This is a genomic window from Amycolatopsis sp. NPDC057786 (genome assembly GCF_042797905.1).
In the GTDB taxonomy this organism is placed as follows: Bacteria; Actinomycetota; Actinomycetes; order Mycobacteriales; family Pseudonocardiaceae; genus Amycolatopsis.
In genome coordinates this window covers 1-56744 of record NZ_JBHVKW010000029.1, presented here as the reverse complement: position 1 = coordinate 56744, position 56744 = coordinate 1, and the positions used below count along the sequence as shown (strand labels likewise).

The window sequence follows — 56744 nt, the reverse complement described above, 5'->3', positions numbered from 1 at the left end:
CAGCCCGCCTGCGCCCTCGACGAAGCCGATGGCGACGTCTGAGGGCCAGTCGAGTTCGGCGACGAGGTCGTCGAGCAGGATCGGAGCCAGTTGTAGGGTGTCGGCGGCCATCGGTGGCGCGAGGGGTACCGGGTACCACCGGTGTGGCGGGCACACCGTGTCGGCGGGCGTGTCAGTTGCCTCGCCGAGCACGGCGGCGTCGGTCGCGGTATCACCGGGTGTGAACGACTGCGCCGGTTTGCGGGCCGCGACCTCGATGCCAAATGCTCGCAATCGTCGCGACAAGGCGGCGGTCACCCAGGTCTTGCCGACCTCGGTGCCGGTGCCGGTGACCAGGATGAGTCGGCTAGGTCGGGTCATGGAGCGCCCACCGGGTCAACCAGCCGAGATCTTGCCCAGTCTGCGCCAGGGCACCTGCCCTGATCAGTGTGGAGGTGTTGGATGTCCTCGTGGCCCATCATGATCCCTGTTGGCGCAGGGGCGCGGCCATGGCGTGGTAGCCGCCGTCGACGTGGAGGATCTCGCCGGTGATAGCGCGGGCGAGGTCGGAGAACAGGAAGCAGACGGCGTCGGCCACCGGGGTCGAGTCGGCTGGGTCCCACCGCAAGGGCGAACGGGTTGCCCAGGCGTCGAGCAGGGCTTCGAAGCCGGGGATGCCGGTGGCCGCCCGGGTATGGATCGGCCCGGCCGCGACGAGGTTGACCCGGATTCCGGCAGGCCCGAGGTCGCGTGCGAGGTACCGGTTGAGCGACTCCAGTCCGGCTTTGCAGACGCCCATCCAGTTGTAGACCGGCCACGCGGCGCTGGCGTCGAAGTCGAGCCCGACCAGGCTGGCGCCGGAGGGTGGGGCGAGCCGGTTCACCGCCGCGGCGAGCGCGGCGAGGGATACGGTGCTGGTCTGGAACGCCAGTCCGATCCCTTCGGGGCGGGCGTTGAGTAGGGGGCCTTCCAGGGCGTCGGCGGGTGCGAAGGCGATGGCGTGCAGGGCGCCGTCGAGTCTCTCCCACCGCTCAGCGATCGTTGCGGTGAGCCGGGCGGTGTCGTGGGAGGCAGTGGCGTCGAAGGGGATGACGTCGATGTCGCCGGTGAGCTGCGCTGCCGCCGCACGGGCCCGATCGAGATCGCGGGGGAGCCCGGTGAGCAGCACCTCGGCGCCGAGTTGTTGGGCGCGGCGGGCGACGGCGAAGGCGATGCTGTCGGTGGTGACGACCCCGGTCACCAGGATGTGCTTGCCGTCCAACACAGTGCGGCTCCTTCGCGGGGGTTGGTGTGTGCGGCCCGGCAGGCGTGGGTCGTGACCGCTTGGTGGACGTCGATGGCCCGGCGGATGCAGGGTCCGGTCGTGGCGGTGATTCCTTCGACAGGGCGGTCGGCGCTGGCGGCACCGCCGATGCGCCCCGCAGGCCGTGCCGCCGGCACGGCGATGGGAGAAAAGCCGGATCGCTCGCGTGACATGATGGTGTTTGCGTCGGGTGGGGCTGCTCATCGTGGGGTGGCGCCGACGAGCGCCCCCTGCGAGGCGCAGCCGACGAGGCGGCTGTACTTGGCTAGGAAGCCGTTGCCGGTCGGGGCAGGGGGTGGGTGCCAGCGGTGACGGCGTCGTTCGAGTTCGGCAGGGTTGACGTCGAGATCGATGGTGCGTGCCGGGATGTCGATCATGATCGGGTCGCCGTCGGCGACCAGCGCCAGCGGCCCGCCGGCAGCGGCCTCGGGGGCGACGTGGCCGACGCAGAGGCCGGTGGTGGCGCCGGAGAAGCGGCCGTCAGTGACCAGCGCCACCTGGTCACCCAGGCCGGTGCCGCGGACAGCGGCGGTGACGGCGAGCATCTCCGGCATTCCCGGTCCGCCGCGTGGGCCTTCGTACCGGATCACGATCACCTCGCCTGCGGTGAGGCGACCGCCTGAGACGTAGCCCATGGCGGCGTCTTCGTTGTCGAAGACCCGGGCTGTGCCGTGGAAGCGGTCGACGGTCAGGCCGGCCATCTTGACCACCGCGCCGCTGGGGGCGAGTGCCCCGCGGAGGATGGCCAGGCCGCCGTCGGGGCGGAGCGGGTCATCTGGCGTTCGGAGGACCGTACCGTCGGGTTTCGGGGCTGCGAGTTCGGCGAGGTTCTCGGCCAGGGTGGCTCCGGTCACGGTCAGGCAGTCGCCGTGGAGCAGTCCGGCGTCCAGCAGCGCGGCGAGCACTGCGGGCACGCCACCGACCTGGTGCAGGTCGGCCATGACGTGGCGCCCACCGGGACGGAGATCGGCGATGTGGGGGGTGTGTCGGCTGATCCGGTCGAAGTCGTCGAGGGTCAGGCGGACGCCGGCTTCGTGGGCGATGGCGGGTAGGTGCAGCGCGGCGTTGGTCGACCCGCCCAGGGCCATGACCACGGTGATGGCGTTCTCGAAGGCTTCGCGGGTGAGGATGTCGCGTGGGCGGATCCCGGCGCGCAGGGCGGCGACGGCGGCCGCTCCGGTGTCGTGGGCGATGCCGGGGCGTGTGGGGTCGATGGCGGGGGCGGATGCCGAGCCGGGCAGTGCGATACCGAGGGCTTCGGCTTCGGCGGCGATCGTGTTGGCGGTGTACATGCCGGCGCACGATCCGGCTCCTGGGCACGCGGCGCGCTCCAGCTCGTCGAGGTCGTCGGTGCTGAGCAGGCCGCTTGCCTGCGCGCCGACGGCCTCGAACACGTCCTGGATCGTCACCGGCCGACCCTGCCAGCTCCCGGGGAGGGAGGAGCCGCCGTACAAGAACGCCGTGGGTACGTTGAGGCGTGCGGCGGCCATGAGCATCCCGGGAAGGCTCTTGTCGCAGCCGGCGATGGTGACCATCGCGTCGAGTTGTTCGGCCTCCATGACACACTCGACCGAGTCTGCGATGAGGTCCCGGCTGGGAAGGGACGCGCGCATGCCGCGGTGCCCCATGGCGATCCCATCGGACATGGCGATGGTCGAGAACCGCATCGCCACCCCGCCCGCCTTCCTGACCCCGTCGGCCGTCGCGCCTGCCAGGCGGTCCAGGGCGATGTTGCAGGGTGTGAGGTCGTTGGCGGCCGCGGCCACACCGATCTGCGGCCGGGTGAAGTCCTCGTCGGCGAACCCGACTGCCCGCAGCATCGCCCGGGCCGGTGCTCGGGTGACGCCGTCGGTGACGATTCGGCTACGGTGACGCGGGTCCATGTCTTCTCCCGGCTTCGCTTGGTCAGCTCGGCCCTTCATTGGCCCTGGCCTCGGGTGAATGCGGGTTCGCCGTCGAAGGCGTAGAGTCCTTCGGTCTTGATCGGTTCGATGCCGTGCTCGACCATGCGGGCCTGGAGGGCGACGACCTCGGCGGCGGTGGTGGTCCCGCGCGGGTCGAGGAAGCGGCATCGCCAGTGGTCGGTGAGCAGGGTCTCGGGCGCGCCGCCTGGCCAGACCTTCTGTCCCCGGTTGGAGATCATGTCAAGGTGCAGGGGTGCGGCGAACGGACGAAGCTTGGCGGCGAGTTCGTCTGGGGTGGTGTCTGGGCTGTGGACGAACACGTCGACGCCGAGCTGGGTCTTGGCGGCAGCGGATCGGCCCGCGAGCTTGACGGTGATCGGCCTGTGCTGGGCGTAGTGCGTTGCCGGCAGCCGGGTGGGTTCTTGGCCGAGACGGTCGATGACCGATGCCGCGAACGCCGTGGTGCCGACCTTGGAGGTGCTGGTATCGGGCTCGTAGATGTCGTAGGTGTGGATGCCGTCTTCGATGGTCCGCAGCCAGGCGTTGTGGACTCGGCTCGCGACGTCGGCTTGTCCGATGTGGACCAGCATCTGTACCGCGGCCAGCAGCAGCCCTGAAGGATTCGCAACGTCTTGGCCGGCTCGCCGGGGGGCGGATCCGTGGATGGCTTCGAACATGGCGACTCGCTCGCCGATGTTCGCGCTTCCGGCGAGGCCGACAGATCCGGCGATCTGGGCGGCGACGTCGGAGAGGATGTCGCCGTAGAGGTTCGGCAGGACGACGACGTCGAACGCCTCGGGGGTGTCGGCGAGCTTGGCCGCACCGATGTCGACGATCCAATGCTCTGCCTGGATATCGGGGTAGTCGGCGGCGACCTCGTCGAACACCCGGTGGAACAGGCCGTCGGTCATCTTCATGATGTTGTCCTTGGTGAACGCTGTCACCTTGGTTCGCCGATAGGCTGTGGCGTACTCGAAGGCGTAGCGAATTACCCGCTCGCATCCCTGCCGGGAGATGAGCTTGAGGCACTGCACGACCTCGTCGGTCTGGCGGTGCTCGATGCCGGCGTAGAGGTCCTCTTCGTTCTCCCGAACGATGACGACGTCCATGCCAGGGTGCTTGGTGGCGACGAACGGTGCGTAGGCGACGCATGGCCGGACGTTGGCATAGAGACCGAACGTCTTGCGCACGGTGACGTTGAGGCTCTTGAACCCTCCGCCTTGCGGGGTGGTGATGGGCGCCTTGAGGAACACACCCGTGCGGCGGATCGACTCGAGCGCCTCGGGAGTGACGCCGGCGGGGTTGCCAGCCTGATAGACCGACTCTCCGATGGTGATCGTGTCGATGTCAAGGGCCGCGCCTGCGGCGTTGAGCACCGAAAGGGTGGCTTCCATGATTTCCGGACCGATTCCGTCTCCGTGGGCGACGGTGATCGGTGCGGATGTGGAATGCGTGGTCATGCTGCTCCTGAGACCGAGGACGTGACGGGACGGGACGCTGGATGGGCTAGGGGCGAGTCGTGGCGGTGCCGCGTGCGAGCCGGCATCCGGCGCTGGTCGTGCCGCACGGTCCACTGATGCCCTGCTCTGGGTCATCGATGTACCAGTGGGTCGCGACCAGGCGCGGGTAGCGGCTGCCGAGTTCGGTCAGGGTGGCGTGGACGGTGTCGCGGGAGTCGGTGTGCGCGAAGACCGGAAAGAACGCTCCCGGCAGGCTCGCTGCGGGCGCCGCGCCTTGCACCAGGACATCGAGGATCAGGCGCCGTCGCTGGTGGGGGTTGTGTGCCTCGCGCAGGGCGGAACCGTCCAGCCAGCACAGCGACCACAGCCCGGACACCGAGGAGGAGGTCCGGATCCCCACCGGCACTGCTGGCGGGCGCCCTTCCGTGGGGTCCCCGACGGCGCATCCGCAGGTCTGCACATGCTCGCCGCACGGGAACAACGTGGGCAGGTCCGCGTCAAGCTCGCGGCGGATCCAAATCCCGAGCAGGGCGTCCCGCTGAGCTGGATCGCCGCCGTAGCGCCGGTGGTGGACCAGGTAGTCGCTCGCCTGCTCGACGGCGACCTCGGCGTGGTCCACACTTGAGATCAGTAGAAGCGCGCTCATCGGGTACCTCTCTTTCCAAGCGGCTCTGTTACGTGGGGAGTTAGGACAGGTCGTTCCGGGTGGGACGCCGCCATCGGGTGGTGTGGAGCGGTCACGGGAGCGCCTGCCGGGATGTCGGTGCTGGCGTGTCGGTGCTGGGGTGCCAGGGCTGCCACCCGGTGGGGGTGTAGCGGTGCCACGGGTCGTCGGGCTGTTCCCGTGCGGCGAGTCCAATCCAGTCGTGGCTGAACATGTGGTGCAGCATTGTGTGGCGGGCGATGAGGGTGTCCAGCCTGGGCAGGGGTGCCTGCACGATGGCGAGCAGGCGTTGCGGTTCATGTCGGGCGTGGTGGCCGTCGGTGAGGGACTGCCAGGGCAGGCCGGGCTGGAGGTCACTGGTGTGGCCGGTCATGACGCCCAGGCCCCCACCGGTGACGTTGTGCAGGGTTTTGCTGCCGGCGCCGAAGGACTGCGGGTCGACGGTGGCGAAGTAGTACTGGCTGTTGATCCAGTGTGCGACGACGAGCGGCGCGGTGAGGATTGTTTCCAGGACGGTGCCGGTCGGGTCGAGGTCGGGATCGTAGTCGTGGAGGAACACGCGGCTGTGCAGGTCGATGCCGCGGGTGAGGGCGCGGGGCGCGATGAGGAAGGCGGCGTTGTCGGCGAGACCCCATTCCGGGAAGACCTGGGCCCAGTCACGGGCCCGGGCGCGGGTGTGGCGCGCCGCGTGCCGCGGGCGGGGCCGGGTGGGTGCGCCCGGCAGGATGGCGCAGCGTTCGGCGGCCAGCCGGGTGCCGGCCGTGCGGAGGTCGGCGGTGAGCCTGTCAGCGTCGCGGCGGTGGGTGGCGGGCAGGAGGTGGGTGTCCAGCAGGCGTACGGTGTCGGTGGTGGTGTCGTGTTCGGCCGGGACGAACCAGGTGTCGTCGGGAACGGTGATGCCGCGGTCGGCCAGGTGAAGGCGGACCTGCGGATCGTTGAGCAGGGCGGCGGCCGTGCGGGCGTTGGGACCTCCGGGATGTCCCCCGCAGGCGCCGCAGTCCAGCGCGGCCTGGTAGGGGTTGTTGTCGGTGTGGGCGCGGTGCCCGCAGAACACGACCAGCCGCGCGAACCCGCGGGTCAGGCCCATCAACGTCAGGATGGTTTCGGCGGTCGCGGCACGCTCCTCGGGGGTGAGCGCCTCGGCGATGGAGATCTCGGTCTGCGGCTCGGGCGTGATGCGGCGGGCCCACCACGCGCCTGTGGCGCCGGCGGCACGGGGAGTGAAGGTCTTGGCCGCGGCCAGCGGCCCGGCCAGCCAGCCGGCGGCTTCGGCGAGGGCGAACGGCGCCAGCAGGTCGTCCTTGGCGGCGTGCAGGGAGTGCTCGGCGGCGGCGAGCACCCTGCGGCCGGCCAGTGACCGCTCGGCCGCGCGCCGCCGACCAGGGGCGGGGTGCTCGGTGAGGGTGTGGCGAGGCGTGATCGGGCCGGGACACTGGGTGCGAGCGGCACCCCCGGCGAGGTCGCGGTAGCGCATGGCGACGGCGAAGAAACCGGCGAAGCCCAGGGTCTGGTAGCTGCCGAGGACCTCCAGGTGGCGGCGCAGTCCTTCGGAGCGGGGATCGATGCAGCACACCACCTGCGCCCGCGGTGGGGCTTCGGGCAGTTCGGGCTGGGGCCGGCCGAGGATGCGCAGCAGCAGCCGGCTCCGGTAGTGGTCCTCGTAGGCGTCCAGCCAGACCAGCGCCCGCTGCTGGATCGGCAGCTGGTCGAGCAGCTCCACCAGCTCGCTCCGTTGGGCGGCATCGGTGTCGGTGACTTCCAGCGCTCCCAACAGGTGGTAGGCCCGGTCGTGCGGGTCGACGGTGGCCTGCCGGGTGTCGAACCGGCTCGCGGAGGCCCAGGACCACGCTGTGCCGGGAGCGTGGGAGCCGGCGAGCGCGGCGGCTTCGACGGCCAACCGCAACGCGAGGTAGTCGACGAGGTCGATGCCGCTGTCGGGCCGCTCGCCGCGCCACCGGACGTGGGCGGCGAAGCCGGGCAAGCAGGCCAGGTGGGCCTGCAGGTAGCGGGTCCGCTGGTCGTCCGGGACACCGAGCGCGGCCAGCGCGTCCAGGATGGTGTGCTCGGCGCGTTCGGGCAGGTGCCGCAGCCGCGCCCGCACCGGCCGCGGCAAGGTTCCGTCATGGGCGGCCAGCGCCCGCCACGCCGAGTAGAAGCCGCGGTCACGACCCGGCATCCGCCAGGTGGACTGGCCTTCGTCCAGGTAGGCCGCGCACCACTGGATCGTGTGGGTGTTGAGCAGGGCGGCCACCTCCGGGGCCAGTGCTTCGGCCGCGGTGCGTGCCTGACGGCGCGGCGGTGGACACGCGATGCCCTGGTGCAGATCGGCCACCAGCAGGTCGACCGGGTCGTAGGCGCGGTTGCCGAGAGTGAGCGGGCCCCGCTGTAGCGCCGTGGGGTGGCGGCGGGCCAGCGCGGCGCGCAGGTCGTCGTCGGTGATCCGGCCGCGCTGCCAGGCGGCACGTAGCCAGGTCTCGTCTGGGGTGACTCGTGCTCCGAGCAGATCCGCGGCGGTGGTGGCCGCGTCGGCGAACGGGCGGTCCAGCAGGCCGGACAACGGGTTGACCGCGATGAAGTCCGCCAATGGCCAGGTCGGAGCCAGGAATCCGGCCGCGTCGGCGATCTCGGCGCGCACTGCCGCCTGCTGTGTGGCGACGTCAGAGACGGCATCGGGGGCGAGGTTGGTGGCGGGGCCGGTGGTCATGAGTGTGAACCCTCCTGCGCGAGCACGACGCGACAAGTGGCGGAACGTGCGACCGTGGAGAACAGGGGAAGCCACGCGTGCGGGACAGCCGGTGACTCACCTGTCATGGCGGCGACCCGCTTGCGCGGGATGCCGTCGAGCGCGTGGGGGCGAGTCACGCCCGAGCTCCTTCCAGTTGGGGAACCGGCCGCGGACGCGGTGTCGGTACCAGCCATGGCGGGTGACCCCAGGCGGCGGTGTACGTGCGCTGCTGCCCGGCGGACAACGCCGCCACGTACAGCCGGTCGCGCCACCGGCCCAGACCGACCGCGGGTGCCAGGTGGAGCAGCAGCGCACCGGCCGCCAGCACCGCCACCACGGTCGCGAGAACCCAGGCCGAGACAGCGGCGGGCCCGCTTGCGGGCAGGCTCGGGGCCAGGAGCTCGGTGACCGCGCCCACCAGGGCCAGGTACCCGATCGCCACGCCCGGCAGCACGATCACCACCGTGACCAGCGCGCCGCCGGTCGGGTGACGACGCAGCCAGCCCCACGCCAGCCGCGCGGCGGTGGCCACGGCGAAGAGCGACAACGCGACGCCACCGGCATGAAGGGGTAGCAACCAGGCCGCCACCCCGACCGCCGCGACGGCGGCGACCCCGGCGAGGACAGCGACCTGCGCTGCGCGGGCAGGAGCCAACCGAGGCGCGGGAGGAGCCGCAGTGTGGCCAGCGTGCCGCTGCACGGCCGACCCCGAGCCGAGGAACAGGGTGGCTTTGAACAGCCCGTGCGCCACCAGGTGCACCACCGTCGCGGCGTAGAGGCCGAGCCCGCAGGTCATGAGCATGAACCCCATCTGCCCGATCGTGGAGTGCACCAGCGCCCCTTTGATGTCGGGGCGGGTCAGCATGATCGCGGTGGCGGCCACGACGCTGGCGGCTCCGATGGCGAACGCCAGGTGTGTCGCCACCGGCGCGGCACCGACGATCGGCGACAGCTTCACCAGCAGCACCCCGCCGGCGTTGACCACGCCGGCGTGCAGCAGAGCCGAAACCGGGGTCGGTGCCGCCAGGGTCGCCGGCAGCCATCGGTGCCAGGGCAGCTGCGCGCACCGCACGGCCGCGGCGACCACCAGCGAACAGGCCACCACCGTGCCCACCGCACCGCCGAGGGCCGCGTCGCCCTGGTGGCGCAGGTCGAGATCCCCCCAGACCGTGACCGCGAGGACAACCCCAGTCCACAACGCGGCGTCCCCGGCGACGACGGCACGGGTGGTGCGCCGTGCGGCATCGACGGCCGAGGGCGCCGGCCGATACATCCCCACCAGACGGCACAAGATCACCCCGGTCAGCGTCCACGCCACCGCCAGGGTGACGAGAGTCGCCGCGGTCACCATCACCGTGGTCGCGGCGGTCAGCGCCCCCGCCGCGACAGCGAAGCGGGCCGCGGCCGGATCGCCGTGCAGGTAGCGGCGGGCGAACGCCTGGACCACGGCGCTGACCGTGCACACCAGCAGCAGAACGATCGCCCCGACGTGGTCGACCACCAGCCCGGTCCAGGCTCGCCCGTCCGGGTTGGCCAGCACCATCGCCACCGGCCCGCCGACTACCACCGTCACGGCCAGCGTCCCCGCCAGCGCGGTGGCCACCAGCGCCGCACCCGCACCCAACGCGGGCGCCAAGCTTCGTAGCCGCCGGATCGACCCGGCCATGGCCGCAACAGCGGGAAGGGCCACCAAAACGAGCAGCGTCACCCCTGTCACGCCGTCGTACCTTCCTGACCCGCGCGCGCCGCCGCGCCGCGCGTCGCCGGGGCTCCGGCGAGGTCGGTGGCGCGCGGCTCAGCACCGGTGCCCGCAGCGGGCTCGGGCGGCGAACCGAGGTGTTCCAGGCAATGCGGAGGCAACGCACGCCCGTCGAAACCCCCGATCCGCACCCGGACGAACTCGTCGTGGACCACGCAGTACAGCGACCGCCCCCGTTCCAGCTCCCGGGCGATGTAGGCACCCACGCTCTGCGCGGCCCCCCGCCGCACGCCCGGCGGGCTGGTGTCGATCACCACGTCCGGCGGCGGCGAGGCCCACCGGTGCGCCCAGCGCCGCGCCACCTCATCGGCCGCGCGCTCGCCGGTCAGTACGCCCGCCATCTCGGCGTCGACCACCGCGCCCACCTCCCGCAGCAGGTTCTCCCACGGGAGCGCCATCTCCTCGTCGCCCATGACACCCACCTCCCAAGCACGCTACCAATGACCTGTGTTCTAATACGCGATATGAATCATACGACATTGATGACGTGCTTTGGCAAGCGTGACATGCGTTACCCCCGACGAGGTACAGTTGCGGCCATGCAGGAGTGGACGTTCTTGACCAATCACGCCCACGTACTGCTGTGCGTGGTGCGGGATCCACAAGTTCGGTTGCGGGATGTGGCCGAGGTGGTGGGCATCACCGAGCGGGCGGCGCAGCGCATCGTGGCCGACCTCGTCGAGGCGGGCTACCTGGAACGCACCAGGGAGGGGCGGCGCAACCGGTACCGGTTGCATCCGGATTTGCCGCTGCGGCACCCGATGGACCGTGACACCGCCATCGGGCAGCTCGTGGCCCTGCTCACCGGCATCGACGCCCGATCCGGCAACCTCGTGTAATGCTCGCCGTGCACCCCTACGCGGGCGCACCGGTCGCGATGGCCACCCGACACGGCAAGCAGCGAGCCCTCGCTGCCGCCCTGGCGCGGATCCCCGGCATGCGGCTTGTGCTCGCCCACGATGTGGACACCGATCAGCTCGGCACCTTCACCGGTGAGATCCCCCGCGCCGGGTCGGCGGCCGAGACCGCGGTCCGCAAGGCGCGCCTCGCGATCGAGTCGACCGGCCTCGGACTCGCCGTGGCCAGCGAAGGCTCCTTCGGCCCGCACCCGGTCGCGCCAATGCTGAGCGCCGGCCAGGAGATCCTCGCCTTCCTCGACACGGTGCGGGACGTCTGCATCCTGGAGCGCCGAACCACACCGACGAACTTCAGCCACACCACGACCCGCCGCCTCGACGAGGAAACCGACGCCTACCTGGCGCGCGTCGGTTTCGGTGCCCACGCGGTCATCGTCCGTCCCCACAGCCCCGCCGACGTGCGGGCTCCAGGCCCCATCTGCAAGGGCATCCAGACCCGTGCCGACCTCGATGCGGCGATCAGCCGGTGCACCGCGCACTCCACCGATGGCCTGGCGCGACTGGAGACCGACATGCGCGCGCACGTCAACCCCACCCGCATGCGGGAGATCAGCGTGCTCGCCCACCAACTCGCCTCGCGTCTGGCCACCCTGTGCCCGGCCTGCGGCACCCCCGGATTCGGCCCGGTGGACCGCGAACCTGGTCTGCCCTGCGGCACGTGTGGCGAGCCCACCCGCCTGACCCTGGCAACGATCCACGGGTGTGCCCGCTGCCCGCACCGCGGCCGCCACCCTCGCGATGACGGCCAACGACGTGCCGATCCCACGTTCTGCGAATGCTGCAACCCGTAACCCCCGGACACCACCCCCGCAGACCCACCCGGCCGGCCCCAGCCACTGCACGTCCGAAGGAGCGTCACCACGATGATCCCCCTGACCGCCGCCGCGATCGCCGCGGCCACCGACGGTCACCTCGTCCCGGGGACCGACCCGTCGCTGCTGGTGACCGCACCCGCCAGCATCGACTCCCGCCAGGTCCACCCCGGCGGCGTGTTCGCCGCCCTCCCCGGCCGGCGCACCGACGGGCACTACCACGCATCAGCGGCCCTCGCCGCGGGAGCCGCCCTGGTGCTGGCCGCACGCCCGGTGCCCGCCCCTGCCGTCCAGGTCACCGACGTGACCCGCGCGCTCGGCGACCTGGCTCGCCACGTGGCAGACCGACTGCCGGCCACCGTGATCGGCATCACCGGGTCGAACGGCAAGACCACGACCAAAGATCTCGCCACCCAGGTCCTGGCACACCACGGCCCGGTCGCCGCCACAGACCGCTCCTTCAACAACGAGCTCGGTTTTCCCCTCACTGTCCTGCGCGCCACCCCCGACACCCGCTACCTCATCCTGGAAATGGGCGCCCGGGGCCGTGGACACCTCAGCTACCTGTGCGGCCTGGTCACCCCCCACGTCGGGGTCGTGCTCAACGTCGGCACCGCCCACCTCGGTCAATACCCCGACGGGCAAACCGGGATCGCCGCGGCCAAAAGCGAACTACTGACCGGGCTCCCCTCTGCAGACCACGGTGGGCTGGCCATCCTCAACGCCGACGATCCGCTCGTCGCCGCGATGGCCCCGCTCACCCCCGCCCGCACCCGCTGGTGGAGCCAGCGCCCCCACCCCAACGGCGTATACGCCCGAGATGTGCACGTCACGCCGCGCGGCCGGGCGTGCTTCACCCTGCACACTCCCGAGGGCACGGCACCCGTCACGCTCCGCCTGACCGGCCGGCACCACGTCGGCAACGCCCTCGCCGTCGCCGCCCTCGCCCTCGGCCTCGGCCTTGACCACCACACCATCGCCGATGCCCTGAGCGCCGCTGAACCCGCCAGCGGCGGGCGCATGCAAACCATCGTGCGGGGCGACGGGGTCACGCTCCTCCACGACGCCTACAACGCCAACCCCGACTCCATGGCCGCCGCGCTGACCACCCTGAGCACCATGTCCGCCCGCCGCCGGATCGCCGTCCTCGGCGAGATGGCCGACCTCGGCGACCACGCCGCTGGCGCCCACCACCACCTCGGCGTGCTCGCCGCACGCGCCGGCCTCGACGTCCTGATCACCATCGGCACCCGGACCGCGCCTCTGATCGCCGACGCGGCCGACACCGAGCACAGCACCCTCGACATCATCGCCGTTCCCGACAGCCAGGCCGCCCACGACGTGCTAAGTCGAATCCTTCGTCCCGACGATCTCGTCCTGATCAAAGCATCCCGCGCCGCCCACCTCGAACACCTCGTCGCCGCGCTCAGCAACCGCTGAGCAGCCCGGAGTCGCGGCCGTCTGGCTGCGCGACCCGGCCGCTCGGCGGAGCCGATCCGCGATCGCCAATCCGAGCCCGTCCGGGGTAGGAACCGAGGCCACCACGACCTCGCACTCATGCCGGTCGAAGTCACGGAGGAACTCGAAAAGCCGCCGCGCGTACCGCGCACCCGAGTCCGGCACCGCGATAACGCGCTGCCCGGCACACGCACCGGCACCGCCCGCGAACTCGGGCGGCAGCAGGACGCCGACGCGCCGGCCCTGCGCTGCCAGGTACTCGGCGTGGCCGATCACCTGGCCCGGCTCGACCAGGACAACCCGTGCCCTCGGCGCGTAGTGCGACGGATGCTGGCCCGGAACGCGTACGGCACTCCTCGCCCGCACCGGCACGGAGCAACCCAGTGCGCGCTCAAGATCCTCTCGTGTCACGCCGCCTGGGCGCAGTATCGCAGGTGCGCCGGTGAGGTCGACGATCGTGGACTCGACACCCACCGCACAGGGGCCGCCGTCCAGCACGTAGTCGACGTCGGCGCCCAACCCGTCGCCAACATGAGCAGCCGCCGTGGGACTGACCGAGCCGAAACGGTTGGCCGATGGCGCCGCCACACCGCCACCGAACGCCGTGAGCAGCGCGCGGGCGACCGGATGGTCGGGCACCCGCAGCGCGACCGTCTCCAGACCGCCGGTGACCGCGCGGGGAACACGGCGGCCCCGACGAAGAACCAGGGTCACCGGGCCAGGCCAGAAACGGTCAGCGACGCGGCGCGCCGCGTCGGGCACCTCCGCGACCCAGTCGGGGAGCTGACGCGCCCCGCTGAGGTGCACGATCAGCGGGTGCGTCGAGGGCCGCCCCTTCACGGCGAAGACACGCTCCACCGCGTCGACGTTCTCCGCGTCCGCGCCGAGCCCGTACACGGTCTCGGTCGGGAACGCGACCAGCCCACCCGCGCGCAGGGTGCCAGCAGCGCGTTCCACATCGAGTCCCACGCGCTCAGGCGCGATGCCTGGTTGATCCGACATCACCCGTTCACCCCTCACCACTGCAGTCTGACACACCACCGGCTCGCGCGATCACCGTTGCCCCCGCGCCGCCGGACCCATTTCGAGACCGGATCTCGTACCCTCTCTTCCCGATCAGCACGCGCGGCGCTCAGCCCGGGCAGCACGGGTGGTCACGTCACCAGCGCTCGCACGACGGGCAGCGCCTCGCCGATCACATAGAGCGACCCGGTAACTACCGTGAGCGTGCTATCATTCGCCGCCGCCGCGCGGCGCACCGCATCACCCACATCCGCCTCGACCGCGACCGATCCTGCGCCCACCGCCCGCGCGGCGGCGGCGAGCCTGGCGAGCGGCACCGCTCGCGGTGTCCGGGGCGAGGTGCAGATCACCCAGTCACCAGCCCCGACCCCCAGGGCACTCAGAAACGCCTCCGGCGCGCGGGTCCCGGTCATACCGACCACCACGGTGCGGGAGACGCCGTCGAACCGCTCCCGCAGCGCCCGTGCCAGCGCGGTGGCCGCTTCCTCGTTGTGGGCGCCGTCCATCAGCACAGGGCCGGGGGTGTGGACAAGCTCAAAGCGGCCCGAAGCCCGCAGCGCCCCGCAGACCGCCCGCACCACCTGGTCGGCCACCGGCCGGGCCAGCCACACCTCGGCGGCGGCCAACGCCGTCGCCGCGTTCGCCGCCTGCCACGGTGCCAGCAGACGCAGGAAAACGTCGTCATAAGTCGCCCCGGGCGTGAACAGCGACACCGTCCGGCCATCCGCGACCGGCGCGTCGGCGGCCACGCCGAAGTCACGATCCACGGTCACCACGCGCGAGGGGCGGCGGCCCAGGAACGGCGGGTGCATGGCCGGGTCCGCTTCGGCTAGCACCACGGTCGCGCCCTCAGGAACCGCGCCAGCCTCAGCCACGGCGTTGTCCCACCGCGTGTCACCGAAGTACTCGACGTGGTCGACGCCCACCGACGTGACCACCACCAGGCCGGCGCCGAGCGCGGCGGTCGCGTCGCCGCTGCCACCCAGACCGGTCTCGACCACCGCGACATCAACACGTTGGTCGGCGAACCAGCCCACCGCGGCCGCGGTCATCAATTCGAACCAACTGGGCCGCCCCAGCTCTGACGCGGTGCGCTCGTCCGCCACCAGCGGGTCGAGCACCGCCGCCAACTCGTCGTCGGTGATCGTGACACCATCGATGGTGATCCGCTCCTGCGGCCGGTGCAGATGAGGACTGGTGTACAACCCGACCCGCAGTCCACTGCCCGCCAGCACCGCGGCCAGGATCCGGGCGGTCGTGCTCTTGCCGTTGGTGCCGGCCACCAGGATCACCGGCACCCGCTGCTCGGGCCGGCCGAGCGTGCGCAGCAGCCGCTCGATGACCACGGTCGTCGGGGCCTGCGACACCACCCCACCAGCAGCGACCCCCACCCCCCGCTCATGGTCGACGTGACCGTCCAGCCACTGCCATACCCCGGCGCGCCTCACGCCACCGATCCTAGATCCACCCCCGATCAACCTTGACAGCCACATTCCGGCCAGTGACACTGCGTGCAGAGGGGAGTACTTCCCTAAGTGTCTGCCTGGTCAATACGGACACCCCATGGTGTCCCCGGGCGACCGCCCTCACCAGGGTGAAGGAGACCTCGAACGTCGTCCGTGCGCGGAGGTCTTCGTGCCCTTTCATCCCGTGGTGTCGTCTCTGTCCGTGGCCGCGCCCGCCGACTCGGTGGGGTCCTCGTCGATCGGGTCGCCCTGGTTGTGGGTCGCCAGCATCGCCGTAATACTCGGCCTCCTCGTCACCGATTTCGCCGTCACCCGCCGTCCCCACGAGGTGTCGATACGGGAAGCGATTGGCTGGTCGGTGTTCTATCTCACGCTGCCCGTCCTGTTCGGGATCTGGCTGTGGGCGGTGTTCGACAGCGGGCCGGCACTGGAGTTCATCACCGGCTTCGTGGTGGAGAAGTCACTGTCGGTGGACAACCTGTTCGTGTTCATGCTGATCCTGGCCGGGTTCGCGGTCCCGTCCCCCATTCAGCAACGGGTGCTGCTGTACGGCATCGCCGGTGCCCTGGTCCTGCGGGGCATCTTCATCGCGGCGGGCGCGGCGCTGCTGCAGGCAGGCACCTGGGCGTTCCTCCTCTTCGGCCTGATCCTGCTCGTGTCCGCGGGCAAGATCCTGCACGAGGTGCACACCGGTTCGGCCTTCGCGGGCCGCGACGTATCCCAGATGCGTATCGTGCGACTGCTCCGCAGGTTCATGCCCGTCACCGACGACTACCGAGGCACCCGGCTGACCGTACGGGAGCACGGACGACGCGCGCTCACGCCGCTTGCGGTGGTGGTCGCCGCGGTGTTCGTGACCGACGTGGTGTTCGCCGTGGACTCGGTCCCCGCGGTCTACGGCATCACCGCGGACCCCTACCTGGTATTCGCCACCAACGCCTTCGCGCTGCTCGGCCTGCGCGCGCTCTACTTCGTGCTCCACGCCACGCTGGCCAAGCTCGTCTATCTCAACCACGGCCTGGCGGTCATTCTCGCGTTCATCGGTCTGAAACTGGTGTTGCACTGGGCCCACGGAATCTGGCCGGCCACCCCGCAGATCCCCACGCCGGTCTCCCTCGCTGTCATCGTGGCCATCCTCGCCGTCGTCATCGCGGCGAGCCTGCGCACCCGCCGCCGAGCCGAGCAGCACGTGATTGAGAAGGACTGACCATGTTCACCATGCTCACCGGATTCCTCATCGACATCGCTGTCACGGCACTCATTCTGCTGGCGTTGGTCATCACCTGCGCAGCGTTGGTGCCGCCCCGCCCGCCACGATGAACACACGCCGTCCCGGGTGGCGTGTCAGTGTGGGGTGCGAAGCGAGAGGGGCGCTGGTCGTCGCGAGGTCCTGTCCGCACACCGCCCGGCCACGCCACGTAGCCCTTGCCAGGGCGTGCTTGGTGGTGCTGGCGTCGGTGGCGTGAGGTTTCCTGGACCCGCGCGGTGGGGCGGCGGGTGCCTGCGCCGGATCCGGGTCGGCCAGATCGTGTTGACGACGCGGGGCTTGGTCGTTGAGGTACTCCCCCTCAACGTCGAGAATGACGAACTGTGGTTCGTTTACCAAGGGTGGCGAGTTATCCGGTGCGGCGACGACGCGGAGGAGTCGAGGCGCCGTCAGCCGAAGCATCACGAGCATCGTCAGGGGTGGCGGGACCGACGGCGGTGATGAGGTCGGCGATGCGGTGGTGGGCTTCCAGCGGGTGGCGCAGATGGCCGTCGGGGTTGATGCGGTAGTGGTTGCGGCGGCCGACTTTGGTGCGCTCGATGTAGCCGCCCTGGATGAGGTCGGTGAGGATGAGCTGGACGGCGCGGGTGGTGATGCCGACCTTCTGGGCGATGACGGGCAGGGTCTGGTGCGGGTCGGCGGCCAGGCAGAGCAGCACGTGGGCGTGGTTGCTCAGGAACATCCACGACCCTGGCGTCTGCGACGCGGCGGCGTCGGCCGGTTCCGCACCAGCATCCACCACGCCAGAATCCACCGTGCCGGAGTCGGTGGGATCCGAGCCCGCTGGGGTGGGGAGGGCGTGGTCGGGTGGGGGTTCGGCAGGCCGCATGGGGCCGACCATAAGGCATTCCTTCCACTCTCGATGCCGCTGTCGGCGCGGGGTCCGGATCGGCGGGGAGCTGCTCGACCGGGTGTGATCAGACCAGCATCGCGTCGGGCAGGGTGTGCTCGTCTGCGCGGCGGATCCGCAGCCGAGGTTGAGTGAGGCCGAGCAGGTACTGGCAGGTCGCAGGCGTGAGGAGCTCGGCGCGAGGATGGGCGGGCAACACGAGCACGTCGGCGTCGTGCACTCGGCACAGTCGCAGCAGGGCGGCGGCCACGCGCCGATGCCGGCCGCCCGGCCCGCGACGGTGATGCCACGCGGTGGTGTGGATCCGCACGCCCCGCTCGGCCAGCCCGGATGACGGGAGCCGTGACAGCGCGGGAGCGAGCGCCGCGGCGGTGACCTGCTCCCGGCGGACCTGCTGCCAGGCGATCAGCCGCGCGTTGAGCGTGAGCCCCGGCGGCGGGTGCAGCACGGCGAGCACGAGGTGGCCGTGGTCGGCGATCAGTTCGACCGCCGCGGGCAGCTCGGCGGCCGGCGCGGGATCGGTGGCGTCGACGACGCAGACGAGGGTTGTGCACTGGGCGGGCATCAGCGGACCTGCTTTCCACGGCACGGATCGAGGAGGCCGCGCGCTGGCCTCATTTCCAGATTGACGAAGTACGGTTCGCCAGTCAAGCCTTGACAGGCGAACCGTATTTCGTCATTCTGGTGGTGCGGAGGGGAGTACCCACCACGTCCGGGATCGTCATTACGGCAGTTCGATGGCTGCCCGGTCCCGGCGCCACCGGACCCAGCGCACGTGCTCTGGCGGTTGGGGAGACCTCCGGTTTCACTCGACGTGACCGGAGGTGCTTGACTGTGGTTGTTCCGTTGTGGGCGTGGGCCGCGGTGCTCGGCGTGATCCTGGTGATGCTCGCGATCGACCTGTTCGCCCACCGCCGCGCACACGTGGTCGGGGTCCGCGAGGCCGCCGCCTGGTCGGCGGTGTGGGTCGCGCTCGGCCTCGGGTTCGGCGCGATCGTGTGGTGGGCGTGGGGCAGCGAGTTCGCCGCCCAGTACTTCGCGGGCTACGTGATCGAGAAGTCCCTCGCGGTGGACAACGTGTTCGTCTTCGCGATCATCTTCGGCTACTTCGCCGTTCCCCGCGAGTACCAGCACCGCGTGCTGTTCTACGGCGTGCTCGGCGCACTGGTGTTCCGGGCGGTGTTCATCGCCGCGGGCTCGGTGCTCATCGCGTCCTTCGCCTGGATCCTGTACGTGTTCGGCGCCTTCCTGGTCGCCACCGGTGTCCGGATGGCCGTGCACCGCAACGAGACCATCGACCCCGACCGCAGCGTCGTGCTGCGCCTGTTCCGCAAGGTCATCCCCACCACCGAGGAGTACCACGGGCAGAAGTTCCTGGTGCGCCAGGCCGGGCGCTGGGTGGCCACCCCTCTGTTGGCGGTGCTGGTGCTGGTCGAGGTCACCGACATCGTCTTCGCCGTCGACTCCATCCCGGCGATCTTCGCCATCACCCAGCAGCCGTTCCTGGTGTTCACCTCCAACGCCTTCGCCATCCTGGGCCTGCGCGCCATGTACTTCCTGCTCGCCGACCTGATGCACCGCTTCATCTACCTCAAGCTAGGCCTCGCCCTGGTGCTGGTGTGGGTCGGCATCAAGATGCTGCTGCTCGACCTCTACAAGATCCCCACCTGGTTCTCGCTGGCCGTGGTCGCCCTCCTGCTCGCCGTCGCCGTCACGGCCAGCTGGATCCGCACCCGCACCACCCCGGCCACCCCAGCGGCTGCCTCTGCCGATTCGCTGGCCGGTGCGGAGCCCGACACGGTCACGACCGAGCCAGCCCAAACCGGGGCGGCCGCAGCCGAGACGGCCCCGTCCTCGCCCACTGGCCTGTCGACGCGCGACTGACGCGCGTCGACCGCCCCGGTGCCGCCCACCGCTCACTCCCCCCACCAGCGGTGGGCGGCACCACCCCACAGACCCAGCCCATCCGGAAAGGAACCCGCTCATGCGCATCTCGACTCGATGGACCTCTGTGCTGCTCGGCGTGGGCGTCGTGGCGGCGATCAGCGGCTGCGGCGCTGTCCAGCAGGCCGGCGACACCGCCGGTTCGGCCGCGGACACCGTGACCGGCGCGGTCGCCGCCGCCGAGGTGTGTAGCGACGCGCTGGCACTGGTCGCCAACCCGCCCGACCTCAGCGCACCGCAGGCCGCACTGGACCAGGCGCACACCACCGCCACCGAGCTCACCGACCTGGCCGCGACCACCAGCGACACCGACATCGGCCGCGCCATCACCGACCTGGCCGCCACCCTGCAGACGGCCACCCTGGACACCCTCACCAGTGCTCCAGCCGCCTGGCTGCAGACCAGGGCCGATCAGGCCGCCGCGCTCACCACCGCCTGCGCGCCCTGACCAAGTAGGGTCACGGGCACGACAGGAAGCAGCCCGTGATGAGCACCGTCGGCGACCCCGCTGAACGTTCGTCGGTCGTCCCTCCCTTCCAGGTGAGCGGCCCACTCGCAGGCGAGGTCAGGTTGTCGAGAGCTCCACCCCAAGCTCCTGGGCGAGGGTTTCCTGGGTGAAGCCGAGAGCCTCGCGCCGTGCTGCGAGAGCATCTCGTCGTATCGCCATAATCACTCCCAGATTCGCTAGCGCACCCACGCTACCCGGCGTTGATCGGACCTGATCAGCGGCCATGTCAACGACGAAACGGCGGACGTTCACGTCCGGACGTGCGACCCAGACCGCCCATGAAAACGCCAGAGCGGGATGGTGCTTGGGACGATCTGTGCTTGTCCGCAGGGGCCGCCACCAACTAAAGCTGTCGACGGCGCGTGAAAACTGACCCCGGCGTGGCGCCTAACCCAGGTGCCGCCAGGGGGTCAAGATTCGCCCGCCGTTGACACTAAAGCCCCGCCCGACAGGATCAGCGCGCCTCGACCGCGTGCTCTGCCGCGAGCCTGCGCACATACGCGCGGATTCGGTCGCGATCCTCGGGGAACACGCTCTCCCACGATTCGTCCAGGTCGACCCACTTCGGCGGCTGTCCCTTCTCCCCGCCGAGTGGCGCGTCGCGGTTGATGACGGCTCCGTAGGACAGGCTCAGCGTTGGCGTCCAGTCGGCGCGGAAAGAGCGGACAGCGACGGCCGCCGGCACTGACAGCAGCTCGCCCAGCAGGCCGGTCTCCTCCAAGAGTTCACGGGCTGCTGCGGCTCGAGGCGTCTCGCCTGGCTCGACGGTTCCGCCGGGCGTTAGGAACAGTTGGCGGTCTCACTCTTCTGCTGTCTCAACTGGCGCGCACGTCGAGGGCTAGGGCGTGTCGTGCGTCACGAACGCGGAGGGGAGTCTGATGTAGGTAGGGCTTCTTGATGCGGTGCTGCACGGGAGATGAAGGTTGTGGCCCTTCGGGATCGCTCTGCGGAGGGAGGTCTCAAACCGCCTCATGCTGCGTTGGCTGAAGACCGTCGTGGTGAGCGATGAGGAAAAGGCGCACGTGATGTGCCAGGTGGGGGCCAGGAAGACGATCGCTGTTGAAGCGTCGAAACCTAGACAGATGGCATCGAAACCGGGGAGTGACACGGTTCCCGGGATGAGCCTGGCGGGTGTCCGCTGACTGGTCAGGCGGTGTCCGGCGTGAAGGTGACGTGAGCCTGGTCTGCGGCTTCCGTGTGGAACGTGAGAAGGCGCGCCGTGATACTGCCGGTCCCAGCCAGGGGTGGGTGAGAGGGAGTGCTCCAAGCGGCCGAAACCGTGAGGAGTCGAGTACCGATGCGCGGCGCGCTGGCGGACCCGCTCGTAGTAGCTGTGAGGCCCTTGTAATGGGGGCGGAGCCAAGGGGCGGGGTCGTCTGTGACTGGGTTCGTTCGATCAACCAGGCCATGGGTCTGGGAGGAGTCGCGTGGACGAGTTGAAGTCGTCTGGCAAGTCGTTCGAGATTTCGAAGTGGGAGGTCTGGGAGGCCTATCAGCAGGTGAAGGGCAATCAGGGCGCCGCGGGGGTGGACGGGGTGTCCATCGCGGAGTTCGAGACCAACCTGAAGAACAACCTGTATCGGGTCTGGAATCGGATGTCGTCGGGGACCTGGTTCCCGCCGGCGGTGCGTGCGGTGGAGATCCCCAAACCGCATGGCGGCGGGACGAGGATGCTGGGCATACCTTGTGTCGCTGACCGGGTGGCGCAGACGGTGGTGGCTCGGCGTCTGGAAGCGGTCGTGGAGCCGGTGTTCCACGAGGACTCTTTCGGATACCGGCCCGGTCGCTCTGCGTTGGAGGCGGTCCAGCGGTGCCGGGAACGCTGTTGGAGACGCGGCTGGGTCGTGGACTTGGATGTCGCGAAGTTCTTCGACAGCGTGCCCTGGGACCTGATCATCAAAGCGGTGGAAGCACACACCGACGTTCCGTGGGTGGTTCTGTATGTGAAGCGGTGGCTTGCCGCGCCCGTGCGGATGCCCGACGGGACGGTTGCTGAACGGGATCGGGGAACCCCGCAGGGATCACCGATCTCGCCCGTGCTCGCGAACCTGTTCATGCACTACGCGTTCGACGTCTGGTTGGAGCGGGAGTTTCCGGCCGTGCAGTTCGAACGCTACGCGGACGACGCGGTGCTGCACTGCGTCTCCGAACGGCAGGCCCACCGGGTCTTGTCCGCGCTGCGTGAACGGATGGCCGAGGTCGGGTTGCGGCTGCATCCCGACAAGACCCGGATCGTGTACTGCAAGGACGGCGCGAGACGTGGCTCGTACGAACACACCTCGTTCACCTTCCTGGGGTTCACGTTCCGGGCGCGGGACGCGCGGGCGAAGGATGGCAGGCGCTTCCTGTCGTTCCTGCCCGCGATCAGCAAAGACGCTCTGAAGAAGATCAGTGGTGTGGTCCGCTCCTGGCGGCTGCACCGCAGGGTCAACCTCACCTTCGCCGAACTCGCCACAATGATCAACCCGATCGTGGCGGGTTGGATGCAGTACTACGGGCGTTTCCGCCGGTCAGCGCTGTATCCACTCCTAGCGCGCATCAACGCCTACCTGGTGCGATGGATCCGCAAGAAGTACCGACGACTCCAGGCACTCCGCACAGCCCAACGCAAACTCGTGGAGATCACCCACCGGTATCCCCGCATGTTCGCGCACTGGCGCTGGGTGCCCTGGACCGCCAGATGATCAAGACGACAAGAGCCGGATGAATCGAGAGGTTCACGTCCGGATCTGTGGGGGCCGGGAGGGGCAGTTCCTCCCGGCTACCCGACTGACAATGTCTTGGTCCAAGTGATGACGGCGTGGAGAACGACCGCGCAGCGATAGACGATGGCGAGTTTGTCGTAGCGAGTTGCCAGGCCACGCCATTGTTTGAGCAGGGCGATGCGCCGTTCGACAACGTTGCGGCCGCGATAATCGACCGCGTCGAGGGTGGGCGGACGGCCGCCGCGGGAACCGCGGCGGGTGCGGTGCCCGGCCTGGTCGGCCGGCTCGGGGATCACCGCCGTGATGCCGCGATCGCGCAAATGCCCCCGGATCGCTCTCGAGGAATAAGCCTTGTCGCCGCGGACACGGTCGGGCCGGGTCCGAGCTCGACCACGTCCGAGGCGAGCGACACGCAGTTGCCGCATCAGATGCGGAAACATCGGCGCGTCCCCGGCCTGGCCGGGCCCGACTAACGTCACCAGCGGGCGGCCGTTCCCGTCGACGAGATGGTGCACTTTGGTGCTCCAGCCGCCACGAGAGCGGCCGATCGCGTGATCAGGCGGCTCGTTGTGCAGATCCGTGTAGTTCGACCCAGCCCCCTGTGGGGCGGGTGATGTTGGTGGCGTGCTGATGCGCACGCGCGATCGTGGAATCCACCGACACCGACCACTCCACCAGGCCGGCCGAGTCCGCAGCAGTCAGCAGACGTTGCAACACGGTGTCCCAGGTGCCGTCACCGGCCATCCGGCGGTGCCAGGTCCAGATCGTCTGCCACGGGCCGAATACCGCAGGCACATCCCGCCACGCGATCCCGCACCGATACCGGTAAATGATCCCTTCGACCATCGACCTCGCATCCGAGAACGGTCGGCCCTGCTTGCCGGTACGCACCGGAAGCAGGTCCTCGATCAACGCCCACTGATCATCTGAAAGCAACTGGAACCGCGACACCCGAACAGCATCTCAACCACCCGCCAACACCATTGTCAGACACGCCCTAGCTGCGGCGTCGACATCATCTCTTCGGTCCGTGCAGGACGCGTTTGGTCTTGGGCAATTCGATGTGCGGGCTGACGCTGCTTCGTTCAGCGCGTGAATTTCGCTGGCGCCGTTGGTCATGAGCGGGCGCCGCTCGCGCAGGCGGCCCATCCAGACGTCGCCTTACTATGGATGCCCGAGGAAACATCCGTCGCCAGCCGCCATCGGCTTGCCGATGCATTGGCCCGGTTCGACTTCGGTCGTGGGCGCCGGACGGTCGGAGGGGGCATTATTCGCAGGGAGGGAGTGTGATGTCGATGGCCGCCGCACCAGTCCGCCGGGTGCTGGTCGCCACCGATTTGTCTGAGCAGGCGGGCTTGGCTGTGCGGAGGGCCGCGCAGCTGGCCGCCGAACGCGACGCCCGGCTGAGCGCCGTCAATGTGCAGCCGGCCGGGTTGAACGAGGAGCTGAGCGAGTTCGCCCACGCCCGCCTGCGCTCACACCTCGACCGGTTCATCACCTCCACGGTCACGGAGGCCGTCGTCCGCCACGGTCACGTGGCTTACGAGATCCTCGCTGAGGTCACTGATCGCGACGCGGACCTGCTGGTCGTCGGCGCGCATGGCGGCCACCGGCTGACCAGCCCGGTCCTGGGCAGCACTCCCGGCAACCTGGTGCGGGCGAGCCCGGTTCCGGTTCTGGTGGTCAAGAGTCCACCCGATGGGGAGTACCGCACGGTCGTGCTCGCCGTCGATAGCACAGCTGTCTCGGCAACGGCGGCGCACACGGCGGGCGCGCTCACGCCGTACGCGGACCACATCGTCGTGCACTTTGCCGTAGTTGTCGGCGAGACGTTGATGCGCATGCACGGCGCCAGCGAGCAACACTTGGCCGAGTTGCGCGAGGTGAGCACCGAGCAGGTTCGCGTCGATATCGAGCGCGTGGCCGCCGAGCTGACGCCCGCTGCGTCGCGGGTGGTGATCGCGTCCGGGCGTCCGCAGACGCGTTTGCCAGAGCTGAGCCGCCACCACGCCGCCGATCTGGTCGCCGTCGGTACCGGCGCCCGCTCGTCGCTGGGCTACACCCTGCTCGGCAGCGTTGCCCAGCACGTGTTGCGGGACGCGTCATCGGATGTGCTCGTCGTGCCGGCCCGGAAGGACTGACCTGGAGCTGTACGTGTTCCCGCGATATTGCGATCATCCTGGCCATCGCCGCCTGTGTGGGCGTTGCCTGATCGCCGCTTATTCTCCGCGGGCCCAGGTAGTGACGAGTTTGGAGGCGTCGGGTTGGCGGGGGATCGCGACGATGACGAGGTCGCCGTCTCGGAGCCGGGTGCGTGGGGTGGGGATCAGTGTTCGTTTGCCGCGCATGATGGCGGTGATGAGTCCGTGGGGTGGGGTGATGTCTTTGAGTTGTTTGCCGGCGATGTGTAGGTCGGGGGTGACGCGGACTTCGATGAGTTCGGTGTTGATGTCGCCGATGGGGACATCCTCGGCCACCGAGGTTGTTGTAGGGGACTCGCCGCGCAGCCCGAGCCAGCCCGCGACGGTGCTGATGCTGACTCCCTGCACGGCCGCGGAGACCAGGACCACGAAGAAGACCATGTTGAAGATGAACGGGCCGTCAGGGTGGCCGGCGACGAAGGGGAACGTGGCGAGCACGATCGGCACCGCGCCGCGGAGCCCGACCCAGCTGGTGAACAGCAGTTCCTGCCATCGGTACCGCAGCCAACCCAGGGTAAGCAGGACCGCGATCGGGCGGGCCACGAACACAAGCACGAAAACCACGGCCAGTCCGGGAACCACGACCGACGGCAGTTGTGAGGGGAAGACCAGCACGCCGAGCATGAGGAACAGCCCGACTTCGGCGGTGCTGGACAGTCCTTGGTGGAAGGTGCGGATCCCGCGGCGGTGCAGCGGTACCCTGGCGCCGACCACCAGCCCCGTGACGTAGACGGCGAGGAAGCCGGAGGCGCCCACCGCCGCGGCGGCACCGTAGGACAGTCCGGCGACGCCGAGCGCGAGGACCGGATAGGCGCCTTCGGGGCCGAGGTTGGGGCGCATGAGCATCCAAGTGCCGGCGAGGCCGGCCAGTGCGCCGACACCGAGGCCACCGCCCAGTTGCAGCAGCGCGAACGTGACCCAGTCGCCGATTCCGGGATCGGCACGCCAGGTCTCGATCAACCCGATCGTGAGCATGATCGCGATCGGGTCGTTCGCGCCTGATTCGACCTCCAGTAACGAGGCCAGCTTGCGCGGCAGCGGGGCCCGGCGCAACATCGCGAAGACCGCAGCGGCGTCGGTCGAGGCCACCACCGCGCCGATCAGGAACGCGGTCAACAGTTCCACATCGAGCAGGAGATACGCACCGCCACCCACCACGCCCGCGGTGATGAGCACGCCGACGGTGGCCAGCAGTGAGCCAGGCAGCGCTGCCTGCCGCAGATCACCGGGTTTGGTGGTCAGCCCACCCTCATACAGGATCAACAACAGCGCTATGGTCCCCCCGATCTGGGCGACACGCGGGTCGGACAGACTGACCAACGCGAGCCCGTCGTCGCCGATGACCATGCCCAGCACGAGGAACAGCAACAGACCGGGCAAGCGCAGCCGGTTGGCGAATCCGGCCGCGAGAACACCACCCACCAACAGCACCGCAACCAGCAGGATCCACCAGTCGGCAGGTAATTGAATGCTCATAGCTCCACGGTTTCCGGTGTCCACGTACGGTCACGACCCTACCCAACACACCAGGTCGAATCGGGCAAATGGTGCAGGTCGGAGGCTGTGATGGCGGACGATAAGCATGTCGTCTCCCGTGTGCTGGTGCCATTGGACGGCACCGACGAGGCGCAGCGGGCACTCCTGCCCGCACTGCGGGTTGCCCAGACGCTGGATTGCCCCATAGAGCTGGTCACCGTCTACGACCCGGTCAACGGACGCTGGGCCCGTGACCTCGACGACATCGCCGAGCTGTTGCCCTACGACCAGGTCGAGGTCGCTGTCGTCGGCGCCGGATGGCCGGGCGAGGTGATCGCCGACATGGCCGGCGAGAACCCCGGAACCCTGATCTGCATGTCGGCGCAACACCGCGACGAGGTTGATCGTCTCGTCCTCGGCAGCGTCTCCGCGCATCTGCTGCGCACCAGCCGTGCGCCGACCCTGGTGGTCGGTCCCGGCTACGAGCTTTCGCGACTGCCCCGCCGCTATGAACGTCTCGTGGTCTGTCTCGATGGCTCCGACCGTGCCGAAACAGCCCTCGCCGTCGCCACCACGTGGGCCCGCCTCTTCGCTACCGAGGTCGAGCTCGTGCACGTCGCGTTTCCGAGAGAAACCCCGGGAAACCTGGAAGCTCTCGGAGCGGGCCTGTCCCGAGCTGCCGACGCACTGGCCGATGACGGTGTTCAGGCCAGTGCCACCCTGCTCACCGGCGACCACCCCGCCGCCAGTATCGCCGAGCTGCTCCAGTCCCGCCCGGCCGCACTCGCGATCACCGCCACACACGGCCGTACCGGGCTCACCCGACTCCTGCTGGGCAGCGTCACCACTGAACTGCTCACGCGCAGTCCCACCCCCGTCCTGGTCGCTCCCGTCACCTGAACGCATCTCCCCAGGGCAGCGGTGATCAACATGTCCGATGCCCGTGTCAGTCGTACCCTGAAAGGTGGCTTCAACCGGCGATCGGGACCGGAGGAGGTCGCCCGGCATGCCCGATACCTCCATGTACCTGTTGCGGCTCGCCCGGCGTCTCCGCCCGGGGCGAAGCCCTGTGGCGCGAGGCTCCGACCGAATCGAGGCCGCTGCTCTCGTGATCGTTGTGCTGCTGTCGCTGCTGACCATCCCCGTTGTCGTTACTCACGGGCAGCGCAGCTACGCACACAACCGCCAGATCGCCGAGGAAGCGATGGCCAGCCGGTACGAAACCACGGCCACCCTGCTCGCCGACGCCCCATCGAGACCCCGAGCTGGGCGCGGGCCAGTCAGTGAGAACGGCACGCGCGCGCAGGCCCGGTGGACCACATCCGAGGGCATCGAGCTCACGGGGGCTGTCCCGGCCAGTTCCGGGATGTCCGCGGGCAGCGAGGTACCGATCTGGATTGACACTGCTGGCGAGGTGACGTCGTCACCCGCCACGCCGCAGGACGCCGCCGGTCATGCCGCAGCCACCGCCATCGCTACCTGGCTGATTGTGGTCGGCGCGTTGTCGGCCGCCTTCTGGCTCCTGCGGGCAGGACTTGACCAGCATCGCTACGCCCACTGGGCACACGAGTGGGCACGCCTGAACACCGGCCACGGCCCGCCCTGAACGCCCCAACCGCGACGACGGCGCGCGGGCCGCGTCTAACCCCAGGACAAGGTCGTGTACCAGAACGTCAGCACCGCACCCGGCCCGAGCAACACACAGAGACCAATACCGCCGTAAAACGGCTTGTCCTTCACGAGCATCGCCACCATCAGCACGGCCGCGGCCACGAGCGAAATGATCAACAGTGCCAGCACGACAACAGACATGTTTCGGTCCTCCAGGAACCAGGGGTAGAGCCGGATAACGCCGCCATCCGCCCAGCACATGGCGGGCTGAACGCACCCAGGACAGTGGTTAAGAGAATTACGGGATCACCGGCCCGCTCTCGATGGGGCCAGGCAGCACAGTCACGTCGCAGAATGCGCGCAGCAGCGACGTGAACAGCGTCAGGCTTGGATCGTTCCGTTCACGCGGACCGGGGGCGCCCGACACGATTGCCGTGTCGACGCCGCAGCCGCTATCCCTCCAGCGCCGACCTTGCCGGCCGAGCATCGCTGCAGGGAGCATCCACGGTTCGTGCCCGGGCCCACAGCCCAGCAGGTCTCCGGTAGCGCCGTGGCCAGCACATGTCGCGCCGCCTCCGACAGGTGCGGCCGGTCATGAAGACCTTTGTCCGGCGACGGCACAGGCGACGCGGATTCGCCAATCACCGACACCGGGTGCTGCCCGGCAAACCCGCCGTCGGTGCTGTGCGCTGGAGCCGCACTCATCCCGAGCAGCATCACCAGCAGAGCAAGCACGAGCCCGAATCGGCCCATCCTCGCCCGTGCCTGCACCCGACCGGCTCCTCAACAACGAAACATCCTTGGCCGACACACCCTACGGGCAACGTCAGAAAAGTCGAGGCGCACCCTCACAGGCTGGTCCAGAAACATCCGGCGGAGCCTCACAGCTCAGCCTAGCGCCGCGCCACAGACACAGACCGGCCCGCGGCCCAGCGTGCGTAGACCGACATCGTGACGGTCAGCGTCACCGCCGACAGCAACGGCACCAGAACCGGCGCCAGCGGCAGGACATCATAGAGCCCGACCACACCGCCTGAAACCACCGCCGCGGCGAGAATGGCGACAAGTGCCGCCGACCACCGGTACCGTGCGACCGCGAAGGCCACGACCCCCGCCATCGGGACAGTCAGAACAACAACCGCGGACAGCACCCACGACGCCCACACCACCCAGACCACAGTGAGCCCGCTGCTCACGAGGATCGCCACCGACACCAGAAGCAGGGCTGTGTGCGGCAGGACTGTATCGCGGGCACGTCGGAGCCGCGGCACCGTCACCAGCACAACAAGGTGCGCGACGACCCACCCCCCAATCGGCAGCAGCAACGCAACCGATGATGAAGGCCTGCAAGACCACAGGATCGACCCAGAGGTGTCGGTGCATTCAGCTGTCGCGGACGACAGAATGACCATCGTCGTCACCGCCACGGTCAGCGCCCCCATCACCGCGGCTCCGGCCACCACCGTCAGCCCACCGCGGCCATCTGGCAGCTGCGACGCGCCCTTCTCGCTCTGGCCGTCCTCCATGTCGTCATCGTCGCATCTCACCGTCATGCACGCCGCGGACAACCTCGGCACCGCCGCCACCGACAACCCGAGTTGGGCAGCGCCCGCGGCGACCAGCACGTACGGTGCGCCTCGTCTCGATGCTCGACAAGATTGAAAGGCCGCCGACCACCAGGACGAGCCGATGGTCTATCGCCCCGGCGGCATCCCACGAGTGCCCGACTACTGCGCTGATGCCCCTGCCTGGGCGTAGCGTCGGATTCTTGTGATGTCCTCGGGAAAGGCGCCTGTCCAGTCCTGCGCTAATGGGTTCCATGCTGCGGATTGATGACGTTCGCCGTTCAGGGGAAGCGAGGGGTCGACAACGGCGGCATAGGTCAGCCCGAGCGTGGGTGTCCAATCCGAGCGGTAGGAACGGACGGTCACCGCAGCAGGGAGTTCGAGGAGGTCGGCGGCCATCCCCGTTTCCTCCTCCAGCTCACGGCGCGCTGCCTGTCGAGGTGTCTCTCCTCGTTCGACCATTCCTCCAGGGACAACCCAGCCCCGCCACCGGTGGCGGACAAGAAGGATGTGCTGGAAGGTGCTGTCAAAGGCCCAGACGTCGGCGGCAAAAGGGGCCATGGGGCCGTGGCACGCGTTCTTCAGCCACATTCGTGCGTCGTCGAACTCGAACTCCGCGAGACCGGCGTCGACGATGGCCGCGTGCAGTGTGTCCGGACCAGGGGCGTGAGGGGTCACCGATCCAGGCTAGAGCGGGCGGGTTTGCCGATGACCTCGTGCACGCTCGATGCCACGAACAGGTGAAGATTCGGACCTGGCTGCTCTGGTATCCATTGAGGTCACTGGAGGTTGTTTGTCAAGCCTCTTCCTCAGCGTCAGGTTCTCGTGGTAGAGGTCGGCGGTCACGCTAGCGAGCGCATCGAGCTTCCCCTGCAGTTCGGTGACGGCCCGCTTTTCGGCGCGTAGCGCGGCTGTGAGTGCCTCGATCTTCTCGTCCCGACGAACCTCACCGGTGGAGCGCAGGACCGGCCGGGCAACTCGGGTGTCCCACTCGGCCAGAATCTCGCCAGCACGGTGAACGGTGGCATGGCTGACGCCCGCTTCGCGGGCCAGATTTTCTTTGGTCAGTGCGCCGTCTGTGTGGATCGGAACTCCGTCGAGCAGTCGTTGTATCGCTGCTCGGAGCTTGGTCTCGGTCGGGGGCGAGACGGCCATCAGGGGCGCTCCTTGGTCAGCCAGGTACCGGTGATCAGCCGGACTTCGGACAGGCGGTTCTCGAGGGCTGCGCGGCGGGGTGTGGCCAGCCGCGGGTCGCGGAGCATGCGCGTCAGATCGGCGTCCTCGGCGAGCCAGACTGGGCCGTGCTTGTCCTGGTCTACTGCCGAGTTTCGACACCGTGCGGGCTGGCAGGCTCCCAGGACGGGCGTTTTCCCTCGCTGCCCTTCGGGTAGCGAGTTCTGGCATTCCGCCTGAGCGGGGTCCCAGAGACAGTGGTTGACCGTGCCGAAATGCAGGTCAGCAAACTCATCCCGTAACAGCAGGACCTCGATTTGCTCGTCAGCGAGTTGAGCTCGCAGAGCTGGGGCTCTGTTCATCGTCGCAATCACGTTGTCGAGGCCGGAGTGGAGCTTGGCCGCTGCGGGACCGACTGCGACGTCGGTGCCGGACCGGCGGGATTTGAGGAGTTCGACGAGTCGCCCAGCGGCGGCGAGTTCGAGCTGGTTGTCGAACTCCTTGGCCCAGTGGGTATCCATGCGGGAGTAGCCCTGGGTGATTCGGTTGGCCAAGGTACGACGGGCCAGGTGCTTGAGTTGATGGCCGAGGGCGATCTCGGAGTCGGGCTCTTGACTGCAGATGATCGACATGGTTCTTCGGAACATATGCGGACGGATGCGGCCGGCCGGGATCTCTTCCAAACCCGTTCGTTCGAGGGAAGCGTTGACTCCCGCGACGAAGAAGTCGATCTCGCCGGCGGCATCGATTCCGCGCACCGTGTCCTCGTTGTGAGCGGTCACCCTGGGCGGATCGAGAGCGACGAACAGGTGAGTGTGATGCCAGGACAACCGGTCAAGAACTGCCAGAGTTTCGACGACCGGCGCGCTGATCCACCAGTTGAGTTCCGGTTGCGCCGGGTCGTGCTTGAGCTTTCGGGACTTGACTGCGGGCGCTCCGTAATAGGCAGTGAGGGATCCGCGCTCGATTTCCTGGATCTCTGAGTCCCGCATCATCGTCAGTCCTGCCATGAACACATAACATGCCGCCCTGACCATGCGGATTTCGTCCGCGAGTTCCTCGACGCTGATCTGGCCGCGCCACGGCCGCGTGGTTCCGTCCTGACGGGTGACTGAGGTGAAGTCCTTGCAGGGCATCGGAAGTGAGCGGGTTGTCATGGTTCCGGCGAGCTTCTGTACCCGCCCGGCCGCGGCAGCGTCCTCGACCTTCTGTCTGCGCGCGGCGCTAGTCACGGAGCGCTGTGTAAAGGGTGCTGTGCCCGCGGTGCCGTAGATCAGTGCTTCCAGTGCAGTCCAAATGATCGTTCCAGGTTCGAGGTCGGAGCGCGGCGCACGTGGCTGCTTGGTGCGGATTGGGATCAGGTTGTCGGGATTGGTAAGCCAGTCGTCGAGAACCTGATCGAGTGCAGCTGTGCTTCGGCCGAGGTAAATGGCGGGATGGTTGACCACGTCGGTCCGGGCCCGCATCTCTGACCAGGAGTAGGCCTGTACCTGCCCCCGTTCCACGGCTCGAAGGACGGCGTCTCGCCGGCGCTGCGCCGCTCCCTTCCTTGTGGTCTGGAAGAGCCCCGTGTTGGTGCCGCCTGTGATCGTCAGCGCGAGATGATGCCAGATCGGCTCCCCAGCCGACTTCGTCTGGTGGTCGTACTTGTGGACTGGAACGAGGTTGTCGGGGTTCGCGAGCCAGTTGTCCACCAGCTCGTCGTTTCCCGCCGGAGTGCGGAAGGCCGGTCGACGTTCAGGGCTGTCGCCAGGATCTGGTTGCTGCGCCAGCTGATCGCGTAGGTCGAGGATGTGCGGCGAGAACTCGTGGATGTAGGCCCATGCGGCCCGCAGAAGCGGCCACCACGTTGATGGCGGTATGGATGCCGTCGACGGAGTATCGCTGCGGTGCCTGATCTCCCGGAAAGTATCGGTGTTCCACAGCCCTTGAGCCATGCCGCCGTGAGTGAGTACCGGCGCGAGCGTCGAGAGCCAGCTCAGCGCCGTCGCGTCGGGTTTGAGCGCGTTCGCCCTGGCGGTGATGTGTTCCACGAATCCGGCCCAGTCTTCTTCGCGCCAGGCCGCGATGTCGGCGGGCATGTCGTTGGCCAACGCCCAGGCAGCGAGTTTGCCCAGTGTGTAGGCGCATTGCCGGACCGTGCTGTGCGCCGCCGGCTCGGCGACAAGAGCGATCCCCGCGTCCCGAATGACTTTGTGCGTGGGGTTGAGCATGCTGAAGCAGATTTCCCGGATCCGCAGGTTCCAGACGGAATCGATCACCGTGAAGTTGACCTTCCACGCCGCCGGGCGGACGTTGCTCGGACGGCGAATACACCCGAAACTCCAGGACCTGCTCTCGCCGAACTCGGGAATAGGGACGCCTTCCACGAGCGGGTGGCCGGATCCGAAGACCGCCTCATCAGCGGAAACAAGGGTGGAAGTCACTGCCGTCGGCTGGGGCGTCGTGCTCACCGGTCATACTCCGTCCTCATACCCAGCGGCAGGTCCAGCCGCAGCCCCTGGTCGCCTATCGCTTCGTGGGCGTCGTGGAGCTGCTGTGCTGAGCATTCCGCGAACACCTCGGCCAGGGCTGTGGCCTGGGTCCCCCAGATTGCCGTCCAGCGGATCGGGTCCAGGGCGTCGCGCATCCGCTCGATGTGGGCTGCCAGCAGCAGCAGCCTCGGCAGCTGCGAGATGAATACGACGGCGTTGCGGCAGATCATGCACATCGCCGGGGCGACGTGGCAGGGCTTCCCGCCAGGGGTGAATGGCGAATCGTAGGGATCACGGCAGTGAGTCAGGCCCATGTCGTACTCCCCGGCGCGCATCGCGGCGGCGTGTTCCACAGTCATCCCCGCGGCCTCGGCGACCTCGGGTTCGGCCAATCGATGCTCTGCTTGAGTGTCGAGGAGCATCGGCTTGGTCGTGATCGTGTGGAAGACGCGTTCTTGTGCGCGGTTGATGGATCGTCCGGCGAGTGTTAGCGCCGTCGTTCCGTGGGCGTAATGGTGACGGAAGACCTCGATGTGATGGTCGTCCGCCGCCACATCGGTGAGGGTTCCGCCGAGGGCGGCCACACGGGCGGTTTTCACGGTCTTGCGGAGCCTTCGGGCGTAGTGCGGCTGAGAGATCGCCATAGCGGGTGTGCCGTCGTCGTTGCGATGCCAGCTGATCCACGCGCTGAACCCGTTGTGGTCCTCAGTCCATGTGGCGACTCTGGCCCGCATAGTGGTCCTGGGACGGCCCGCTTCGACCGCGAGGAACAGCACGTCCTCGGAGTCGAACGATTCGCGTGCCTGCCAGGTGACCTCCATCAACCGCCGTAGGAGCCCACCGACATCCCACCTGCCGACGGCAAGATACACCTCGCTTCCGGTGTCCCCATCCAGATCCGCGACATCGCCTGTGCTGGCCTTGCTATCAGGAAGGTCCGGGTGGAAATCAGCCCGGATGCGATTCGCGCGGAGTTTGGTCTGCCGCACTCGCACGCCCGCGTCAGAGAACTCCAGGTCCGCCATACGCAGGTCGAGGAGTTCCTCGGGGGTGCAGTCGGCCATGCCCAGCAGCAGGAGTACCCGGAAGGGCTGCAGGTCCTGCTCGGACGGGAACAGCAACCGGTTGATCGCTTTCAAGCAGGCATAGACTCCACGTTCCCTGCCAGGCGGGTTCGCTTCGATAACGTCCTTGATCGGCTGCGACCACGATGACGAATTCATGGGCAGGTGCTCGAGGAGATCTGTGGTCGTCAGAAGGCGATGCTTGGCGGCCCAGACCAGGTTGGCGAGGTCATGCCAGCCTTCGCGGCGGGGGTCAGCTCCGGATCTCAGCAGATGCTGCCCCCGAGTGAGGCGTTTCTCCAGTGCCCGGACGTCGGCCCTTGCGGCCTCCTGCAGTGCCAACCGTTCCTCGTTGGAGTATTCGTCAAGGACCGCGTTGGGGCGGCGCTTGTATGTCGGAGGCCCCGCCGCGCGACGACGAAGGGTCTCCGGAACATTCGGGTCGCGCTCCGCACGCATATCGATCAGCGCCAGCACAGCCGCGGCCTTGCGGTAGGGCTCCGCTGATCGCAGCCCGTGCCGCCTCCGCAGATCTGCCTCCCAGCAGAAGAGGGCTTCGATCAGATCGATTTTCATCCCGGCCAAACGCGCCTCTGCAGGCTCGCACCCGACGGTCGGCAAGTGTTCATCGAGGAACGTTCCCAGCTCCCGCACGGCCGTGAAATAGCAATCGGGCTTGCGCAGCGAGACCCGATGGGCGTACGCCACAGCCTCGTCCGCCAGCTCCGCGACCAGGACGGAACATCGGAACAGGGAGGGGGCGATACTCAACCGCACCGTTCGCCCTCGCCGTTCCCGGACTATAACCCGGTCCCCGATCCTATCGGAGTTGGCGGGTTTCACTTCTGGCACCACCATCGTACGTGGGCGCGAAGCACGTTCGCCTCTGCGGGCCATCACAGGACCGCGCGTTCCGCGGCAAGAGCCGCGTACTCCGCGTAGGTCTTGTCTGATTCATTCCACTCGGCAATAGCTTGGGCCACAAGAACGTTGGTGTTCCGGACGTAACGCAAATACTTCATCGTCGACCCAGGATTCAGATGTCCGAGTAGCCGCTGCAAGATCAACTGCGGATTGCGGCAGATGTGGTCGGCCAGGTAAGCATTGTGCCCACCGTTGAGTCTGCGGTCCGTCTCCTGTGCAATCACCAACTGGGTGAGCTGCTCCAACATGTAAACCGAGAACGTGTGCCGTAGATCGTGGATTCTGAACCTGCGCGGCATCACCATATCGACACCGTTTTCAGCTGCAATCCGAAGAGATCTGGCGTGCGCATCATCGAAGATCTGTTCCCACCGTTGCTTACTGAGCATCCGGCCACCACGGCCGACGAACAACGCCATCGGCTCCAGACCGCAAGGCCCTTCGGTCACCGCGATTCTCCGCAGCTCCGCGGTCATCTTCTCGATCGAGAACGTCCGGCGTCTCCCATGCAGCCGCCCGCTGACCTTCATCTGCCGCTCGTCGATATCGGTGACGACGAACAGCTCGGCTCTGCGCCTGGTCAACGCCGGTGCCGCCCTGCGAATCGTGGCGGCCCGCTCGGTGCGCCGGTAAAGGTCGAGCTCTTTCATCACGGAATGCTGGATCGTCACATCGCGGGGCAGGCTGTACTTCGCGATCATCTCCAGCCGTACGTCGACCGGCAGGCAGTCACGACGCGGGAGTCCGACCTCGATGTCCAGTAGCGAGGTGAATTCCCTCAAGCGCATCCCTGTCGTCACCGCGAGCTCCGCTGCCGCCGCGTTCCTGAGCGGAGCCGAACCTCGGAACGACAGGTCGACCCGGTCTGCTGGAAGCATTCCCCGCAAGCCGACCTGCTTGAGGAATCGCCACTGCCGGTGGGTCAGATGGCGAATGTCCAGATCCGATACCGCACCCCAGGCCAGGACGTCCCGGCCGTTGCGCAGCCGGCGATAAGGCTTGCGGTCCAGCCACTGGGCCTCGACCGCCCACTCATAGAAGTTGTTGATCAGCGCTCGTCGGCGCTTCCAGGTCGCCGGCGCGTTCGGCTTGTCCTGTAGCTCGGTCCGCTCAGCGCGGTAGGCGATCAGGTTTTCCTCAGTCGCCGACAGGACGTCAGTCGACGGTTCCAGCTGAGCCAGGAAGTCGACGAGGTCGAGCAGGTCGTAGGTGTAATCGGACAACGTCTTAGGTTGGTGAGTCTTGGCCATTTCGAACATGAACGAACACAGTGGCTCGACCGGCCGCATATCCCGTCCGAGGAAGAACGGAGTCCCATCCTGCGGCGAACCCTTCCGCCGCAGGACAGTGAGACCGTCAACGCCAAGACCAGGCACGGGCTCAAAATATCGACGGACCTTGTCCCTCGACACGAAGAAGTGATCCATCGTTCGCCCCTCAGTGAGAGCTATACGGCTCCCAGAACCTAGCGGGCACGAATCAAAGGCGACAGAGCGGTACGAACGCCACGGAACGGTGAGACAGGCTCAAATACTTGCCATAACAGGCGGTACCCAGCCTCGCACCCGGTGCCGCACGAGCAGCACGTGGCGGTGCTCCGGGTCGGTGACCCAGACCTCGGCTGCGAGCGGCTCCAACGCGGTCGAACGTGCGTGTAGCCACGCCTGAGCGTCGTCGTACTCGGTCTCGGCAAGGCGAGCATCGACGGCCGCAGCGTCGATCGTCGCCTGGTCAGGCATCGCGTTCGATGCGCTCGAAGATGTCGATATCCGTCGCCTTCTGCCAGTCCGGCAAATCGTTCCAGTCCGCGACGTACGACGGCTTCGGCTCGGGGAAGTGCTTGAAGATCTGGCCGATCCAGCACAACGCCACAAAGCGGCCTTTCTGGTCTGGGGTCAGTTTGGTGGTGGCGCCGTCGGTGGCCTTGATGAAGGCGACGACCTGGTCGTACACGGCGGTCGCGGCGTCGCGTTCCCAGTCGGGGGTCTGGTCCCACGGGGTGATGTAGCCAGGCTTCGGCTCACCGGGGTAGTGCTTGGTGACTCCGGCGATCCACGCCTCGCGGAACACGCGGCCACGGTCGTTGTGCATTCGGTCGTCCTCCATCACGCGGCGCGGTTGCCGACGAGTTTGGTGATCTCGGCATCGAGTCGCTGGATTTGTTGGTCGTTGAGCAAGGAAGCAAGGTGTGGCTGAAGGACCCGCAGCTTCTGTGCGATGACCCCCGAGCGGGTCTGGCGGGCGGTAGTCAGGACGGTGTCGGCGTAGGTGACGACCTGGTCCGGGTCGCGACGGTGCACGCCGATCATCGCCAGGTCGGTCAGGACGCCTGCTTTCCGGCGGGCGGTCAAGGTGCCCTGCAGGGCGTCGACCAGAGCCGCTTCAGCTAGGTCGTGGCGGCCCAGCGTGACGTAGCAGGTTCCGCGTTCTTCAGCCAAGCGGGAGCCATCAAACCGGAGCCAGCCGCCGTTGTGCACCTGGCCCCGTAGGCGCTGGACCTCAGCAGCGGTGTCGAGGGCATGTTGGCAGGAGTCAAAGTCGCCGAGGCCGGCGAAGGTCTCGGCCTGCACCACGGCGACCCAGTGTCGGGTCGACAGGCTGGGGTCGCCTCGACGTGCGATGGTGGCGGCCACGTCGAGCATCGGCGCGGCATCCGCGAATCGGCGCTCGTACACGGCGACGAAAGCATGCCTGGTCAACGCGCAGGCCCACAGGTCGGAAGCGACGGCCTCCTTGCTCGCTGTTGCCGCAAGCGTGTAGCAGTGAGCGGCGTCGGTGTATCGGTTGCCGTCGAAGAAGATTTCCCCCGCCAACTGGAAGAGGTCGGCGGTCAGCTCGCAGAGCCGTTGTCGGATGGTCGGTGTCTGCGGTCGTCGCAAGGAGTCGCTGAGTACACCGAGTTGGGCTCGGACCAGCGGCAGCACCTGGGCCTTGGTCGGCGACAGTGCGTACACGCGCCACAGGTGGGAGTTGAGCTGGGCGAACTCCGCTGCTCCCGCCGTGTCCACCGTGCCCGCGTGAGCTGTGGCGGCGAGCCGGTCGACGTCGCCGAGTACTGTCTCGCCAGCAGGCAGCGCGAGCAACGCGCCGGTCATGCTGAACAAGCGCAGCAGGTCACGACGGTTCATGTCGTCGGCCTCCGCAGGGTCGGCTGGTTCAGTGGCAACGGTAGAAGCTTGCCGGTTCGGCGTGAGCAACGCATCCAACTGGTCGAGGCTCACATCGAGGGTCTTAGCCAAACACGGTCGACGGTACGGCTGCGGGGTCAGGGTGCCGCGTTCCCAGCGTCCGACCGTGGAGAACTCCACGCCCACCGCCGCGCCGAAGCTCTCCTGGGTGTAGCCCATCTGCTCACGCCGCGCGGCGAAGGCATCTCGTCGGTCACTCATGAACACCACCTCACCCCGTCGGTCACCTGCCACGATAGCCAGCTACGGGTCAAGGCTGATCACCCGCTCGGCGAGCTGTACCCGTTCGGACTACCGCCTCTGAAAAGGCGTTTATGCAGGTCAGAGGTGATGACGCCTCATTGCCGCCTCATCGACGCCGCGTCGGCGCTCTGGCTATCGTTGATCACCAGGGGTTTGACTGATATCGCTGCGGTCCGGGCGAGCTTCCGCTTCGGCGCAGCCCGAGTATCCGGAAGCGTCTTTCACCGGGACGTGCCGTCGAGGGGTGTGTGGTGGTAGGACTGCCCTCCACTTCGATGGAATTCCGCTCGCGGGTGTGCTGGCGGGAGCGCTCGGTACCTCGGTCGAGTTCCGGGCTGGTCCGCCTGGCGGGCGAAGTCACGGCCGACTCGCCGGGACTCGGAGCGTAAAACCCACGAAGGAGGATCTGTGACGGTTCAGATGGAGTGGTCGCCGACCACGGTGGCCACGCCCGCCGCGGAGGTCGAGATGGGCTCGGAGTTCGACCTCGACATCACGCTGGTCGAGGTGGTGGACCCGGCGCATCTGATCAACATGACGGATGACGGCTGCGGGACGACGTGCGAGAAGTCGACCTGCATCAGCGCCGCCTGATTGTCACGAGCGACCGGACGCCCGCCAGGGGCTTCTTGGGCGGGCGTCCGGTTTCCATCCGTCGCTTTGGAGAGGTGTCCCGTGTCCACGGCCTTGCCCGACCGCGTCGGCTTTCGAGCCGCGGGTGGCCTGTTGGTCCGGGCTGTTGCAGAGGGCGAGCTGAAACTTCCGCCGTGGCCGACGCTGACCGCGACCGGGGCCGACGCCGTCACCGCGTGGGTGGACTGGCTGCGCGAAGTGTGGGAGGTCGAAGCCGTCCGTGACGCCATCGGCCTGGCCAGCCCTGTCCTTGCTGACCGCGTCCACAACCTGTGTGGCGCTCAGGTTGCCAGCGAGCGCGAATCCCGGCGCGTGGTGCTGTCCGTTCTGCGGTACCTGGCACGGTTGACCGGCCGTCCGACTCCCAACGGCTTGTTCGCCGGGGTCACCGCCGCGCGGTTCGACGCGGATCCCTCTCAGCGTTGGGGTGATGATCATCGCGCGGACGCTGCGGCCGACGCCGGGTGGCTGGCCGAGGTCATCCGACGGTTGGAAGGTCAGGCCGAGATCCTGGAGCGCTTGGTCCTCGTCGCGAACTCCACGTTGATGGTGCGCGGTGAGCGGCTTGTGGTTCCGTACCAGCCGACCGTCAACCATCGAGGCACCGGCGCAGTCGAAGTCGAACTTCGCTACACCGGCCCGGTGCGCGCGGCCGTGCGAGCTGCGCGGACACCGATTCCTTTCGATGACATGCGCGAGCAGGTACAGGCCGAGTTCCCGAGCACCGCCGGGAGCACGGTGACCGGCTTGCTGGCCACGTTGGTCGCTCGTCGCGTGCTCGTCACCAACCTCCATGCGCCGAGCACGGAGCCCGACGCACTTGGCCACTTGGTGCGCGAGCTGGCCACGGTCGGCGAGGCTGCCACCGAGCGGTGCATGACGCTGAACGACATCCACGACATGTTGCGGCGACATCGGAACAGCCCAGCGGAAGCGCGGCGCAGGCTACGGACCGACGCCGCCGCGTCCATGAGCCGCCTGGCTCCGTCACGGCGGAGCCCAGTCACGGTCGACCTGCGGCTGGACCTGGACGTCGTGCTCCCCAGCGCAGTCGCCCGCGAAGCGGAACGTGCCGCGCTGGTCCTGGCGCGCCTGACCTCCCGCGCCAGCGGTACGGCAGCCTGGGCGGACTTCCACCGACGCTTCTACCAGCGGTTCGGCACCGGCGCACAGGTGCCACTGCTCGAGGTCATTGCCGACAGCGGGATCGGCTGGCCTGACGGCTACCCCGGCACCAGCGGAGTGGTCACACGACCCCAGCAGACGCCTCGGGACGAACGGCTGCTGGCGTTGGCCCAGGCCGCCGCGTTGGACGGTCAGCAAGAGGTCGTCCTCGGCGAGAGGTTGATCGCCGAGCTGGAGCTGGCGCCTGTGCACTCGATGCGGCTGCCCTCGCACCTCGAGTTGTGCGCCCGTGTCGACTCCCCGAGCCTGCAAGCCCTGAAGCAGGGCAACTTCCAGCTCGTCGTTACCTCAGTCTCGCGATCGGCCGGCGTCGTCAGCGGCCGTTTCCTGCACCTGTTCGACGAACACGACCGCCGAATGCTGATCACGCCGCTCGCCCCGCCCGCGTCTGACGGGGTAATCCAGGCCCAGTTGTCATTCCCGCCTCTGGACCCCGCCACCGCACACGTCGCCCGCAGCGCCCAGGTCCTGCCAACCATCGTCAGCCTCGCCGAACACCGCGACACCGCCGCGTCAACGGCGGTCCTCACGGCGGCGGACTTGGCGGTCAGTTGCGACAGCGACCGCCTGTATCTGACCGCACCCGCCCTCGGCGCGAGGGTCGAAGCGTGGGGCTTGCACGCACTCAACCTACGCAAACACACTCCGCCGCTGGCCCGCCTCCTGGTCGAACTGACCCGCGCACACTGCGCGGAGGTCACCGACTTCGACTGGGGCACGGCGGCCACGTTGCCGTTTCTTCCTCGGCTGCGCTTCGGCCGCATCGTGCTGTCCCCGGCCCGGTGGCGGTTGGCCGCAGCCGACCTTCCCGACCGGACCTCCAGCTGGGCGACCTGGGACAGCGCCCTGGCCGAGTGGCGCACCCGCCGCCGCCTCCCGCAGGCGGTGTTCCTGGTCGACGGGGACTGGCGGTTGCCGCTCGATCTCGTCGAGGACGCACACCGGGTCCTGCTGCGCGAGCACCTCGGTACCCACCCCCACGCGGTGCTGGAGGAAGGACCCGCTGAGGACGCCGCCGGATGGCTCGATGGCCGTGCTCACGACGTCGTCGTGCCCATGGCCAGCTGTCAGCCGCAGGCCACGACGCGGCCACCGCGCCCGACGCCCCAGCGGATCGTCCGGCCAGGTGAGCACGGGCTGTCGCCGGGTGGTTCCCCCATGCTGTTCGCCAAGCTCTACGGCGACCCGCAACGTCACAACACCGTGCTCGCCAAGCACCTGCCCGCACTGCTGGCGGAGTGGGGCGATGCCCAACCGCGGTGGTGGTTTCTGCGATTCCGCGAGGGCAACGAGCACTACCTGCGCTTGCGGATCAGTCTCCTCAGCACTGAGCCAGTGGTGTTCGGCGAGGCGGCCGGCCGGGTCAGCGCCTGGGCCGACCGGCTCCGCCGCCTCGGCCTGCTGCGCGACATCGCTTTCGCGACCTCCTACCCGGAGACCGGCCGCTGGGGCTCAGGTGCGGCACTATCAGCCGTCGAGGCGTTCTTCACGGCTGACTCCCGCGCCGTGCTCGCCGAGCTCGCCTGGCCCGCGCGACCGCACGACCATGCTCTGGCCGCGGCGAACTTCGCCGCCATCGCCGTCGCCTTCATGGGAGGGACCGAGGCCGGGATGCGGTGGCTGGTCGACCATGTCCCGGCCAAACCTCCTACCGTCGTGCCCCGGCCGGTGTTCACCGAGGCACAATGCCTCGCCGACCCCTCCGAGAATTTCCGCGCCTTGCGCAGCACGCCGGGTGCGGCTTCGGTCGTCGCGACATGGGCCGAGCGCGCCCAGACCGTAGCTGCCTACCGAGCGCACCTGTCCGGGGCTGAGGCCGAGGGCGTCGACCCGGACGCCGCCTTGGGCTCGTTGCTGCACACGCACTTCCTGCGGGCCTACGGCATCGAGCCCGACGACAAGGCGGTGTGCCTTTACCTGGCCCGGACCGCGGCCCTGACCTTCGCCGCCCGCACCGGAGGACCGCGATGAACGCCGACCTCGCCTCGGATGCCGCGGTCGAGTACGCGACGGGGATCGCCGATCGCCTCGCCCGGCCGGACGCCCCCCACCTGCCCACGGACGAGCCGTGGTGGCACCAATCCCTCGCCCACGGCGCTCCTGGTGTGGCACTGCTGCACATCGAGCTGGCAGCCGCCGGGATACGGCCGTTCGACCGCGCCCATGACTGGCTGACCGCCGTCACCAGCAAGCCGATCACCGCCGGAGCGAGCACCGGCTTGTTCTACGGCGCGCCGGCAGTCGCGCGCGCCCTCGCGGGAGCCGCCACAGTCCGTCCCGGCACGTACCAGTCCGCCCTCACGCCCTTGACCCGGCAGATCGCCGCCGACGCCCACAACCGCGTCGACAAGGCCCACGAGCGCATGGACGTCGTCGGGATGTTGCCGCAGATGGCCGAGTTCGACACGATTCGGGGCCTCGCTGGTCTCGGTGCCCATCTGCTGCACCACGACCCCGACGGCACCGCCCTGCCGGCCGTTCTGGGCGCCCTCGTGCGGCTCACCCAACCGGTGATGGTCGAAGGAGAGGCCCTGCCGGGGTGGTGGACCCTCACCGGTCCCACCGGCCACGAGGACGACGAGTTCCCCGGAGGCCACGGCAACTTCGGCGTAGCACACGGCATCGGCGGCCCGCTGGCACTGCTGGCCCAGGCCCTGCGCCGGGGCATCGCCGTGGACGGGCAGCGCCAGGCCGTCGCGACGATCTGCGCGTGGCTGGACTCCTGGCGCATAAGCACTCCGAGCGGGCACCGGTGGCCCTACATGGTCACCCGAGACGAGGCGCGTTCGACGCCGATGTACGTGCGGCACAGCGGGGCCAGCCGACGCCCGAGCTGGTGCTACGGAACAGCGGGCATCGCCCGCACCCTGCACCTCGCCGCCCTGGCCCTCGACGACGCCGATCGCCGCCAGATCGCCGAGGAAGCCGTGATCAGTGCGGTGACCGACCCGGAACAGGATGCGTTGATCAGCGACGCTTCGCTGTGCCACGGCTACGCCGGACTCGCCCGGATCACCGCTCATACCGCCATCGACACACCGGAGCCGGCCGCTTCCCGACTCCGCGCGCTGGCCACCGAGATGCTGCACCGCGCCTGCGCCCAGGCCGTTCCCGAAGGCCCCGGCTTCCTCGAAGGCGCTGCCGGGGTCGGCCTAGCTGCCCTCGCCGCTGAGATCGAGCCCGCGACAGGCTGGGGCACCGGCCTGCTCATCACCTGATCCGTCCGAACGCGATCCGTCCGACCGAGAGGAGATTCCGCGCTGATGCTGCCGGACAGCTGGCACCACTACCTGGTCGAGTTCGCCGACCCGACCACGGCCGAGCACACCGCCGCGACCCTGCTCGTACCCGCTCTCGACCAGGCCCAACAGGACGGCGAACTCGACACGTGGTGGCACCTGCGCAAGACACCCGCCTGGCGGCTGCGTTACCAACCGGTCAACCCCGAGACGAAAGCGGTCGACACGCTGCTGTCCGACCTGGAGGCCGATGGGCATCTCGCGCGCTGGACTCGCGGCATCTACGAACCCGAAACCCTTGCCTTCGGTGGACCCGCCGCGATGGACATCGCGCACTCGCTGTTTCACCACGACAGTCGCCACTGCCTCGCCCGTGCCACGAAACCCGCTGCCTTGGGTCAGAGAGAGACCACCGTCCTGCTGTTCAGCTCGATGCTGCGCGCCGCCGGGCTGGACTGGTTCGAGCAGGGCGACGTCTGGGACAAGGTGGCTGCGCTCCGGCCCACCGCCCAACCCCACTCCAACAACTCTCCGCACACCGAGCGGTTGAGCCAAGCCGTGCGCCGACTGATGACCACCAACACGCACAAGGTCGCCGACGTCGCCCCCGACGTGGTTCCCGAGACCTGGTGGACAGCGTTCGACACGGCCGGTCGCCAACTCGCCGAACTCGCTCGCGCCGGACACCTCGAGCGGGGCCTGCGCGCCGTCCTGGCGCACCACTTCATCTTCCACGCCAACCGCGCCGGTCTCTCCGGCACCGACCAGGCCACCCTCGCCGCGCTGGCCGTCGACACCGTTTTTTACAGCACGCCTACCCGGCAGGCACCAGCCGGGACCACCTCCAACACCGTTAGGGTTCCCGCAATGACAACCACCGTCAGTGACGCTTCCACCGGCTCCGCCGACGAGCTGCGTACCAAGCTCGCCGACCGCCTCGTCAAGGACGGCACCGTCCGCACCGACGCTGTGGAGGCCGCGTTCCGGCAGGTGCCCCGACACCTGTTCCTGCCCGACGTCCCCCTGGTCGAGGCGTACGCCGACGAGCCCGTCTACACCAAACACGAGGGCGACGGCACCCGAATCAGCGCCGCGTCCCAGCCCAAGATCGTCGCCATGATGCTCGAACAGCTCGGCATCCAGCCCGGCGAACGGCTGCTCGAACTCGGCGCGGCCACCGGCTACAACGCCGCCCTGATGGCCACCCTCACCGGCGCCGACGGGCATGTCACCACGATCGACATCGACGAGGACCTCGTCGCCGGAGCACGCGAGCACCTGGCCGCAGCCAGCATCGACAACGTCGAGGCGGTCGCCGCCGACGGCGCACTCGGCCACCCAGAAACTGCGCCTTTCGACCGCGTCATCGCTACCGTCGGTGCCCACGAGGTCCCGGCTGCCTGGCTCGACCAGCTCACACCCGGCGGACGTCTGGTAGCTCCGGTGCGCCTGCGTGGTTGTGCCTCTCGCAGCATCGTCTTCGAACGCGACCAGGACGGCTGGCGCAGCCTGGGCAGCGAGATGGCGATCTTCATGCCGCTGCGTGGCCTTGGCGACGACGCTCGCCGCGTTCTGGACCTCACCGGCACCGGGGAGGTGACGCTGCAAATCCATAAGGACAACAACCACGCCACCGACCCGGACACCCTGACCGGCGTCTTCGACAGCCCTGCCTGCGAAGTGTGGACCGGCGTGCACTTCGTCCCGATGGAATCCTTCGAATGGCTGGATCTCTGGCTGGCTTGCCACCTGCCCAACCCGCTGATGCGCATGGAGGTCGCTCCCGCTGCGAAGGAAAGCGGCCTTGTGCGGCCGATGTTCCCCTCGGTGGCGATGGCCACCACCGCCGCCGACGGCAGCCTCGCCTACCTCACCATCCGCGCCGCGGACCCCGATCCGGACGGCGGCCGACGCTACGAGGTCGGCGTCATCGGCCACGGCCCCAACGCGCAGGAACTCGCCGAGCAGGTCTCGGTCGAGATCTCGACTTGGGACCAGGGCTTCCGCGCCAGCACCGTCCGATTCGCCATTCCCGACACCGCGCCCCAGCCGGACACCAACCCCGGCTTCGTGGTCCTGGACCGCCCCACCAAGCCCATGACCGTCACCTGGGAGTGACGCCCGTGGACCCCGCCGGCCAGTTCGCCCGCCGCTTCCCCCTCGTTGCCCGAACCCGCCCGGCCTGCCTCCCGCTGGCCCGGCGGGTGGCCGAGCTGTGCGACCGAGCACGCCAAGTCGAGCACAGCGGCGAGCTCGCCGAAGCCGCCGCCGTGCACAACAACGCGGCGCTCATCGCCTCCGACTGCGGCCTGCCCGAACTGGCCCGGCGGTGGTGCCACCAGCAGGTGAACATCTACCTGCGCGCCCGCCCCTTGGGCGCGCAGGTAGCCCGCCTCGCTCTCGAACCGATCACCAACCTCGCCCGCCTCTACATCCGCGAGGGTCAGGGCGAGCGCGCCTTCGCGCTGATCGACACCCTGTTCACCGCGGTCTCCGCCCGAACTGACGCCATCGTCGACGGCATCGAGATCCCGGCCGACCTCACCGACTCCGCCGAGACGCACCAGCACATCCGCAGCTGGCTGTGGGCAGTCCTGCTGGCCACCGGTGGCCGCGCTCTGGCCGCAGCCGGCCGCTGGGCGGAGGCACGCGCCCGGCTCGACGCGTACAAGGGCGTCGGGCGACGGATGCTTGACGGTCGCCAGATCGCGGTCATCGCCCACGCCGTATCCGGGGACACCGACAGCGCCCTCACCCTCTTGGCCGACACAACACCAGGAGACCCTTGGGAGAACGCCGTGACCGCCTGCCTGACCATCCAGTGCCACGGCGCCTCGGGCGTCGCCGATCTGCCCACGCTCCTGAACCAGTACCACCGACTCGACACCTCCGCGCCCGGCTTGGCGGTCTTCCACACACGGCTCGGGTTGTCCTTCATCGACGCCATCGGCACCGTTGACGATCCACCCGTGCACCAGATCGCCGTTGATCTGATCGACTACGCCGCCGCGACACGAGACGGATACGTCGCTCGCGATGTACTCGCCCACAATGGTTGCCGCGAGCTGCTCACCGACTCCCAAGCGCGCGAGTTGTCCGATTCGGTCGAAGCGTGCGCGCTCGGCAGCGGCACGCTCCCGGCCACACTGCTGGCAGACCTCACGACAGCACTAGCCTGCGCCGAAGAGGCCATGGCACGCAGCGTGAAGACGATGTCCTGCAACGTCAACGCTCCAGCGAACCCGTAGGGCGGGTCCTAGTGAAGCCGTTGCACCACAACGGGTTTGCTTCCTCGGCCCGAGAAACAGCCCGTGTCGATCACTAACGATGCCCGCCAACCCGACGATCGTTGATACGAAGGAACGATGCACACCACCACTACTTCGCCGGAAGCGCTACGTGCGGCAATGGTCGAGAGGATCCAGAAGGCCGGGCACGCAAAGCACAGCGACGTCGAGCGGGTTTTGCGCGACACACCGCGGCACGAGTTCGTGCCGGACGCCGACCTGGCGGTCGCTTACGACCCGTGGCAGGCGGTGGTCACCCACCGGTTCGAGGACGGCCGGTCGTTGTCCTGCGCGTCGGCACCTTGGCTAGTAGCCGCGATGCTCGACCAACTCGACGTCCAGCCGGGCAACCGCATCCTGGAGATCGGAGTGGGGACCGGTTACAACGCCAGCCTGCTCGCCCAGTTGACCGGCCGCGCGGACCTGGTGACCACCATCGACGTCGACCCGGACGTGACCGCGAAAGCCTCACAAGCGCTGGCCGCCGCCGGCTACGGCGACGTGCACGTGATCACTGGCGACGGCGGGCTCGGCTACCCCGACCACGCCCCGTACGACCGCATGATCGCCACGGTCTCACCGTGGGACATCCCCGCCCAGTGGTGGAAGCAGCTCGCACCTGGAGAAACGGCTGGTCGCCCCGTTGCGGTTCCCTGTCAAGTCAGCTTGTTGAGCTTCTCACGGCCAGGCTGGCGGTGAGTCGATGGCTCTGGTGTTGTTGGAATCTGACACCGCATTGGCTTTCGCGCTGGTAGGCCAGGACTACGGGAGCTATGCCGACCGAATGTCTCGTGACTGCGGTTGTCGTCATGTCCGGTCTGGCCGCTGCGCACGTGATGCGCGGACGCGTCGACGGTGACGAATGGTGAGGAGGGTTAGTCCTGCCAGGAGGCTGAGTGCGATCGTGGCGGCCAGCGGCGTGGTGATCGTGGACTGGTTGGTGGCTGGTGGCGCTGTCGGCGGTACTGAGTGGGGGGTGGTGGCTGGTGTGGTGGCAGTGTTTTCGGGGGTCGTGGTGACGCCGGGGGTGATGGTGAAGCTGTGTGATCCGCTGGCCTGGTGGCCGTCGAGGTCGATGACCTGCCAGGTGACGCGGTAGGTGCCCGGCTGGGTGAGTGTGTGCAGTGGCTGGGAGATCATGTCGTGCTTGACGATGGCGTTGTCGCGGGCGACGTCGTGGCCGTTGGGGCCGGTGACCCGGATGCTGAACGTGTTGATCAGTCGGTCGAAGGTCAGGTACACCCAGTCGACCGGTTCGGTGAGGACGGCATTCGCTGGTGGGGTGGCTTCTTCCAGCAAGGGCACCGCTGATGAGGGGGTCGCTGTCGCGGGGTGATCGGTGCCGAGCAGGCTTGCACAGAGCAGGGCGGCCAGGATGCCGAGGGTGGCGCGGCGGATGTTCCCTGCGGTCATGCGGGTTCGCGGCCGAGCATCTGGGCGCGGTGGTAGTACTCGTAGAGGCCGTCGAAGATGGGTTTGGTGATGGTGAGGGTGTGCTGGTCGTCGCCGATCATGGATAGGCCGCGGAGGATGGCGTCGAGGCCGGGGGCTTCGGGGGCGTCGTAGCGTTCGTCGTCGAGGTCGGCTTCGTGGATGATTTCGGCGATGCGCCAGAGCACGGGGTCGGTGAGGTCGTGGCGGCGCAGGATGGTTTCGAAGCTGCAGTCGTCGCCGTGGTGGCCGAGGTCGACGCCGCGCATGTCGAACGGGGTGGCGTCTGGGGGGACGTCGGCGGGGTCGGTGACGAACACGAAGGCGGCGTCCGGGTCGATGCAGCGGCGGATGAGCCAGGCGCAGGCGGCGCGGTCGATGTGGATGTGTTCGCGGGTGGCCCACTTCATGCGGTCTCCTCGGTGTGGTGGTCGGGGTGCAGGGCGTCCACAGCGGCCTGCGCGGTGTCGCGTTCGGGTGGGGGGAAGTAGTCGCGGCGGTGGATACGCCGCAGCTCGGCGCGCAGGGTGCGCAGGGCGCGTCGTCGCTCGGCCTCGCCGAGTGAGCGCGCTTGTTCGGCTTCGGTGAGCACGGCGCGGTACTCGGCGGCGCGGGCGGCGGCCATGGTCTGTGCCAGGCGGCGTTCCTGTGCCAGGCTGGTTGGTTGGGCCAGCCACACGCCGGCGGTGCCGCCGGCGGCGAGGATCTCGTCGGCGATCCAGTCGAGGTGTTCGCGGGTGCGGGCGTCGGCGGGCAGCGCGACCAGCCCGTCGCCGAGTTGGGCGACGCCGAGGCGTTTGAGTTTGCGCCAGACCGTGATCCGCGGGGTGGACGGCTCGCGGGGCATGCGGTAGGACAGCAACACCCACTGCCCTGCCCGCTGCCCTGCCTGCCGCGGCGCTGCCGATCCCGTCGATGGTCGCTCGTGCGCTGGATCGGTGGAGTTGCTCACTGATGTGTTCGGTCTCCGACGACGACGCGGCCGATCCAGTACAGGCCCGCGAGTCCGATCAGCACGAACACGATGTCGTCGAGCGGATCGGCGATGGGTTCCAGTGCCCGATCCAGCACGTTGATGTCGGTGACGAACGCCGCCCAGGCGAACGCGCCGATCAGCAGTAGCACGAAAGCGATCCAGTCCAAAACGGTGCGTGGCCGCATCCTGCGCTCCTTCCCGTTGTCATGCTCGTTGTCATGGTGCTTGTCCGGCCCCGCCGATCGTCACGACGGGGCCGGAAACGCTGTCGGCGTGAGTGGTATCAGCCTGGGGGTTGCAGGTTGGTGGCGTCCAGCGCGGGGCGGAGGGCTTTGGCGAGGGTGACGCCGTCGTCGACGGCCCAGAAGTGCATGTAGAACAGGCGGGGTTGCTCGGTGAGGCTGTGGTTGTGCACTTCGACCAGGTCGATCCCGCCTGTACGCAGCGCCTGGATCACCTTCTGGACCTCGGGTGCGGTCATCACGAAGTCACCGTTGATCGCGGCCCGCCCGCCGCCGAGTGGCTGGAAGTTGATCGCGGTGGTCACCCCGAACGTGGGCGGAAGGACATGCCCGTCGTCGGTGATGGTCTCCTTGCGGGCGATGCTGAACTTGTAGATGCCGCCGTCGGCGGTGCCCTTGCGGCCCAGGGCCTGGTCGATGCCGGCGGTGTCCAGGTCGATCGGCGGCTGCTGACCTGGTGGCGCCGGGGCTGGGATGGCGGTGGCGTCCAGTGCGGCTTGCACGCCTTGGGCGAGCGCTGCGGGGTCGTCGCTCATGGCGTGGATGTGGGTCCACCACACCGGCGGTGTTTGCTGCAGCAGGTGTTTGTGCAGCGCGGTCTGCGCGATGCCGTGGGCTTGGAGTGCGTCGGTGACCTTGGGCAGTTCGGCCTCGGTGACCACCAGGTCGCCCATGAGCATGACGCCGTCGCGGTACTTCGCGAAGGCGGCGTAGCCGCCCAGCGACAGCCCTGGTTTGATCTCGACGCCGCCGGAGGTGACCTGCAGGTCGGTGCGGGGCAGGCCGATGCGGTAGACGGTGTTGTTGTCGCCGAACTTCCCGGTGCGGCCCAGGGTGTCGGTGACCGGCTTCCAGTCCGCCTCGGTGGTGGGGATCGGCTGGTGGCGCCGATGCTCGGCGTCGGCAGCGGTGTCGCTGGCGGGGGTGGTGTCGGTGCCACAGCCGGCGAGCGGGACCAGCAGCAGCGCGGCCAGCGGCAACACCACGCGGGCCGCGCGGGCGGGGGTGAACGGCATGTCCTTGCCCTCCTCGAACTCGATCGTGGTCGGTGTAGATCGTGGTCGGTGGTACGCGGTCAGCCCTCGTCACCGTCGGCGTCGTGGTCCTGGCCGGGAGCCTCGGTGCCCACGACGTGGAAGGTGCTGTCGAGGTGGACCTCGACGGTGGAGCCGTCGGGCTTGGTGACGGTGACGCCGTAGGCGGCGGCGCCCTCGTCGGTCTCGGTCTCGACAGCGCCGGCCTTCCCGCCGGGCACGGACTGCACGGCCGCGGCTCGTGCCTGGTCGGCCGCGGGGCCGCTGACCTCGTCGCCGTCGCCGGACATCGCGGAGGCCAGGCCCACGCCCCCACCAGTGAGGACGAGCACTCCGGCGGCGATCCCGATCCCGATCTTCGTCTTGCGGTTCATGCCTTCTCCATTCTCCACGCTCCTGTAACCGTGGTTGCATGAGGTGGTTGCATGGGTATGGGTAGTCGGTGGAGATGAAGCCGTGATGAAGACACGACGGCGGTCACCCGGATGTGGTGGCACCGTGCCCGTGAAGGGGCGCCTGTGCAGGGTGCTCGGGGGTGGCGCCTGAAGAGAGGTGATGGATGGTGCGGGTACTGGTGGTGGAGGATGAGCCGAAGATGGCGGGCCTGCTGCGCCGTGGCCTGGTCGAGGAGGGCTACGCCGTCGATGTCGCCACAGACGGGGCCGACGGGTTCGGGGCGGCGGTCAGCCGCGACTACGACGCGGTGGTGCTGGACGTGATGCTGCCCGGCTGTCGGGGTTCGAGATGTGCCGGCGACTGCGCCGCCAGCAGGTGTGGGTGCCGGTGCTGATGCTCACCGCCCGTGACGCGGTGACCGATCGGATCAGCGGCCTGGACGGCGGCGCGGACGACTATCTGACCAAGCCGTTCCACCTGGAGGAGCTGTTCGCTCGGTTGCGGGCATTGACCCGCCGCGGCCCGGTCGCCCGCCCCACCGTGCTCACCGCGGGCGATCTGCGGATCGACCCGGCCAGCCGGCGGTGCTGGCGCGGCGAGACCGAGATCGCGGTGACGGCCAAGGAGTACGCGCTGCTGGAGATGTTCCTGCGCCAGCCCGGCGTGGTGCTCACCCGCGAGCTGCTGCTGGAGCACTGCTGGGACTTCGCCTACGAATCCCGCTCCAACGTCGTCGAGGTGCACATCCGCGCGCTGCGGGACAAGATCGACCGGCCATTCGCGGTGGTCTCGCTGGAGACCGTGCGCGGCGCCGGGTACCGGCTCCGGCCGGATGGTGGACGGCCGCGGGTGGGGGCGCGATGATCCGGCGGTGGCCGCTCCGGATCCGGCTCACCGCCGCGTTCACGGTGATGATGGCGCTGGTCCTGCTCGGAGTCGGGATCGTCACCGTGACGCACACACGCGAATCGCTCGACGCCTCGATCAGCGAATCGTTGGAGCACCGGCTGCGCGACCTCCAACCGATCGCCACCACCGCCGCACCAGTGCTGTCCAGCGGCGGCCGGGACACCGGCGAGCAGGTCCTCGACGACGCAGGCCAGATCATCGCCAGCTCCCCGGACGTGGCCGACCAGCCCCTGCTGACTCCAGCGGAGCTGGCGACCGCGCGGCGCGGCGAGCTCGTGGTCGATCACGCCACCGCCGGACAGCTGGACGGGCCGGTGCGTATCGCCGCCGCCCCCACCGGTGCGGACGGCCGGATCGCCGTGGCCGCGGTGACCCTCGCCGACCGCGACGCCGCGGTGGCCGACCTACGCCAAGAACTGGCGGTCGGCCTGCCGCTGGCGCTGCTCGCCGCCGCGGTCGGGGCCTACCTGCTGGCCGCCGCCGCACTGCGACCGGTGGAACGGATGCGCGCCCGCGCCGCCACCATCACCGCCGCACACCCCACGCAGCGTCTACCCGTGCCGTCGGCTCGCGACGAAATCTCCCGGCTGGGCACCACGTTCAACGATCTACTCGACCGCCTGCACGCCGCTGTCGAGCGGGAACGGCAGTTCGTCGCCGACGCCAGCCACGAGCTCCGCACCCCGCTCAGCCTGCTGACCACCGAACTCGAACTCGCGGCGCGCCGACCCCGCACCACACGGGAACTGACCGCCGCGCTGGGCTCGGCATTGGAGGAAACCGAACGACTATCCCGCCTGGCCCAGGACCTCCTCCTGCTCGCCCGCACCGACCAGGCCGGTCCGCCGGCCCGGCCCGGCGAGCCCACCCCGGTGCGTCCCGTGCTGGAGTCAGTGATCGCCCGCTACCGCAGCACCCTCGACGAGCACCAAGTGATCCTGGACTGCTCACCGGAGCTCACGGTGCGCGCCGATCCCGGCGATCTCGACCGGGCGGTGAGCAACCTGATCGACAACGCCGCCCGGCACGGGCAGCCACCCATCATCATCACGGCCAGCCCGCCCGACACCGAGCTTGGGGTGAGCATCCGGGTGCGTGACCACGGCTCCGGCATCGCCCCCGAGTTCCTGCCGCACGCGTTCGACCGCTTCACCCGCGCCGACGACGCCCGCACCGGCGGCGGCACCGGACTGGGCCTGGCCCTGGTCGCCGCGCTGGCCCGCCGCAACGGCGGTGCCGCGACTGCCGCCAACCATCCCGACGGCGGCACCACCGTCATCCTCACCCTCCCCGCCGCCAACCATCCCGACGCCACCATTCCGGACGCCCCGGCCGCCGCACCCGGATGAGCACCGTGCCCGGTTTTCTTCTGGACCGGGTCACGGTGACCCGCGGCCCAACCCGACTGCTCGACGGAGTCTGCGCCCGTCTCCCGGCCGGAGCGTGCACGGCGGTGGTCGGTCCCAGCGGCGCCGGCAAGTCCACCCTGCTGCGCCTGCTCAACCGGCTGGAGGACCCCAGTACCGGCCAGATCCTGCTCAACAGCACCCCGCTCGCCGAGCTCGAAGTGCTGGCACTGCGGCGCCGGGTCGGCCTGGTCGCGCAACAGCCGGTGCTGCTCACCAACCACGTGGCCGAGGAGCTGCGTGTCGGACGCGCGGAGCTGACCGAGCACCGCATCCAGCACCTGCTCGATCTCGTGGGCCTGCCCGCACGCTTCGCGCAACGCCGCACCAGCGGCCTGTCCGGCGGCGAAGCGCAGCGGGTGTGCCTGGCCCGGACGCTGGCCGTCGAACCCGAGGTCCTGCTGCTGGACGAGCCCACCGCCGCGCTGGACGCCGTGACCACAGCGGTGATCACCGAGGCCGCCCGCAACCACACCGCCGCGGGCGGGACCGTGATCCTGGTCAGCCACGACCTCCCCCTCGTTCGCGGCATCGCCGAGCACGTGCTGGTCCTGCACCACGGGCGCCTGGTCGCCCACGGGCACCCCGACCACATCGACTACCTGGAGGCCGGGTGATGACCGGACTGTCCGTGCCCAGCTGGGGCGGCGTCGCCGCCTCCCTGCTGTTGATCGCCCTCACCGCCGCGGTGGCCTACCGGCAGCGGCTGCACCTGACCCGCGAGCTGATCACCGCATCGCTGCGCGCCGGGGCACAGCTGGCCGCGGTCGGCGTCCTGCTGCTGGTGATCTTCGCCCACACCGGCCTTCCCGGCGCGTTCGGCTGGGTGACGATCATGATCCTCCTCGCCGGACAGGTCGCCGGCCGCCGCGGCACCGGCCTGCCCCGAGCCCGGTGGGCAGCCACCCTCGGGGTCGCCGTCGGCAGCCTCGTCACCCTCGCCACGCTGCTGGGCCTCGGGATCATCTCCACCCAAGCGCGGGTCGTCGTCCCGATCGGCGGCATGATCGTCTCCGGAGCCATGCAGGCCGCCGGGGTCGCCCTGCGCCGCCTGCGCGAAGACGCCCAGCAGGCCCGCCCAGCCATCGAAGCCCGGCTCTGCCTCGGGCTCCCCGCCCGCGACGCGTTCCTGCCCCACCAACGCTCCGCGCTGCGCACCGCGCTGCTGCCCGCGATCGACTCCACCAAGGTCGTCGGCCTGATCAGCCTGCCCGGAGCCATGACCGGACTCATCCTCGCCGGCGTCGACCCCCTCACCGCCATCCGCTACCAGATCGTGGTCATGTACATGCTGCTCGCCGCCACCGCACTCGCCGCTCTCACCGCAGCCCGGCTCGTCGAACACGCCCTGTTCGACCACGCCCACCGCCTCATCCCACTCCCCGAACCCCACTAACCGACCACTCCCACCGCCTCGGCCAGCCCGCATCCCGCCACCTGGACACCCCTCCACCGCACTAGTGCAACCATGGTTACATTGCGCGTGGAGTTGAACGAGGAGGGACGCTCACCCATGTCCGAAACCGCGAACCGGGACGTCATCCCACTGCGTACCGCGACCTGGGCGTGGTTTCTGATCTCGCTGCAGACGTTCGGAGGCCCGGCCGGGCAGATCGCGGTCATGCAACGCACCCTGGTCGAGGAGAAACGCTGGATCGGCCAACAACGCTTCCTGCACGCGCTGAACTACTGCATGCTGCTGCCCGGCCCCGAAGCCCAGCAGCTGGCCATCTACGTGGGATGGCTACTCAACGGCCGCCGCGGCGGGATCATCGCCGGGACCCTGTTCGTGCTGCCCGGCATGGTTGCCCTGCTCGCGCTGTCGGCCATCTACGTGACGTTCGGCGACACCACCCTGGTGACCGCGATCTTCGCCGGGCTCGCACCCGCGGTGGTCGCGATCATCGCCCAAGCCGTACCCAGGGTCGGCAAACGCGTCCTGCACCACCCCGCGCTCATCGGGATCGCCGCCGCCGGCTTTGTGGCGCTGGCGGTGTTCGCGGTCCCGTTCCCGATCGTCATCGCCGCAGCAGCGGCCATCGGCTGGGCACTCGGCCGGTTCGCACCCCGCACGATCAAACCCCCGCCCACCAACGGCGCCGCCGACGGACCAGCACCGTTGATCCCCGACGACGCCCTGCACCACGAAGCCCCCTCTACACGGCGGAGCCTGACCGTGCTCGGTGTCGGTCTGCTGCTCTGGGCCGCCCCGATCGCCGCGGTGGCGGTGTTCACCGGCGTGGGCAGCACGCTCACCACGCAGGGGCTGTTCTTCTCCGGCACCGCCGTGGTCACCTTCGGCGGCGCCTACGCCGTGCTCGCCTTCGTCGCCCAGCGCGCCGTCGAGGTCTACGGCTGGCTCTCCGCCCAAGACATGGTGCGGGGCCTCGCTCTGGCCGAGTCCACCCCCGGCCCGCTGATCATGGTCGTGCAGTTCGTGGCCTTCCTCGGCGCCTACCACCACCCCGGTAGCCTCGACCCATGGGTCGCCGGGGTGCTCGGGGCGCTGCTGACCACCTGGGTCACCTTCGTGCCCTGCTTCCTGTTCATCCTGCTCGGCGCCCCCTACGTCGAACGCCTCCGCCACAACCGCGGCATCTCCACCGCACTGACCGGCATCACCGCCGCTGTCGTCGGTGTGATCGCCAACCTCGCCCTGTACTTCGCCCTGCACACCCTCTTCACCACCAGCGATGTCCACCGATTCGGGCCGGTGCAGGTGAACCTGCCCGAACTAGCCAGCTTCCGACCCGTGGCCGCCGCGATCACCGCCATCGCCCTCGTCCTGGTGTTCGCGCTGCGCTGGCCGATGCTGCGCACCCTGGCCGTCTGCGCCGGTCTCGGCGCCACCGCCGCACTTTTCGGGCTTCCCCTCACCTGATCGAGCCCACATGCCCCATCGATCGTCGAAGCGCTCAAGGTCCGCGCCGACGTCCACCCAGGTATGCAACCCGGCACCGGACTGGTGGCGTATGGCGCTGGCCGAGGGCAACACGCTGGTCTCCCTCACCGCCCGCAGACTGGAATCCGGCGACGAGGTGCACTGGGAGTTGGGCGCGATCGGTCACGGGCCAGCCGCCGCCGAGCTGACCCAGTACCTCTGCGACGAGATCCGATCCTGGGCGCCCGAGCGGAACCAGCACACGCCATCGCTCATCGTCTATCCGGCTGATACCCCGGACAGCGAACTGGCGGGCCCGCCATCGACAAGACACACAGCAGGTTTGTCCTAACCTACGGCGACCTGACTAGTACTGCAACGGCAGTTGGTCGTCGTGTGGTAGATCATCGTTGTGGTGGTCGATGTGGTGATGGGGCAGCTGGATCGGGTTCATGATCGGAT

The 56744-nt window shown here is 68.9% G+C and carries 52 protein-coding genes and 1 pseudogene (1 of these 53 running past the window's edge); 22 read left to right on the top strand and 31 right to left on the bottom strand.

Annotated features, from left to right (window positions below; translation table 11 throughout):
- From bioD to ACFVM3_RS17740, 8 genes are all read right to left on the bottom strand, one after another.
- On the bottom strand, window positions 1–360 hold the 5' portion of the coding sequence (gene bioD, locus ACFVM3_RS17775; protein WP_005456800.1) for an ATP-dependent dethiobiotin synthetase BioD. It extends 321 nt beyond the left edge of the window; the window shows 360 of its 681 coding nt (coding positions 1–360); the start codon lies at window positions 358–360; its stop codon lies off the left edge, out of view.
- Window positions 361–457: 97 nt separating this feature from the next.
- Window positions 458–1243 (bottom strand): enoyl-ACP reductase FabI, encoded by a 786-nt coding sequence (fabI, locus tag ACFVM3_RS17770; RefSeq protein ID WP_005456799.1) that lies wholly within the window; start codon window positions 1241–1243, stop codon window positions 458–460.
- 239 nt (window positions 1244–1482) lie between these two features.
- Complete coding sequence (ilvD, locus tag ACFVM3_RS17765; RefSeq protein WP_005456798.1) at window positions 1483–3165, bottom strand: dihydroxy-acid dehydratase; 1683 nt, start codon at window positions 3163–3165, stop codon at window positions 1483–1485.
- Between the two features lie 35 nt (window positions 3166–3200).
- The gene (locus ACFVM3_RS17760) at window positions 3201–4646 is read right to left on the bottom strand and encodes an NADP-dependent isocitrate dehydrogenase (protein ID WP_005456797.1); all 1446 of its coding nucleotides are present in this window, start codon (window positions 4644–4646) and stop codon (window positions 3201–3203) included.
- Window positions 4647–4692: 46 nt separating this feature from the next.
- Window positions 4693–5292, bottom strand: coding sequence for a hypothetical protein (locus ACFVM3_RS17755; RefSeq protein WP_005456790.1), 600 nt, complete (start codon window positions 5290–5292; stop codon window positions 4693–4695).
- 91 nt (window positions 5293–5383) lie between these two features.
- Window positions 5384–8014 (bottom strand): DUF2309 domain-containing protein, encoded by a 2631-nt coding sequence (locus ACFVM3_RS17750; protein ID WP_005456785.1) that lies wholly within the window; start codon window positions 8012–8014, stop codon window positions 5384–5386.
- A gap of 154 nt (window positions 8015–8168) precedes the next feature.
- On the bottom strand, window positions 8169–9752 hold the full coding sequence (locus tag ACFVM3_RS17745; RefSeq protein WP_091679436.1) for a proton-conducting transporter membrane subunit: 1584 nt from the start codon (window positions 9750–9752) through the stop codon (window positions 8169–8171).
- The gene (locus ACFVM3_RS17740) at window positions 9749–10207 is read right to left on the bottom strand and encodes a hypothetical protein (RefSeq protein ID WP_005456782.1); all 459 of its coding nucleotides are present in this window, start codon (window positions 10205–10207) and stop codon (window positions 9749–9751) included. Before ACFVM3_RS17740 ends, ACFVM3_RS17745 begins: the two co-directional genes overlap by 4 nt.
- Before the next feature lie 126 nt (window positions 10208–10333).
- Here ACFVM3_RS17740 and ACFVM3_RS17735 point away from each other — a divergent pair, with 126 nt between their 5' ends.
- The 3 genes from ACFVM3_RS17735 to murF all read left to right on the top strand — a co-directional run bounded on the left by ACFVM3_RS17735 (window position 10334) and on the right by murF (window position 12963).
- A complete protein-coding gene (locus ACFVM3_RS17735) occupies window positions 10334–10633 on the top strand; it encodes a winged helix-turn-helix domain-containing protein (protein WP_005456781.1) in 300 nt (99 codons plus the stop codon).
- The gene (locus ACFVM3_RS17730; RefSeq protein ID WP_005456780.1) at window positions 10633–11502 is read left to right on the top strand and encodes a DUF6671 family protein; all 870 of its coding nucleotides are present in this window, start codon (window positions 10633–10635) and stop codon (window positions 11500–11502) included. Before ACFVM3_RS17735 ends, ACFVM3_RS17730 begins: the two co-directional genes overlap by 1 nt.
- A gap of 72 nt (window positions 11503–11574) precedes the next feature.
- Window positions 11575–12963 carry a UDP-N-acetylmuramoyl-tripeptide--D-alanyl-D-alanine ligase gene (gene murF, locus ACFVM3_RS17725; protein WP_005456779.1) on the top strand — a complete coding sequence of 463 codons (1389 nt, stop codon included), beginning with the start codon at window positions 11575–11577 and terminating at the stop codon, window positions 12961–12963.
- On the opposite strand, the gene ACFVM3_RS17720 is transcribed toward murF, so the two are convergent.
- Together ACFVM3_RS17720 and ACFVM3_RS17715 are read right to left on the bottom strand one after the other, a co-directional pair.
- Window positions 12868–13983 carry an L-threonylcarbamoyladenylate synthase gene (locus ACFVM3_RS17720; protein WP_005456778.1) on the bottom strand — a complete coding sequence of 372 codons (1116 nt, stop codon included), beginning with the start codon at window positions 13981–13983 and terminating at the stop codon, window positions 12868–12870. The genes murF and ACFVM3_RS17720 overlap by 96 nt on opposite strands.
- A gap of 152 nt (window positions 13984–14135) precedes the next feature.
- A complete protein-coding gene (locus ACFVM3_RS17715) occupies window positions 14136–15452 on the bottom strand; it encodes a folylpolyglutamate synthase/dihydrofolate synthase family protein (RefSeq protein ID WP_005456777.1) in 1317 nt (438 codons plus the stop codon).
- A 214-nt stretch (window positions 15453–15666) separates the two neighbouring features.
- Here ACFVM3_RS17715 and ACFVM3_RS17710 point away from each other — a divergent pair, with 214 nt between their 5' ends.
- Window positions 15667–16677 carry a TerC/Alx family metal homeostasis membrane protein gene (locus ACFVM3_RS17710; RefSeq protein ID WP_225950578.1) on the top strand — a complete coding sequence of 337 codons (1011 nt, stop codon included), beginning with the start codon at window positions 15667–15669 and terminating at the stop codon, window positions 16675–16677.
- 409 nt (window positions 16678–17086) lie between these two features.
- Here ACFVM3_RS17710 and ACFVM3_RS17705 read toward each other — a convergent pair whose 3' ends face one another.
- On the bottom strand, window positions 17087–17479 hold the full coding sequence (locus ACFVM3_RS17705; RefSeq protein ID WP_246106882.1) for a winged helix-turn-helix transcriptional regulator: 393 nt from the start codon (window positions 17477–17479) through the stop codon (window positions 17087–17089).
- Between the two features lie 175 nt (window positions 17480–17654).
- Entirely contained in the window at window positions 17655–18152 is a 498-nt protein-coding gene (locus tag ACFVM3_RS17700; protein ID WP_005456773.1) for a hypothetical protein, read from the bottom strand.
- Window positions 18153–18421: 269 nt separating this feature from the next.
- Here ACFVM3_RS17700 and ACFVM3_RS17695 point away from each other — a divergent pair, with 269 nt between their 5' ends.
- Complete coding sequence (locus ACFVM3_RS17695) at window positions 18422–19471, top strand: TerC family protein (RefSeq protein WP_005456772.1); 1050 nt, start codon at window positions 18422–18424, stop codon at window positions 19469–19471.
- A gap of 100 nt (window positions 19472–19571) precedes the next feature.
- Window positions 19572–19979, top strand: a complete 408-nt coding sequence (locus ACFVM3_RS17690) for a bacteriophage spanin2 family protein (RefSeq protein WP_005456771.1) — start codon at window positions 19572–19574, stop codon at window positions 19977–19979.
- A 514-nt stretch (window positions 19980–20493) separates the two neighbouring features.
- Here ACFVM3_RS17690 and ACFVM3_RS17685 read toward each other — a convergent pair.
- Window positions 20494–20829 carry an NUDIX hydrolase gene (locus ACFVM3_RS17685; protein ID WP_281245774.1) on the bottom strand — a complete coding sequence of 112 codons (336 nt, stop codon included), beginning with the start codon at window positions 20827–20829 and terminating at the stop codon, window positions 20494–20496.
- Between the two features lie 637 nt (window positions 20830–21466).
- On the opposite strand from ACFVM3_RS17685, the gene ltrA reads away from it, so the two are divergent.
- A complete protein-coding gene (gene ltrA, locus ACFVM3_RS17680; protein WP_378439854.1) occupies window positions 21467–22723 on the top strand; it encodes a group II intron reverse transcriptase/maturase in 1257 nt (418 codons plus the stop codon).
- 77 nt (window positions 22724–22800) lie between these two features.
- Here ltrA and ACFVM3_RS17675 read toward each other — a convergent pair whose 3' ends face one another.
- Window positions 22801–23259 (bottom strand): transposase, encoded by a 459-nt coding sequence (locus ACFVM3_RS17675; protein WP_245976500.1) that lies wholly within the window; start codon window positions 23257–23259, stop codon window positions 22801–22803.
- A 40-nt stretch (window positions 23260–23299) separates the two neighbouring features.
- Complete coding sequence (locus tag ACFVM3_RS17670) at window positions 23300–23695, bottom strand: transposase (protein WP_228714306.1); 396 nt, start codon at window positions 23693–23695, stop codon at window positions 23300–23302.
- Window positions 23696–24033: 338 nt separating this feature from the next.
- On the opposite strand from ACFVM3_RS17670, the gene ACFVM3_RS17665 reads away from it, so the two are divergent.
- On the top strand, window positions 24034–24885 hold the full coding sequence (locus ACFVM3_RS17665; RefSeq protein WP_225949947.1) for a universal stress protein: 852 nt from the start codon (window positions 24034–24036) through the stop codon (window positions 24883–24885).
- Window positions 24886–24963: 78 nt separating this feature from the next.
- Here ACFVM3_RS17665 and ACFVM3_RS17660 read toward each other — a convergent pair whose 3' ends face one another.
- Window positions 24964–26421 carry a potassium/proton antiporter gene (locus ACFVM3_RS17660; protein ID WP_187346933.1) on the bottom strand — a complete coding sequence of 486 codons (1458 nt, stop codon included), beginning with the start codon at window positions 26419–26421 and terminating at the stop codon, window positions 24964–24966.
- A gap of 90 nt (window positions 26422–26511) precedes the next feature.
- Here ACFVM3_RS17660 and ACFVM3_RS17655 point away from each other — a divergent pair, with 90 nt between their 5' ends.
- Window positions 26512–27321 (top strand): universal stress protein, encoded by an 810-nt coding sequence (locus ACFVM3_RS17655; protein WP_378439852.1) that lies wholly within the window; start codon window positions 26512–26514, stop codon window positions 27319–27321.
- 106 nt (window positions 27322–27427) lie between these two features.
- Window positions 27428–28027 carry a hypothetical protein gene (locus ACFVM3_RS17650; RefSeq protein ID WP_112276278.1) on the top strand — a complete coding sequence of 200 codons (600 nt, stop codon included), beginning with the start codon at window positions 27428–27430 and terminating at the stop codon, window positions 28025–28027.
- A gap of 35 nt (window positions 28028–28062) precedes the next feature.
- Here the strand turns inward: ACFVM3_RS17650 and ACFVM3_RS17645 are convergent, their stop codons facing one another.
- The 9 genes from ACFVM3_RS17645 to ACFVM3_RS17605 all read right to left on the bottom strand — a co-directional run bounded on the left by ACFVM3_RS17645 (window position 28063) and on the right by ACFVM3_RS17605 (window position 38621).
- Window positions 28063–28233, bottom strand: a complete 171-nt coding sequence (locus tag ACFVM3_RS17645; protein WP_009151804.1) for a hypothetical protein — start codon at window positions 28231–28233, stop codon at window positions 28063–28065.
- Window positions 28234–28925: 692 nt separating this feature from the next.
- Complete coding sequence (locus tag ACFVM3_RS17640; protein WP_091679577.1) at window positions 28926–29657, bottom strand: hypothetical protein; 732 nt, start codon at window positions 29655–29657, stop codon at window positions 28926–28928.
- A 102-nt stretch (window positions 29658–29759) separates the two neighbouring features.
- The gene (locus ACFVM3_RS17635; protein ID WP_091679574.1) at window positions 29760–30275 is read right to left on the bottom strand and encodes an NUDIX hydrolase; all 516 of its coding nucleotides are present in this window, start codon (window positions 30273–30275) and stop codon (window positions 29760–29762) included.
- A 9-nt stretch (window positions 30276–30284) separates the two neighbouring features.
- On the bottom strand, window positions 30285–30752 hold the full coding sequence (locus ACFVM3_RS17630; protein ID WP_112276282.1) for a hypothetical protein: 468 nt from the start codon (window positions 30750–30752) through the stop codon (window positions 30285–30287).
- Window positions 30752–33223 (bottom strand): hypothetical protein, encoded by a 2472-nt coding sequence (locus ACFVM3_RS17625; protein WP_091679569.1) that lies wholly within the window; start codon window positions 33221–33223, stop codon window positions 30752–30754. The genes ACFVM3_RS17630 and ACFVM3_RS17625 overlap by 1 nt, the downstream gene beginning before the upstream one ends.
- Window positions 33220–35085, bottom strand: coding sequence for a hypothetical protein (locus ACFVM3_RS17620; protein WP_378439850.1), 1866 nt, complete (start codon window positions 35083–35085; stop codon window positions 33220–33222). Before ACFVM3_RS17620 ends, ACFVM3_RS17625 begins: the two co-directional genes overlap by 4 nt.
- 119 nt (window positions 35086–35204) lie before the next feature.
- The gene (locus ACFVM3_RS17615) at window positions 35205–36659 is read right to left on the bottom strand and encodes a site-specific integrase (RefSeq protein WP_091679564.1); all 1455 of its coding nucleotides are present in this window, start codon (window positions 36657–36659) and stop codon (window positions 35205–35207) included.
- A gap of 304 nt (window positions 36660–36963) precedes the next feature.
- A complete protein-coding gene (locus tag ACFVM3_RS17610; RefSeq protein WP_073575400.1) occupies window positions 36964–37323 on the bottom strand; it encodes a hypothetical protein in 360 nt (119 codons plus the stop codon).
- A 14-nt stretch (window positions 37324–37337) separates the two neighbouring features.
- Window positions 37338–38621: a helix-turn-helix domain-containing protein gene (locus ACFVM3_RS17605; RefSeq protein WP_112276300.1), complete on the bottom strand. Its 1284-nt coding sequence runs from the start codon at window positions 38619–38621 to the stop codon at window positions 37338–37340.
- A gap of 450 nt (window positions 38622–39071) precedes the next feature.
- Between ACFVM3_RS17605 and ACFVM3_RS17600 the strand changes: the two genes are divergently transcribed.
- The 6 genes from ACFVM3_RS17600 to ACFVM3_RS17575 all read left to right on the top strand — a co-directional run bounded on the left by ACFVM3_RS17600 (window position 39072) and on the right by ACFVM3_RS17575 (window position 47706).
- On the top strand, window positions 39072–39257 hold the full coding sequence (locus ACFVM3_RS17600; protein WP_009151814.1) for an FxLD family lanthipeptide: 186 nt from the start codon (window positions 39072–39074) through the stop codon (window positions 39255–39257).
- 81 nt (window positions 39258–39338) lie between these two features.
- On the top strand, window positions 39339–42452 hold the full coding sequence (locus tag ACFVM3_RS17595) for a lantibiotic dehydratase (protein ID WP_186361385.1): 3114 nt from the start codon (window positions 39339–39341) through the stop codon (window positions 42450–42452).
- On the top strand, window positions 42449–43699 hold the full coding sequence (locus tag ACFVM3_RS17590) for a lanthionine synthetase C family protein (protein WP_091679561.1): 1251 nt from the start codon (window positions 42449–42451) through the stop codon (window positions 43697–43699). The genes ACFVM3_RS17595 and ACFVM3_RS17590 overlap by 4 nt, the downstream gene beginning before the upstream one ends.
- A 45-nt stretch (window positions 43700–43744) precedes the next feature.
- Window positions 43745–45838 carry a methyltransferase, FxLD system gene (fxlM, locus tag ACFVM3_RS17585; RefSeq protein ID WP_091679559.1) on the top strand — a complete coding sequence of 698 codons (2094 nt, stop codon included), beginning with the start codon at window positions 43745–43747 and terminating at the stop codon, window positions 45836–45838.
- A 5-nt stretch (window positions 45839–45843) separates the two neighbouring features.
- A complete protein-coding gene (locus ACFVM3_RS17580) occupies window positions 45844–46968 on the top strand; it encodes a hypothetical protein (RefSeq protein ID WP_075849513.1) in 1125 nt (374 codons plus the stop codon).
- 159 nt (window positions 46969–47127) lie between these two features.
- A complete protein-coding gene (locus tag ACFVM3_RS17575; RefSeq protein WP_378439848.1) occupies window positions 47128–47706 on the top strand; it encodes a methyltransferase domain-containing protein in 579 nt (192 codons plus the stop codon).
- Window positions 47707–47814: 108 nt separating this feature from the next.
- Here the strand turns inward: ACFVM3_RS17575 and ACFVM3_RS17570 are convergent, their stop codons facing one another.
- From ACFVM3_RS17570 to ACFVM3_RS17545, 6 genes are all read right to left on the bottom strand, one after another.
- Window positions 47815–48420 (bottom strand): copper resistance CopC family protein, encoded by a 606-nt coding sequence (locus ACFVM3_RS17570; RefSeq protein ID WP_075849313.1) that lies wholly within the window; start codon window positions 48418–48420, stop codon window positions 47815–47817.
- On the bottom strand, window positions 48417–48848 hold the full coding sequence (locus ACFVM3_RS17565) for a chromate resistance protein ChrB domain-containing protein (protein WP_112276286.1): 432 nt from the start codon (window positions 48846–48848) through the stop codon (window positions 48417–48419). Before ACFVM3_RS17565 ends, ACFVM3_RS17570 begins: the two co-directional genes overlap by 4 nt.
- Window positions 48845–49390 (bottom strand): Chromate resistance protein ChrB, encoded by a 546-nt coding sequence (locus tag ACFVM3_RS17560; protein WP_245788976.1) that lies wholly within the window; start codon window positions 49388–49390, stop codon window positions 48845–48847. Before ACFVM3_RS17560 ends, ACFVM3_RS17565 begins: the two co-directional genes overlap by 4 nt.
- Window positions 49387–49599 (bottom strand): DUF378 domain-containing protein, encoded by a 213-nt coding sequence (locus ACFVM3_RS17555; RefSeq protein WP_091679556.1) that lies wholly within the window; start codon window positions 49597–49599, stop codon window positions 49387–49389. Before ACFVM3_RS17555 ends, ACFVM3_RS17560 begins: the two co-directional genes overlap by 4 nt.
- Before the next feature lie 98 nt (window positions 49600–49697).
- Window positions 49698–50672 carry a DUF1259 domain-containing protein gene (locus ACFVM3_RS17550; protein ID WP_083666521.1) on the bottom strand — a complete coding sequence of 325 codons (975 nt, stop codon included), beginning with the start codon at window positions 50670–50672 and terminating at the stop codon, window positions 49698–49700.
- Window positions 50673–50731: 59 nt separating this feature from the next.
- Entirely contained in the window at window positions 50732–51064 is a 333-nt protein-coding gene (locus tag ACFVM3_RS17545) for a PepSY domain-containing protein (protein WP_075849307.1), read from the bottom strand.
- 188 nt (window positions 51065–51252) lie between these two features.
- Here ACFVM3_RS17545 and ACFVM3_RS17540 point away from each other — a divergent pair.
- The 6 genes and pseudogenes from ACFVM3_RS17540 (at window position 51253) to ACFVM3_RS17515 (ending at window position 56634) form a co-directional block, all read left to right on the top strand.
- Window positions 51253–51950, top strand: a pseudogene (locus ACFVM3_RS17540) (response regulator transcription factor).
- Complete coding sequence (locus ACFVM3_RS17535; protein ID WP_075849303.1) at window positions 51947–53344, top strand: cell wall metabolism sensor histidine kinase WalK; 1398 nt, start codon at window positions 51947–51949, stop codon at window positions 53342–53344. The pseudogene ACFVM3_RS17540 and the gene ACFVM3_RS17535 overlap by 4 nt, the downstream one beginning before the upstream one ends.
- Window positions 53341–54018, top strand: a complete 678-nt coding sequence (locus ACFVM3_RS17530; protein WP_075849301.1) for an ATP-binding cassette domain-containing protein — start codon at window positions 53341–53343, stop codon at window positions 54016–54018. Before ACFVM3_RS17535 ends, ACFVM3_RS17530 begins: the two co-directional genes overlap by 4 nt.
- The gene (locus ACFVM3_RS17525) at window positions 54018–54797 is read left to right on the top strand and encodes an ABC transporter permease (RefSeq protein WP_112276288.1); all 780 of its coding nucleotides are present in this window, start codon (window positions 54018–54020) and stop codon (window positions 54795–54797) included. The genes ACFVM3_RS17530 and ACFVM3_RS17525 overlap by 1 nt, the downstream gene beginning before the upstream one ends.
- Window positions 54798–54914: 117 nt before the next feature.
- Entirely contained in the window at window positions 54915–56282 is a 1368-nt protein-coding gene (gene chrA, locus ACFVM3_RS17520; RefSeq protein ID WP_075849299.1) for a chromate efflux transporter, read from the top strand.
- Window positions 56283–56292: 10 nt separating this feature from the next.
- The gene (locus tag ACFVM3_RS17515) at window positions 56293–56634 is read left to right on the top strand and encodes a hypothetical protein (RefSeq protein ID WP_158056997.1); all 342 of its coding nucleotides are present in this window, start codon (window positions 56293–56295) and stop codon (window positions 56632–56634) included.
- Window positions 56635–56744 lie beyond the last annotated feature (110 nt).

What these genes read in the sequence shown, in the direction of transcription:
- ACFVM3_RS17605 (WP_112276300.1), bottom strand. Translation starts at nt 38,621, where the DNA reads ATGAGTGACCGACGAGATGCCTTCGCCGCGCGGCGTGAGCAGATGGGC.
- ACFVM3_RS17700 (WP_005456773.1), bottom strand. Translation starts at nt 18,152, where the DNA reads ATGCCCGCCCAGTGCACAACCCTCGTCTGCGTCGTCGACGCCACCGAT.
- ACFVM3_RS17750 (WP_005456785.1), bottom strand. Translation starts at nt 8,014, where the DNA reads ATGACCACCGGCCCCGCCACCAACCTCGCCCCCGATGCCGTCTCTGAC.
- ACFVM3_RS17590 (WP_091679561.1), top strand. Translation starts at nt 42,449, where the DNA reads ATGAACGCCGACCTCGCCTCGGATGCCGCGGTCGAGTACGCGACGGGG.
- ACFVM3_RS17530 (WP_075849301.1), top strand. Translation starts at nt 53,341, where the DNA reads ATGAGCACCGTGCCCGGTTTTCTTCTGGACCGGGTCACGGTGACCCGC.
- ACFVM3_RS17515 (WP_158056997.1), top strand. Translation starts at nt 56,293, where the DNA reads ATGCCCCATCGATCGTCGAAGCGCTCAAGGTCCGCGCCGACGTCCACC.
- murF (WP_005456779.1), top strand. Translation starts at nt 11,575, where the DNA reads ATGATCCCCCTGACCGCCGCCGCGATCGCCGCGGCCACCGACGGTCAC.
- ACFVM3_RS17610 (WP_073575400.1), bottom strand. Translation starts at nt 37,323, where the DNA reads ATGCACAACGACCGTGGCCGCGTGTTCCGCGAGGCGTGGATCGCCGGA.
- ACFVM3_RS17690 (WP_005456771.1), top strand. Translation starts at nt 19,572, where the DNA reads ATGCGCATCTCGACTCGATGGACCTCTGTGCTGCTCGGCGTGGGCGTC.
- ACFVM3_RS17755 (WP_005456790.1), bottom strand. Translation starts at nt 5,292, where the DNA reads ATGAGCGCGCTTCTACTGATCTCAAGTGTGGACCACGCCGAGGTCGCC.
- ACFVM3_RS17735 (WP_005456781.1), top strand. Translation starts at nt 10,334, where the DNA reads ATGCAGGAGTGGACGTTCTTGACCAATCACGCCCACGTACTGCTGTGC.
- ACFVM3_RS17535 (WP_075849303.1), top strand. Translation starts at nt 51,947, where the DNA reads ATGATCCGGCGGTGGCCGCTCCGGATCCGGCTCACCGCCGCGTTCACG.
- ACFVM3_RS17545 (WP_075849307.1), bottom strand. Translation starts at nt 51,064, where the DNA reads ATGAACCGCAAGACGAAGATCGGGATCGGGATCGCCGCCGGAGTGCTC.
- ilvD (WP_005456798.1), bottom strand. Translation starts at nt 3,165, where the DNA reads ATGGACCCGCGTCACCGTAGCCGAATCGTCACCGACGGCGTCACCCGA.
- chrA (WP_075849299.1), top strand. Translation starts at nt 54,915, where the DNA reads ATGTCCGAAACCGCGAACCGGGACGTCATCCCACTGCGTACCGCGACC.
- ACFVM3_RS17550 (WP_083666521.1), bottom strand. Translation starts at nt 50,672, where the DNA reads ATGCCGTTCACCCCCGCCCGCGCGGCCCGCGTGGTGTTGCCGCTGGCC.
- ACFVM3_RS17555 (WP_091679556.1), bottom strand. Translation starts at nt 49,599, where the DNA reads ATGCGGCCACGCACCGTTTTGGACTGGATCGCTTTCGTGCTACTGCTG.
- ACFVM3_RS17525 (WP_112276288.1), top strand. Translation starts at nt 54,018, where the DNA reads ATGACCGGACTGTCCGTGCCCAGCTGGGGCGGCGTCGCCGCCTCCCTG.
- ACFVM3_RS17570 (WP_075849313.1), bottom strand. Translation starts at nt 48,420, where the DNA reads ATGACCGCAGGGAACATCCGCCGCGCCACCCTCGGCATCCTGGCCGCC.
- ACFVM3_RS17650 (WP_112276278.1), top strand. Translation starts at nt 27,428, where the DNA reads ATGCCCGATACCTCCATGTACCTGTTGCGGCTCGCCCGGCGTCTCCGC.
- ACFVM3_RS17615 (WP_091679564.1), bottom strand. Translation starts at nt 36,659, where the DNA reads ATGGATCACTTCTTCGTGTCGAGGGACAAGGTCCGTCGATATTTTGAG.
- ACFVM3_RS17730 (WP_005456780.1), top strand. Translation starts at nt 10,633, where the DNA reads ATGCTCGCCGTGCACCCCTACGCGGGCGCACCGGTCGCGATGGCCACC.
- ACFVM3_RS17565 (WP_112276286.1), bottom strand. Translation starts at nt 48,848, where the DNA reads ATGAAGTGGGCCACCCGCGAACACATCCACATCGACCGCGCCGCCTGC.
- ACFVM3_RS17660 (WP_187346933.1), bottom strand. Translation starts at nt 26,421, where the DNA reads ATGAGCATTCAATTACCTGCCGACTGGTGGATCCTGCTGGTTGCGGTG.
- ACFVM3_RS17655 (WP_378439852.1), top strand. Translation starts at nt 26,512, where the DNA reads ATGGCGGACGATAAGCATGTCGTCTCCCGTGTGCTGGTGCCATTGGAC.
- ACFVM3_RS17720 (WP_005456778.1), bottom strand. Translation starts at nt 13,983, where the DNA reads ATGTCGGATCAACCAGGCATCGCGCCTGAGCGCGTGGGACTCGATGTG.
- ACFVM3_RS17740 (WP_005456782.1), bottom strand. Translation starts at nt 10,207, where the DNA reads ATGGGCGACGAGGAGATGGCGCTCCCGTGGGAGAACCTGCTGCGGGAG.
- fxlM (WP_091679559.1), top strand. Translation starts at nt 43,745, where the DNA reads ATGCTGCCGGACAGCTGGCACCACTACCTGGTCGAGTTCGCCGACCCG.
- ACFVM3_RS17575 (WP_378439848.1), top strand. Translation starts at nt 47,128, where the DNA reads ATGGTCGAGAGGATCCAGAAGGCCGGGCACGCAAAGCACAGCGACGTC.
- ACFVM3_RS17645 (WP_009151804.1), bottom strand. Translation starts at nt 28,233, where the DNA reads ATGTCTGTTGTCGTGCTGGCACTGTTGATCATTTCGCTCGTGGCCGCG.
- ACFVM3_RS17665 (WP_225949947.1), top strand. Translation starts at nt 24,034, where the DNA reads ATGTCGATGGCCGCCGCACCAGTCCGCCGGGTGCTGGTCGCCACCGAT.
- ACFVM3_RS17630 (WP_112276282.1), bottom strand. Translation starts at nt 30,752, where the DNA reads ATGGCCGTCTCGCCCCCGACCGAGACCAAGCTCCGAGCAGCGATACAA.
- ACFVM3_RS17760 (WP_005456797.1), bottom strand. Translation starts at nt 4,646, where the DNA reads ATGACCACGCATTCCACATCCGCACCGATCACCGTCGCCCACGGAGAC.